Source organism: Plantibacter sp. Leaf314, assembly GCF_001423185.1.
Classification (GTDB): domain Bacteria; phylum Actinomycetota; class Actinomycetes; order Actinomycetales; family Microbacteriaceae; genus Plantibacter.
Map to the genome: position 1 here is coordinate 168632 of NZ_LMOB01000003.1, position 56224 is coordinate 224855.

Annotated in this window: 55 protein-coding genes and 3 tRNA genes (2 of these 58 cut by a window edge); 42 read left to right on the top strand and 16 right to left on the bottom strand. The window is 70.0% G+C overall.

Going from position 1 to position 56224, the window contains the following annotated elements; translation table 11 throughout:
- On the bottom strand, positions 1–68 hold the 5' portion of the coding sequence (locus ASF68_RS16860) for a TetR/AcrR family transcriptional regulator (RefSeq protein WP_056013879.1). It extends 532 nt beyond the left edge of the window; the window shows 68 of its 600 coding nt (coding positions 1–68); it begins with the start codon at positions 66–68; its stop codon lies off the left edge, out of view.
- A 61-nt stretch (positions 69–129) separates the two neighbouring features.
- On the opposite strand from ASF68_RS16860, the gene ASF68_RS16865 reads away from it, so the two are divergent.
- Complete coding sequence (locus tag ASF68_RS16865; RefSeq protein WP_056013882.1) at positions 130–588, top strand: GNAT family N-acetyltransferase; 459 nt, start codon at positions 130–132, stop codon at positions 586–588.
- A gap of 4 nt (positions 589–592) precedes the next feature.
- Here ASF68_RS16865 and ASF68_RS16870 read toward each other — a convergent pair whose 3' ends face one another.
- The gene (locus ASF68_RS16870; RefSeq protein ID WP_056013885.1) at positions 593–1264 is read right to left on the bottom strand and encodes a TrkA family potassium uptake protein; all 672 of its coding nucleotides are present in this window, start codon (positions 1262–1264) and stop codon (positions 593–595) included.
- Positions 1257–2699, bottom strand: a complete 1443-nt coding sequence (locus ASF68_RS16875; RefSeq protein WP_056013887.1) for a TrkH family potassium uptake protein — start codon at positions 2697–2699, stop codon at positions 1257–1259. The genes ASF68_RS16870 and ASF68_RS16875 overlap by 8 nt, the downstream gene beginning before the upstream one ends.
- Before the next feature lie 72 nt (positions 2700–2771).
- Between ASF68_RS16875 and ASF68_RS16880 the strand changes: the two genes are divergently transcribed.
- The 4 genes from ASF68_RS16880 to ASF68_RS16890 all read left to right on the top strand — a co-directional run bounded on the left by ASF68_RS16880 (position 2772) and on the right by ASF68_RS16890 (position 4268).
- Entirely contained in the window at positions 2772–3176 is a 405-nt protein-coding gene (locus tag ASF68_RS16880) for a helix-turn-helix transcriptional regulator (protein ID WP_056014679.1), read from the top strand.
- Between the two features lie 128 nt (positions 3177–3304).
- The gene (locus ASF68_RS16885) at positions 3305–3499 is read left to right on the top strand and encodes a helix-turn-helix domain-containing protein (protein WP_056013890.1); all 195 of its coding nucleotides are present in this window, start codon (positions 3305–3307) and stop codon (positions 3497–3499) included.
- Between the two features lie 139 nt (positions 3500–3638).
- On the top strand, positions 3639–3737 hold the full coding sequence (locus ASF68_RS18585; RefSeq protein WP_003792170.1) for a 30S ribosomal protein bS22: 99 nt from the start codon (positions 3639–3641) through the stop codon (positions 3735–3737).
- 222 nt (positions 3738–3959) lie between these two features.
- A complete protein-coding gene (locus ASF68_RS16890) occupies positions 3960–4268 on the top strand; it encodes a hypothetical protein (protein WP_056013893.1) in 309 nt (102 codons plus the stop codon).
- Between the two features lie 22 nt (positions 4269–4290).
- Here the strand turns inward: ASF68_RS16890 and ASF68_RS16895 are convergent, their stop codons facing one another.
- Complete coding sequence (locus ASF68_RS16895) at positions 4291–4590, bottom strand: helix-turn-helix domain-containing protein (RefSeq protein ID WP_056013896.1); 300 nt, start codon at positions 4588–4590, stop codon at positions 4291–4293.
- A 191-nt stretch (positions 4591–4781) separates the two neighbouring features.
- Between ASF68_RS16895 and ASF68_RS16900 the strand changes: the two genes are divergently transcribed.
- The gene (locus ASF68_RS16900) at positions 4782–5042 is read left to right on the top strand and encodes a glutaredoxin family protein (protein WP_056013899.1); all 261 of its coding nucleotides are present in this window, start codon (positions 4782–4784) and stop codon (positions 5040–5042) included.
- A 43-nt stretch (positions 5043–5085) separates the two neighbouring features.
- Positions 5086–5400: a Dabb family protein gene (locus ASF68_RS16905; protein WP_056013904.1), complete on the top strand. Its 315-nt coding sequence runs from the start codon at positions 5086–5088 to the stop codon at positions 5398–5400.
- A gap of 4 nt (positions 5401–5404) precedes the next feature.
- Here the strand turns inward: ASF68_RS16905 and ASF68_RS16910 are convergent, their stop codons facing one another.
- The 3 genes from ASF68_RS16910 to aspS form a co-directional block, all read right to left on the bottom strand.
- Positions 5405–6181 (bottom strand): putative protein N(5)-glutamine methyltransferase, encoded by a 777-nt coding sequence (locus ASF68_RS16910; RefSeq protein WP_056013907.1) that lies wholly within the window; start codon positions 6179–6181, stop codon positions 5405–5407.
- A 90-nt stretch (positions 6182–6271) separates the two neighbouring features.
- Complete coding sequence (locus tag ASF68_RS16915) at positions 6272–6724, bottom strand: flavodoxin domain-containing protein (protein WP_056013909.1); 453 nt, start codon at positions 6722–6724, stop codon at positions 6272–6274.
- Between the two features lie 11 nt (positions 6725–6735).
- Positions 6736–8076, bottom strand: coding sequence for an aspartate--tRNA(Asn) ligase (gene aspS, locus ASF68_RS16920; RefSeq protein ID WP_056013912.1), 1341 nt, complete (start codon positions 8074–8076; stop codon positions 6736–6738).
- 85 nt (positions 8077–8161) lie between these two features.
- On the opposite strand from aspS, the gene ASF68_RS16925 reads away from it, so the two are divergent.
- The 5 genes from ASF68_RS16925 to ccsB are packed head-to-tail and all read left to right on the top strand — an operon-like array spanning position 8162 to position 12845.
- Complete coding sequence (locus ASF68_RS16925; protein ID WP_056013916.1) at positions 8162–8797, top strand: histidine phosphatase family protein; 636 nt, start codon at positions 8162–8164, stop codon at positions 8795–8797.
- Complete coding sequence (locus ASF68_RS16930; protein ID WP_056013919.1) at positions 8797–9405, top strand: TlpA disulfide reductase family protein; 609 nt, start codon at positions 8797–8799, stop codon at positions 9403–9405. Before ASF68_RS16925 ends, ASF68_RS16930 begins: the two co-directional genes overlap by 1 nt.
- Complete coding sequence (locus ASF68_RS16935; protein ID WP_056013922.1) at positions 9402–10148, top strand: cytochrome c biogenesis CcdA family protein; 747 nt, start codon at positions 9402–9404, stop codon at positions 10146–10148. Before ASF68_RS16930 ends, ASF68_RS16935 begins: the two co-directional genes overlap by 4 nt.
- Positions 10132–11796 (top strand): cytochrome c biogenesis protein ResB, encoded by a 1665-nt coding sequence (locus ASF68_RS16940; RefSeq protein WP_056013925.1) that lies wholly within the window; start codon positions 10132–10134, stop codon positions 11794–11796. Before ASF68_RS16935 ends, ASF68_RS16940 begins: the two co-directional genes overlap by 17 nt.
- The gene (gene ccsB / locus ASF68_RS16945) at positions 11793–12845 is read left to right on the top strand and encodes a c-type cytochrome biogenesis protein CcsB (protein ID WP_056013928.1); all 1053 of its coding nucleotides are present in this window, start codon (positions 11793–11795) and stop codon (positions 12843–12845) included. Before ASF68_RS16940 ends, ccsB begins: the two co-directional genes overlap by 4 nt.
- Positions 12846–12926: 81 nt before the next feature.
- On the opposite strand, the gene ASF68_RS16950 is transcribed toward ccsB, so the two are convergent.
- A complete protein-coding gene (locus ASF68_RS16950; RefSeq protein ID WP_056013931.1) occupies positions 12927–13904 on the bottom strand; it encodes an o-succinylbenzoate synthase in 978 nt (325 codons plus the stop codon).
- A gap of 71 nt (positions 13905–13975) precedes the next feature.
- Here ASF68_RS16950 and ASF68_RS16955 point away from each other — a divergent pair, with 71 nt between their 5' ends.
- The 5 genes from ASF68_RS16955 to ASF68_RS16975 are packed head-to-tail and all read left to right on the top strand — an operon-like array spanning position 13976 to position 20954.
- Positions 13976–15463, top strand: a complete 1488-nt coding sequence (locus ASF68_RS16955) for a hypothetical protein (RefSeq protein WP_056013934.1) — start codon at positions 13976–13978, stop codon at positions 15461–15463.
- A 16-nt stretch (positions 15464–15479) separates the two neighbouring features.
- Positions 15480–16406: a 1,4-dihydroxy-2-naphthoyl-CoA synthase gene (locus ASF68_RS16960; protein ID WP_056013937.1), complete on the top strand. Its 927-nt coding sequence runs from the start codon at positions 15480–15482 to the stop codon at positions 16404–16406.
- Positions 16407–16445: 39 nt separating this feature from the next.
- A complete protein-coding gene (locus tag ASF68_RS16965) occupies positions 16446–17621 on the top strand; it encodes an AMP-binding protein (RefSeq protein ID WP_082498781.1) in 1176 nt (391 codons plus the stop codon).
- A gap of 48 nt (positions 17622–17669) precedes the next feature.
- A complete protein-coding gene (locus ASF68_RS16970) occupies positions 17670–19880 on the top strand; it encodes an acyltransferase family protein (protein WP_235526865.1) in 2211 nt (736 codons plus the stop codon).
- A 39-nt stretch (positions 19881–19919) separates the two neighbouring features.
- Positions 19920–20954, top strand: coding sequence for a 1,4-dihydroxy-2-naphthoate polyprenyltransferase (locus ASF68_RS16975; RefSeq protein WP_056013943.1), 1035 nt, complete (start codon positions 19920–19922; stop codon positions 20952–20954).
- 2 nt (positions 20955–20956) lie between these two features.
- On the opposite strand, the gene ASF68_RS16980 is transcribed toward ASF68_RS16975, so the two are convergent.
- Positions 20957–21304: a DUF4229 domain-containing protein gene (locus ASF68_RS16980; RefSeq protein ID WP_056013946.1), complete on the bottom strand. Its 348-nt coding sequence runs from the start codon at positions 21302–21304 to the stop codon at positions 20957–20959.
- 71 nt (positions 21305–21375) lie between these two features.
- On the opposite strand from ASF68_RS16980, the gene ASF68_RS16985 reads away from it, so the two are divergent.
- From ASF68_RS16985 to ASF68_RS16995, 3 genes are read left to right on the top strand one after another with little or no spacing between them, the layout of a single operon-like run.
- On the top strand, positions 21376–21795 hold the full coding sequence (locus ASF68_RS16985) for a PLD nuclease N-terminal domain-containing protein (RefSeq protein ID WP_082455611.1): 420 nt from the start codon (positions 21376–21378) through the stop codon (positions 21793–21795).
- Entirely contained in the window at positions 21792–23528 is a 1737-nt protein-coding gene (gene menD, locus ASF68_RS16990; protein ID WP_056013948.1) for a 2-succinyl-5-enolpyruvyl-6-hydroxy-3-cyclohexene-1-carboxylic-acid synthase, read from the top strand. Before ASF68_RS16985 ends, menD begins: the two co-directional genes overlap by 4 nt.
- A gap of 51 nt (positions 23529–23579) precedes the next feature.
- Positions 23580–24443 carry a polyphosphate kinase 2 family protein gene (locus tag ASF68_RS16995; protein WP_056013953.1) on the top strand — a complete coding sequence of 288 codons (864 nt, stop codon included), beginning with the start codon at positions 23580–23582 and terminating at the stop codon, positions 24441–24443.
- Positions 24444–24493: 50 nt separating this feature from the next.
- Here ASF68_RS16995 and ASF68_RS17000 read toward each other — a convergent pair whose 3' ends face one another.
- Positions 24494–25732, bottom strand: coding sequence for an isochorismate synthase MenF (locus ASF68_RS17000; RefSeq protein WP_056013955.1), 1239 nt, complete (start codon positions 25730–25732; stop codon positions 24494–24496).
- 89 nt (positions 25733–25821) lie between these two features.
- Positions 25822–26664, bottom strand: a complete 843-nt coding sequence (locus ASF68_RS17005; protein ID WP_056013957.1) for a helix-turn-helix domain-containing protein — start codon at positions 26662–26664, stop codon at positions 25822–25824.
- Between the two features lie 101 nt (positions 26665–26765).
- Between ASF68_RS17005 and ASF68_RS17010 the strand changes: the two genes are divergently transcribed.
- The 8 genes from ASF68_RS17010 (at position 26766) to ASF68_RS17045 (ending at position 35441) form a co-directional block, all read left to right on the top strand.
- Entirely contained in the window at positions 26766–27446 is a 681-nt protein-coding gene (locus ASF68_RS17010) for an SDR family NAD(P)-dependent oxidoreductase (protein ID WP_056013960.1), read from the top strand.
- A gap of 108 nt (positions 27447–27554) precedes the next feature.
- Positions 27555–28214: a bifunctional demethylmenaquinone methyltransferase/2-methoxy-6-polyprenyl-1,4-benzoquinol methylase UbiE gene (ubiE, locus tag ASF68_RS17015; protein ID WP_235522525.1), complete on the top strand. Its 660-nt coding sequence runs from the start codon at positions 27555–27557 to the stop codon at positions 28212–28214.
- Between the two features lie 148 nt (positions 28215–28362).
- Positions 28363–29922, top strand: coding sequence for an APC family permease (locus tag ASF68_RS17020; protein ID WP_056013965.1), 1560 nt, complete (start codon positions 28363–28365; stop codon positions 29920–29922).
- Positions 29923–29993: 71 nt separating this feature from the next.
- Positions 29994–30431 carry a hypothetical protein gene (locus ASF68_RS17025; RefSeq protein WP_056013968.1) on the top strand — a complete coding sequence of 146 codons (438 nt, stop codon included), beginning with the start codon at positions 29994–29996 and terminating at the stop codon, positions 30429–30431.
- A gap of 102 nt (positions 30432–30533) precedes the next feature.
- Positions 30534–31595, top strand: a complete 1062-nt coding sequence (locus ASF68_RS17030) for a polyprenyl synthetase family protein (RefSeq protein ID WP_056013971.1) — start codon at positions 30534–30536, stop codon at positions 31593–31595.
- Positions 31596–31714: 119 nt separating this feature from the next.
- The gene (locus ASF68_RS17035) at positions 31715–33100 is read left to right on the top strand and encodes an FAD-dependent oxidoreductase (protein ID WP_056013974.1); all 1386 of its coding nucleotides are present in this window, start codon (positions 31715–31717) and stop codon (positions 33098–33100) included.
- A 96-nt stretch (positions 33101–33196) separates the two neighbouring features.
- Positions 33197–34330, top strand: a complete 1134-nt coding sequence (locus tag ASF68_RS17040; protein WP_056013977.1) for a hypothetical protein — start codon at positions 33197–33199, stop codon at positions 34328–34330.
- A 73-nt stretch (positions 34331–34403) separates the two neighbouring features.
- Positions 34404–35441, top strand: a complete 1038-nt coding sequence (locus tag ASF68_RS17045; protein ID WP_056013980.1) for an alpha/beta hydrolase — start codon at positions 34404–34406, stop codon at positions 35439–35441.
- 343 nt (positions 35442–35784) lie between these two features.
- Here ASF68_RS17045 and ASF68_RS17050 read toward each other — a convergent pair whose 3' ends face one another.
- Entirely contained in the window at positions 35785–36273 is a 489-nt protein-coding gene (locus ASF68_RS17050) for a YajQ family cyclic di-GMP-binding protein (RefSeq protein ID WP_056014685.1), read from the bottom strand.
- A 53-nt stretch (positions 36274–36326) separates the two neighbouring features.
- Here ASF68_RS17050 and ASF68_RS17055 point away from each other — a divergent pair, with 53 nt between their 5' ends.
- The 5 genes from ASF68_RS17055 to ASF68_RS17075 all read left to right on the top strand — a co-directional run bounded on the left by ASF68_RS17055 (position 36327) and on the right by ASF68_RS17075 (position 41149).
- Positions 36327–37091: a lytic transglycosylase domain-containing protein gene (locus ASF68_RS17055; RefSeq protein ID WP_056013983.1), complete on the top strand. Its 765-nt coding sequence runs from the start codon at positions 36327–36329 to the stop codon at positions 37089–37091.
- A gap of 105 nt (positions 37092–37196) precedes the next feature.
- Positions 37197–37278 (top strand) — tRNA-Tyr (locus tag ASF68_RS17060).
- A gap of 205 nt (positions 37279–37483) precedes the next feature.
- Positions 37484–38752: an HNH endonuclease signature motif containing protein gene (locus tag ASF68_RS17065; RefSeq protein WP_056013986.1), complete on the top strand. Its 1269-nt coding sequence runs from the start codon at positions 37484–37486 to the stop codon at positions 38750–38752.
- Between the two features lie 93 nt (positions 38753–38845).
- The gene (locus ASF68_RS17070; protein ID WP_056013989.1) at positions 38846–39673 is read left to right on the top strand and encodes an inositol monophosphatase family protein; all 828 of its coding nucleotides are present in this window, start codon (positions 38846–38848) and stop codon (positions 39671–39673) included.
- Positions 39674–39991: 318 nt separating this feature from the next.
- Positions 39992–41149: a M23 family metallopeptidase gene (locus tag ASF68_RS17075; RefSeq protein WP_157580575.1), complete on the top strand. Its 1158-nt coding sequence runs from the start codon at positions 39992–39994 to the stop codon at positions 41147–41149.
- A gap of 229 nt (positions 41150–41378) precedes the next feature.
- Here ASF68_RS17075 and rfbB read toward each other — a convergent pair whose 3' ends face one another.
- Both rfbB and poxB read right to left on the bottom strand, forming a co-directional pair.
- Positions 41379–42377, bottom strand: a complete 999-nt coding sequence (gene rfbB / locus ASF68_RS17080) for a dTDP-glucose 4,6-dehydratase (protein ID WP_056013996.1) — start codon at positions 42375–42377, stop codon at positions 41379–41381.
- A gap of 82 nt (positions 42378–42459) precedes the next feature.
- Entirely contained in the window at positions 42460–44196 is a 1737-nt protein-coding gene (gene poxB / locus ASF68_RS17085; RefSeq protein ID WP_056013999.1) for a ubiquinone-dependent pyruvate dehydrogenase, read from the bottom strand.
- Positions 44197–44440: 244 nt separating this feature from the next.
- Here poxB and ASF68_RS17090 point away from each other — a divergent pair, with 244 nt between their 5' ends.
- The 4 genes from ASF68_RS17090 to treZ all read left to right on the top strand — a co-directional run bounded on the left by ASF68_RS17090 (position 44441) and on the right by treZ (position 51780).
- Positions 44441–45502 (top strand): serine/threonine-protein kinase, encoded by a 1062-nt coding sequence (locus ASF68_RS17090; protein ID WP_056014002.1) that lies wholly within the window; start codon positions 44441–44443, stop codon positions 45500–45502.
- 103 nt (positions 45503–45605) lie between these two features.
- A complete protein-coding gene (gene glgX / locus ASF68_RS17095; RefSeq protein WP_056014006.1) occupies positions 45606–47654 on the top strand; it encodes a glycogen debranching protein GlgX in 2049 nt (682 codons plus the stop codon).
- Positions 47651–50005 (top strand): malto-oligosyltrehalose synthase, encoded by a 2355-nt coding sequence (treY, locus tag ASF68_RS17100; protein ID WP_056014009.1) that lies wholly within the window; start codon positions 47651–47653, stop codon positions 50003–50005. Before glgX ends, treY begins: the two co-directional genes overlap by 4 nt.
- Positions 50002–51780, top strand: coding sequence for a malto-oligosyltrehalose trehalohydrolase (gene treZ, locus ASF68_RS17105; RefSeq protein WP_056014012.1), 1779 nt, complete (start codon positions 50002–50004; stop codon positions 51778–51780). The genes treY and treZ overlap by 4 nt, the downstream gene beginning before the upstream one ends.
- A gap of 61 nt (positions 51781–51841) precedes the next feature.
- On the opposite strand, the gene ASF68_RS17110 is transcribed toward treZ, so the two are convergent.
- Positions 51842–53605 (bottom strand): glycoside hydrolase family 13 protein, encoded by a 1764-nt coding sequence (locus ASF68_RS17110; RefSeq protein ID WP_056014016.1) that lies wholly within the window; start codon positions 53603–53605, stop codon positions 51842–51844.
- Between the two features lie 107 nt (positions 53606–53712).
- Here ASF68_RS17110 and ASF68_RS17115 point away from each other — a divergent pair, with 107 nt between their 5' ends.
- The 4 genes from ASF68_RS17115 (at position 53713) to ASF68_RS17135 (ending at position 55331) form a co-directional block, all read left to right on the top strand.
- The gene (locus tag ASF68_RS17115) at positions 53713–54090 is read left to right on the top strand and encodes a PGPGW domain-containing protein (RefSeq protein WP_056014019.1); all 378 of its coding nucleotides are present in this window, start codon (positions 53713–53715) and stop codon (positions 54088–54090) included.
- A gap of 224 nt (positions 54091–54314) precedes the next feature.
- The gene (locus tag ASF68_RS17125) at positions 54315–55064 is read left to right on the top strand and encodes a lytic transglycosylase domain-containing protein (RefSeq protein WP_056014024.1); all 750 of its coding nucleotides are present in this window, start codon (positions 54315–54317) and stop codon (positions 55062–55064) included.
- Positions 55065–55143: 79 nt separating this feature from the next.
- Positions 55144–55215, top strand: a tRNA-Thr gene (locus ASF68_RS17130).
- A 42-nt stretch (positions 55216–55257) separates the two neighbouring features.
- Positions 55258–55331, top strand: a tRNA-Met gene (locus tag ASF68_RS17135).
- Between the two features lie 67 nt (positions 55332–55398).
- Here the strand turns inward: ASF68_RS17135 and ASF68_RS17140 are convergent.
- Positions 55399–55950, bottom strand: coding sequence for a hypothetical protein (locus ASF68_RS17140; protein ID WP_056014028.1), 552 nt, complete (start codon positions 55948–55950; stop codon positions 55399–55401).
- A 116-nt stretch (positions 55951–56066) separates the two neighbouring features.
- Here ASF68_RS17140 and ASF68_RS17145 point away from each other — a divergent pair, with 116 nt between their 5' ends.
- A protein-coding gene (locus ASF68_RS17145; protein ID WP_056014031.1) for a PH domain-containing protein crosses the window boundary here: on the top strand, positions 56067–56224 show its start. 214 nt of this gene lie beyond the right edge of the window; 158 of the gene's 372 nt are visible here — the first part of the coding sequence; it begins with the start codon at positions 56067–56069; its stop codon lies off the right edge, out of view.

The following is a 56224-nucleotide window of genomic DNA, read 5'->3' on the forward strand; positions in this document are numbered from 1 at the left end:
TCGCCCAGCACCTCCCAGACCGCGCGGGAGATGCGCGCCTGCGCCTCGGGATCCTTCGTTCTGGCCATGTCCGTCTCACCTCGTGACAGATGTTACCGTAATGAGCGTTACGGAACGAAGGGACGTGGGATGACGATCACGATCGACCGGGCCGACTGGGCTGATGAGGCCGGAACCGAACTGCGCCGGGCACAGCGCGCCGAGCTCGACGCCCGCTACGGCAGCGACGACCATGAGCCGGGAACACCGCCGTCGGGGGACGACATCGCGGTCTTCCTCGTGGCGAGGGACGAGGTGGGCACGCCGGTCGGCTGCGGAGGCCTGCGGCTCCTCGGGGAGCAGCGTGCGGAGATCAAGCGCATGTTCGTGGCTCCTCAGGCGCGCGGCACCGGCGTCGCGGTCGCGGTGCTCCGAGCGCTCGAAGCCGAGGCAGGATCGCTCGGTGTCGTGGAGCTGCTGCTCGAGACGGGGACCGCGCAACCCGACGCGATGCGGTTCTACGAGCGCGAGGGATACTCGCCCATCCCCGCGTTCGGGCCCTACGTCGACGAACCCCTGTCGCGCTGCTACGCCCGCCGCATCGACTGAGTCGTCAGCCCTCGAGGGACGCGAAGCGTTCGATGTCGGCGGAGGTGCCCGAGACGATGATCAGATCGTGGTTCGAGACGACGGTGTCCGCGGTCGCGTAGGTGAACGGCTTCCCGGGTGACTTCACCCCGACGACCGTGATGCGGTACTTCGTGCGGACGCCCGACTCCGTCAGGTTGAGGCCGCGGATGGGCTTCGGCGGGTACATCTTCACGAGGGCGAAGTCGTCGTCGAACTGGATGAAGTCGAGCATCCGTCCCGACACGAGGTGCGCCACGCGCTCGCCGGCCTCCCGCTCGGGGTAGATGACATGGCTCGCGCCCACGCGGGCGAGGATCTTGCCGTGCGACTGGGAGACGGCCTTGGCCCAGATCTGCGGGATCTTGAGGTCGACGAGGTTCGCGGTGATGAGCACGCTCGCCTCGATCGAGGAGCCGACGGCCACGACGGCGACCGAGAAGTCCTGGGCGCCGATCTGGCGGAGGGCCTCGATGTTCTTCGCGTCGGCCTGCACGGTGTGGGTGACCCGGTCGGACCACTTCTGCACGAGGTCCGAGTTGTCGTCGATCGCGAGCACCTCGCGGTCGAGTCGGTCGAGCTCGCCGGCGCAGGCGGCGCCGAACCGTCCGAGTCCGATGACGAGGACCGGGGCGTCGTGCTTGATGCGGTCAACCAACGATGGGCCTCTCTTCGGGTCGCTTGAACAGCTGGCCGCTCTGGCTCGCGGCCACGGCTGCAGCGAGTGTCACTGTACCAACGCGGCCGAGGAACATGGTGACCGCGAGCACGTACACCCCGGCGTCGGGGAGGTCCGACACGAGGCCGGTGCTGAGGCCCACGGTCGCGAACGCCGAGATGACGTCGAAGAGCACGTGGTCGAGCGGTGCCTTGGTCATCTGCAGGATGACGATGGTGGACAGGGCGACGATGGTGGCACCCCAGAGGACGACGCTGACCGCGACGCGGAGCACGTCCTGCGGGATCCGACGTCGGAAGACCTCGACCCCTTCGCGGCCCCTCGCCTCGGCGAACGCCGCCAGGAACAGGACGGCGAGGGTGGTCACCTTGATCCCGCCCGCGGTGGACGCGGAGCCGCCGCCGATGAACATGAGCATGTCGGCGACGAGCAGGGTGGAGCCGTTGAGATCACCGATGTCGACGGTCGAGAACCCGCCCGACCGCGTCATCGCGGACAGGAAGAACCCTTGGAAGATCGTGTCCCACAGGTTCCACTTGTTCCACGTCTCGGGGTTGTTGAACTCGAGCAGGATGAAGGCGAGCGCGCCCGCGAAGAACAGGATGATCGTGGTCACGAGGGTGAGCTTGACGTGCAGCGACCACCGGCTCGGGCGCCGGAAGTTGCGGCTCAACGCGTAGATGACCGGGAAGCCGATGCTGCCGAGGAAGACCCCGAGCATGAGGATGCTCAGGAACCAGTAGTCGTTCTCGAAGGCCGCGAGGCCCTCGGCGTTCGGCGTGAAGCCGGTGTTCGTGAACGCCATGGCGGCGTAGTAGACGCTGTTCCAGGCGGCGTCCCACGGGTTGATGCCGTCGAGCAGCATCCGCGGGAACAGGAGGACCGCGAGCGCCGCCTCGATCACGAGGGCGCTCACGGCGACGGTGACGAGGAGGTTGCCGATCTCGCCGAGGCGGACGGCCTGGCCCTCGGCGACCGGCCCGTGGTGCGACCGCAGCGGGTTGGTGTCGCTCGCGGCCATGAGCTTCTGGCGCAGGCCGAGTCGTCGGGCGATGACGAAGCCGAGGATCGAGGCGAGCGTCAGGACGCCGAGGGCTCCGATCTGGACGCCGATGAACACCAGGACGTGCCCGAACAGGGACCAGTGCGTGGCCATGTCGACGGTGGAGAGCCCGGTGACGCAGATGACCGAGACCGCGGTGAACAGGGCGTCGGCGATCGGGGTCACCTCACGGTCCGCGCTCGCGATGGGGAGCGAGAACAGCATCGTGAACACGAAGATCAGGAAGCTGAACACGAGGATGGCGAACCGGGAGGTGGACTTCGCCGCGAAGTCGCTGACGGCCTCCCTGACCCGTGCGAGTCCGTGCCGCACGATGATCTCGGGACGACGACCCATGGTATTGCCGCTCATCTGACCCCTCAACACCTCAGGACTGCGCCGGAGGCAATGGTACTCCGCGCGCTCGATCACTATCGTTGGAGCATGGCCGACATTTTCGACGTGATCGCTGACACCACCAGGCGGGACATCCTCGCACTGCTGCTCGAACGGCACGGCGGAGCGGGGACGAGTGTCTCCGAGATCGTCGCGCAGCTCGGCCTCAGCCAGCCCACCGTGTCGAAGCACCTGAAGGTCCTCCGCGAAGCGGAACTCGTCGAGGTCCGCGAGGAAGGCCAGCACCGCTACTACAGCTTGGACTACGCCCCCCTCGAGGACGTGGAGGACTGGCTCATCCCGTTCCTCAGCGTCGATTACGCGGACGACGACGTCGACTTCGCCGCCCTCTCGCTGCCGGAGCAGGCGAAGGCGGTCGCGGGCTCGGTCGGGAAGGTCGCGGCGGACGTCACGCACGCGGTCCAGTCGGTCACGAAGAAGCTGCGCCCGTAGGCCTGCCGGTTCCATACCGTTCACCCAGGGGATGTACAGGCGGTCGTCGTCCCTCTAGAGTTGCCATGCGGCGATCCGGACCTCGGACCGCCGTTCCAGAGTGTCGCCAGGCGTACCGGAGGGGTTCGATGACGCAGGATGCTGCAGACGTCCGCTTCCTCACCGTGGCCGAAGTCGCCGAGATGATGCGCGTGTCCAAGATGACCGTGTACCGACTCGTGCATTCGGGGGAGCTCCCCGCCATCCGGTTCGGGAAGTCGTTCCGGGTTCCGGAGACGGCTGTCGATGCGGTCAGGCAGCGTCCTGTCGCCGACGCCGGCTGAGCGGTCTCCCGCTCCTACCAGCCTGCAGGCGAACGACGTGTGAACGACGCGCGCCGCAATCGGCTAGACTGGTGACAAGACTTGTTCTCTTCGGTCGCGATCCCTGCGGCCAAGCCCCCCAATTCTGTGAGGTAAATCCGTGGGTTCTGTTATCAAGAAGCGCCGCAAGCGTATGGCGAAGAAGAAGCACCGCAAGCTGCTTCGCAAGACCCGTCACCAGCGCCGCAACAAGAAGTAGCGGGCCGCTCCGTCAGGAGCGCTCGTCGACATCGCGTCCACCGGAAGCGCCGGCCCCTGAGGGCATGGCGCTTTCTGGCGTTGGCGCGGCGATCGGGCAACGCTCGCGCTGAGGGCCACGACGCTCCTCCACAAGCGAGCCAGGCAGCGACCGGTCCACAGCACCCCGCGGCACGCGGCCCCTCGGCCCGAGATCGTCGGCGGTCGTTCGTACCGTCGTCCCATGACCCGTGAACTCCCGCCCATCGCCCGCCGCAACCGTCGCGAACCCGCCTATCGAGTGCCGTTCATCGTCGAGCGGGACGACGCCCCGCGCTACCGGCTGCGGAACGTCAGCGACGAAGCCGTCCACTGGGTCGTCCTCCGGATGATCGGGCCGGGGTTGCTCTCGCCGCTGCAGCCGTGTCGGTTGACGCCGGGCAGCGCGCTCGAGTTCGAGGTGCTCGGCAGCACGCTCGCGCGTGCGAGCAGCGTGCAGGTGTCCTGGTTCCGCCCCGGCGGTCCCCAGTACCTGTGGCCCATCACCTTCTGACGGGCTGCGCGAGGGTGAGGCCTCAGCGCTCCTGGTCCCGTCGTGCCGCGAGCAGGTCGCGCGCGGTCAGTTTGTGCGTCCGCCCCGGGTACATGTCCGCGTCGAGACCCGTCACGAACTGCGCCGGATCCAGGTCGAGGGCGGTGCTCAGGCGGACCAGGGTCTCGACGCTCGGGTGCACCTGCCCGCGCTCGATCTTGCCGATGTTCGTCCAGTGCATGCCGGCGAGCACGCCGAGGTCCTCGAGGGTCAGCTGGCGCTCGTTGCGAGCGGCGCGGAGTCGCTCGCCGAGGATGGTCGCGGCTTCAGAGTGTGCAGGCATCACTCAATGACAACGGACCTCGACCGGCCGAGGCCAGAGCGTCTGGACCCGATGCTTCCGGCACCAGTGCTGCTGTCACTCTTCGTTTCGTCCGGTCGCACCCGAGCATCGTCGCAGACACCCGTCGGAAAAGCGACAGGTGTCGTCGGAAGACCGCGCCCGGGCCGTGGGCCACCCCGTACAGTGGAAGGGTGTCCGCTCTCCATCTCACGCTCATCGGCAAACCCGGTTGTCACCTCTGCGACGATGCGCGTGCCGTGATCGACGAGGTCGTCGCCGGTCTTCCCGCCGACGCTCCGGCGATCGAGCGGGAGGAACTGTCGATCCTCGACGACCCGATCCTGCACGACCGCCACTGGGAGGAGATCCCCGTCGTCCTCATCGACGGCAAGGTCCACAACTATTGGCGCATCGATCCCGACCGCTTGCGGGCGGCCCTGCTCGCCGGCTGAGTCGTCGGCCCAGCCGCCACCGTCCCGACCCATTGGAGTCCCCGTGACCATCCGCCACATCGTCAGCTGGAAGCTGGCCGCCACCGACGAGACCGAGCGCGACGCCGCCTTCGCCACGATGCAGGCGGAGCTGGAAGGCCTCGCCGCGGTCATGCCGGACGACATCGAGAGCCTGCAGGTCGGGCGCAACATCGCGTACCCGGAGAGCAACTGGGACGTCGTCCTGGTCGGCGACTACCCGTCCCTCGAGGCGCTTGAGCGGTACCAGGTGCACCCGGAGCACGTCCGCGTGGTGCAGATCGTGCGTCAGCTCGTCGTCGAGCGCTCCGCCGTGGACTTCGAGCTCGCGCGCTCCTGAGTCGTCAGTGACGGACCCCCTCGACGGCCGTGCCGTCGAGGTCGTCGTCGCGCCGGATCACGGCCGAGTAGCCCGCCGACTCCATGAGTCCCGCCGTCCGCTCCGCTTGACGCGTGCTGGTCTCGACGACGAGGTGGGCGCCAGCGGGGAGCCACTCCGACGACGCCGCGATGAGTCGCCGCTGGACGTCGAGGCCGTCCGCGCCGCCGTCGAGCGCGATCACCGCCTCGTGGTCGCGAGCCTCCCTCGGCATCAGGGAGATCGAGGCGCTCGGGACGTACGGGGCGTTCGCGACCAGGACGTCGATGGACCCGCGGAGACGGTCCGGCAGGCCACCGAAGAGGTCGCCCGCCACCACGGTCCCGCCGAGTGGCGCCAGGTTGCGACGGGCGCTCCGCACCGCGACCGGGTCGATGTCCGACGCCCAGAGCTCGAGACGGCCCGGCCACTCCGCGAGCAGCGCAGCACCGACCGGGGCGACACCGCAGCAGAGTTCGACCACCGTCGCGCCCTCGTGCAGGTGCGCGGATGCGAGCTCCACCAGGAGACCCGTCCGCTGGCGCGGCACGAAGACCCCCTCGTCGACGACGAGCCGATGGCCTCGGAACGCCACCCAGCCGAGGAGCTGTTCGAGCGGCCGCCCGTCGACCCGGGCCCGGACCATCGCTGCGAGCTCTTGCGGATCCGTCGCCTCCGCGAGGAGGAGGGCCGCCTCTTCCTCGGCGAACACGCACCCCGCGTCGCGCAGGCGCCGGACGACGGCGTCGGTCGCTGCACCCATCACATCGCACCCCTCGATCAGATGATCGAGGTTACCCGGCCGGCGGTGTCCGAGCCACGGACGGGACCGCCGGACTCGTCGCGGCTGTGCTCAGAGCTGTTCGGCTGCCGCGAGCACGCCGGGCAGCCAGGCGAGCGCGACGTCCTTCTTGCGTTCGAAGCCACCGTCGTCGTGGAGCCCGAACTCGCCGAAGCGGGTGGCCCCGTTCTCCGTCAACAGGGCGTCGAGCAGGGAGCTGCCCTGGTTGTAGGTGTCCTCGTAGCTGCTGTCGCCGAGACCGAAGATGGCGTAGCGGATCCCGTCGAGGTCGGTACCCGACTCTTCGAGCGCCTCGTAGAAGATCTGGCCGGTCTCACCGAGGAGGCCGTCGCCGTACGTCGAGGTGATGAAGATGTGGATCTCGTCGGCCGAGAGCTCGTCGGGGGATACGTCGCCGAGGTCGACGACGCGCCACTCGTGCTGCGAGCCGATGGCCTTGCCGAGGTCGTTGGCGAGCCGTTCGGCGTTGCCGGACTCGGTTCCGTAGAGGATGACGATCTTCATGGGTGTCCTCTCTACGGGGCGAGGCGGGTCGGGCCGCGGAACAGGTAGGTCACCTCGCGGATCGAGGTCTCGTGCAGCATGAGCATCAGCACGCGGGCCAGGCCCATGCCGAAGCCGCCGTGCGCCGGGACGCCGTAGCGGAAGAAGTCGAGGTAGAACTCGAGCTCCTCGGGCTCGAGGCCCTTCTCCTTCGCCTGCTCGATGAGCACCTCGACGCGGTGCTCGCGCTGTGCACCCGTGGAGATCTCGACACCGTTGTAGATGAGGTCGTAGCTGTTGGTGAGCGAGCCGTCCTCGCTGTTGCGCATGTGGTAGAACGGCCGGATGCTCGAGGCGTAGTCGGTGAGGAAGACGAACTCGTGGCCGTAGGTCTCCTTGACGTAGGCCGCGATCTGGCGCTCGCCCTCGGGGTCCATGTCGTCGTCGGCACGGGGCACCTCGTAGCCGCGCTCGGCGACGATGCGCTTGGCCTCGGCCAGCGGGATGCGCGGGAACGGACGGGAGGGGACCTCGAGCTCGATGCCGAAGAGTTCCGCGATCTGCTCGCCGTGCTTGGCCTTGACGGCCGTGAAGCCGGCGACGAGGAGCTCCTCGTGCAGCGTCATGACGTCCTCGTGCGAGTCGATCCAGCTGATCTCGGCGTCGACGCTCGTGAACTCGGTCGCGTGACGGCTCGTGAACGAGGGGTCGGCGCGGAACGCGGGACCGACCTCGAACACCTTGCCGAAGCCGGCGGACTGCGCCATCTGCTTGAAGAACTGCGGTGACTGCGCGAGGTACGCCTTGCCCTCGAAGTAGTCGACCTCGAAGAGCTCGGCACGCGACTCGCTCGCGCTCGCCATGAGCTTCGGGGTGTGGATCTCGATGAAGTCGTTGTCGATCCAGTACTGACGCAACGCGTGCTCGAACGTGGTCTGGATGCGGAAGATGAGGGCCTGCTTCGGCTGGCGCAGGTCGAGGAAGCGCCAGTCGAGGCGCTTGTCGAGTGAGGAGTCCGCCGCGATCGGCGTCTCGGGGTTCGCCGCGGTGACGACGTCCAGGGTGGCCACCTTGACCTCGATGCCACCGAGCTTGACCCGCTCGTCGTGCTTGAGCTCGCCGGTGACGGTGATGAAGGAGCCGTGCGCGAGGGCTGAGATGGCCTCTGTGGTGGCGAGGCGCTCGGCGGAACCCTCGACCTCGGGGTCGAGCTCCCGGACGGCCGGGTTCACCAGCTGCACGGCGCCGCTCTCGTCCCGGAGGACGACGAACTGCACCTTCTTCTGGTCGCGGACGGTCTCGACCCATCCGGAGACGGTGACGGGACCGTCGGACAGGGCGGCCAGGTTCTTCACAACGACGCGTTCACTCACCCCGACAGCTTAGCCGTCGCTCGTCGTTCGGATCCGGACGGAGGTCACGGTGAATCCGCAGCTTGGGGAAACGTACACTTGGAGGGTGGTAGCCGACCAGATCCATCTCGTGCGTCACGGCGAGGTGTACAACCCTTCTCGTGTGCTCTACGGTCGACTCCCCGCGTTCCGGCTGTCAGAGCTCGGCGAGCGCATGGCTCAGGCCGCCGCCGACGACCTCGTGAGCCGCGACCGCCCGATCGGCGCCCTGTATGCGTCGCCGCTGCAGCGCACGCAGGAGTCCGCCGCCCCGGTCGCCGCCGCATTCGACCTCGCGATCGTCGCCGAGCCCCGGGTCATCGAGCCGTTCAACGAGTTCGAGGGCAAGCGGATGAGCCGTGCGCTCAAGAACCCGCTCAACTGGGCCAAGCTCCGCAACCCGTCCCGGCCGAGCTGGGGCGAGCCCTACGCGTCGATCGTGAACCGCATGACGGCCGCGATCGAGGACGCCTGGCGGGCGACACCGTCGGGCGATGTCGTCCTCGTCAGCCACCAGTTGCCGATCTGGATGATGCACAGCTCCGTGGTGGGTGCGCCGTACCGTCACGACCCCCGCCGACGCCGGTGCGCACTGTCGAGCATCACCTCCTTCGAACGCACCGAGCACGGCTTCCTGGAGGTCGGCTACGTCGACCCGGCAGCACGTCTCGCGTCCGGCGCCACCGATGTCGGTGCCGTCTGATGGCCCGCAGATCGAGGACGTTCGCCGTCGCCGCCGTGTTGGCCGTCGGGGCACTCCTGCTGACGGCCTGCGGCAGCGACCCGCTCGCGGACCAGTACCGCGAGGGCAGCAGCAAGGGGTACGTCGCGGGTGACGGAAGCGTGACCGAGGTCGCCGTCGAGGACCGCGGCGAGCCGATCACCTTCTCGGGCGTCGGCGAGGACGGCGAGCAGATCTCCTCCACGGACCACGCCGGCCAGGTCATCGTCGTGAACTTCTGGTACGCCGCTTGCGCGCCGTGCCGTGCCGAGGCGAAGGACCTCGAATCGTTGAACGCCGACTACACCGGCAAGGGCGCGACGTTCATCGGGGTCAACGTGCGCGACACGGCCGACACGGCGAAGGCCTTCAACGGCACCTTCGGCATCACCTACCCCTCCATCCTCGACGTCGACAGCGGCGAGGCGAAGCTCGCGTTCACCGGCAACGTGCCGCCGAACGCCGTGCCGACCACGATCGTCCTCGACGCCGAGGGTCGGGTCGCCGCGCGCATCCTCGGGCAGCTGCAGGACCGCACCATCCTCGACACCCTCATCCGCGACACGATCGCCGAGAGCTCCGCAGAGTGAGTCCGGGCGAGCTCGTCTACGGCGGCCAGCTCCTCGTGGCGATCCCGATCGCCATCGCGGCCGGTCTGCTGTCGTTCCTCTCGCCGTGCGTGCTCCCGCTCGTCCCCGGCTACCTCGGGTACGTCGGCGGCATGACGACGGTCGAGGAGGGGCGGTCCGCGGCCGGGCGCCGACGCGTCCTGCTCGGCGTCAGCCTCTTCATCCTCGGGTTCACCGTCGTGTTCGTGGCGATCGCCGCGTTCGTCGGCACCGTCGGCGCCTGGGTCGTCGAATGGGAGGGCGTGATCACCCGCGTCCTCGGCGCGGTGGTCATCCTCATGGGGCTCATCTTCATCGGACAGTTCTCCCGGCTCCAGCGGACGGTCCGCACGAGTTGGGCGCCGGCGACGGGCATCGCGGGTGCGCCCCTCCTCGGCTTCGTCTTCGCCATCGGGTGGACCCCCTGCCTCGGTCCCACGCTCACCGCGATCAGCGCCCTCTCGCTCTCCGGCGGCTCCGCCTGGCGAGGCGCCCTCCTCGGCCTGTTCTACTGCCTCGGCCTCGGCATCCCCTTCCTCCTCGTCGCGCTCGGACTCGGTTGGGTCACGGGGTCGCTGGCGTTCCTCAAACGGCACATCCGCACGATCAACATCGTCGGCGGCGTGCTCCTCATCGTGATCGGCGTGTTGATGGTCTCTGGTCTCTGGTCCGCATGGATGTACTCGTTGCAGGGGGTGATGAGCGGCCTTGTCACGCCCCTCTGATCACATCGATTCCGTCGCCCCGGCTCCGGCCGACGGCGTGAACCAGCCGAAGCTCGGCTTCGTCGGGTGGCTCCGGTTCTTCTGGCGCCAGCTCACGAGCATGCGCACGGCGCTCTTCCTGCTCCTCCTCCTCGCGATCGCCGCGGTCCCCGGCTCGCTCGTGCCGCAGCGGTCGAGCGACCCGAACGGTGTCACGCAGTACTTCACCGACAACCCGGACCTCGCGCCGATCCTCGACAAGGTCCAGGCCTTCGACGTCTACAGTTCGGCGTGGTTCTCCGCGATCTACCTCCTGCTGTTCATCTCGCTCATCGGTTGTGTGATCCCGCGGACGAAGCACCACTGGCAGGCACTCCGGTCCCGCCCGCCCCGCACGCCGGCGCGCCTGTCCCGGCTCTCCGCGTTCGAGCGCCGCAGTGACGACAGCGGGGCGACCCCCACCGAGCTCATCGACGACGCGACGAAGCAGCTGAAGCGGCAGGGCTACCGGGTCGAACGCTACGACGCCGAGGGCTCCGCTTCCGTATCGGCCGAGCGCGGCTTCCTCCGTGAGACCGGCAACCTCGTCTTCCACTCGGCGCTCGTCGGCATCCTCGTGACGGTCGGCTTCGGCGGCGGCTTCGGGTTCTCCGGGCAGCGGGTCCTCGTCGAGGGACAGACCTTCGTCAACACCCTGCTCGACTACGACTCCTTCAACCCGGGCCGCTTCTTCAACGAGTCGGAACTCGCGCCGTACAAGCTGACGCTCGACGAGTTCGGCGTGACGTACGAGACCGAGAACCTCGACGCCTACGGTCAGGCGATCGACTACCGCGCCAAGGTCACCGCGACCTCACCCGGTGGGAAGCCGCAGGACGCGACGATCAAGGTCAACGACCCGCTGCGGTTCGAGGGCACCGACGTGTACCTCCTCGGCAACGGCTACGCGCCGACGATCACGGTCCGCGACCCGGAGGGCAAGGTCGTCTTCAGCGACTCGATCCCGTTCCTCCCGCAGGACGCGCAGCTCACCTCGCTCGGCATCGTCAAGATCCCGGACGGTCTGGCCGAGCAGCTCGGCATGATCGGCTTCTTCTACCCGACGCAGGCCGCGTCCAAGCCGCCGTTCTTCTCCTCGTACCCCGACCTCGCGTACCCGGTGTTGACGCTCAACGTCTACTCCGGCGACCTCGGCATCAACGCCGGCGCTCCGAAGTCGGTCTACGCGCTGGACGTCGACGACATGAAGCAGCTCACGGGTGGCGACACCGGCGTCGAATCCATCGAACTCTCGCCCGGTCAGATCACCGACCTGCCGAACGGGCTCGGGACGGTGTCGTTCGACAACGTGGCCGCCAACCCGTCGACGGAGAACTACGCCGGCTCGGTCAAGCGGTTCGCCTCGTTCGACGTCCACCACGATCCGACCCAGCTGTGGGTGCTCGCGTTCGCCATCCTCGCGTTGTCCGGCCTCATCACCTCGCTGTTCGTCGCCAGGCGCCGCGTGTGGGTGAAGGCCGTGGCCGGTGCCGACGGCACGGTCTCGCTCGAATACGCCGGCCTCGCCCGTGGCGAGGACCCCGGCCTCGAGGCCGCGGTTGAAGCGATCGCGGAAGCCCACAGCCCAACGCCTGTCCCGTCCGAACCCGAAGGTAGAATCGCCCCGTGACCCTCGTCGAAATCTCGAACCTCTGCCTCTGGTCGGCTGTCGCCGTCTACGCGCTGGCGTTCATCGCCTTCACGTTCGACCTCGCGCGCCGGAGCGCCGAGGTCACCGCGGCGATCGACGCCGCCGAACGCGAGCGCGTCGCGCAGCCCGCTGCCCAGGAACGCGTCGGTGCCCTCGCCAACGCGAACGGCGGTTCGGTCGCGCCGATCAGCACGAGCGACGGCGTGGTCCGCAAGTCCCGCCGCCCGGCGGACGAGCCCGAGCAGCAGGCGTCGCGCAAGTCGCCGAGCCTCCGGGTCGGTGTCTCGCTCACCGTCATCGCCTTCCTGCTCCACCTCGTGGCCGACGTCACGCGAGGGATCGCCGCCGGTCGTGTCCCGTGGGCGAACATGTACGAGTTCGCGATGACGGGCACGCTGCTCATCGTCGCCGTGTTCCTCGTCGTCATCACGCGCGTCGACCTCCGCTTCCTCGGCAGCTTCGTCATCGGTCTCGTCACGGTCCTGCTCGGCCTCGCGACGGCCAATTTCTACGTCGAGGTCGTCCCGCTGCCACCGGCGCTGCAGTCCGCCTGGTTGGTCATCCACGTGTTCGTCGCGAGCCTCGGCACGGCGTTCTTCGCGATCGGCTTCGCGCTGAGTGTCGTGCAGCTCCTGCAGGGACGCCGTGAGCGCCGACTCGGGCTGGTGCAGCCCGCGCAGAGCTCGGGGCGACTCCGCTTCCTGCTCACCCTGCCGAACGCGGAACGCCTCGAGAACCTCGCCTACCGCGTGAACATCATCGGGTTCATCTTCTGGACGTTCACCCTCATGGCCGGCGCCATCTGGGCCGAGCGGGCCTGGGGCCGGTACTGGGGCTGGGACACCAAAGAGGTGTGGACCTTCATCATCTGGGTGATCTTCGCCGGGTACATCCACGCGAGGGCGACCCGCGGTTGGCGCGGATCCCGGGCGGCGACGCTCGCGATCATCGGCTTCAGTGCCGTGATGTTCAACTTCGTCGTGGTCAACGTCTTCTTCAAGGGCCTGCACGCCTACAGCGGCCTGTAAGCGGGACCGGTCCCCGAAGCGGCCCCTGACCCCGGTCCCTGAACCCCTCCGCCGGTCCCTGAGCTTGTCGACGGGCGGGCGTCAGCCGATCAGGGCGTGCGTCCGTCGCAGCCGGTCGAGCCACCAGGCGGTGCGTTCCGGCGACGCGGTGAAGTGGTCGAGGAGGTCGACGTCGACCTCCACGCGTCGCACCGCGATGCCACCGTCCACCGGGTCCAGCGCGCTGGTGGTCACATCGCCGCCGAGCAGCGCGGTCGTCCCGAGCCCGCAGTCGTAGTCGAGTTCGGGCAGTGCTGCTGCAAGGTGGGCTCCCATCGAGATCCCGACCGAGGTGTCGAGCGCGCTGGACACCACGATCGGCAGTCCTGCCTCCCCGGCGATGCGCAGTGCCGCGTGGACGCCGCCGAGTGGCTGCGCCTTGACGACCAGCAGGTCGGCGGCTCCGGCACGAGCGACGGCCAAGGGGTCCTCCGCCTTCCGGACGCTCTCGTCGGCCGCGATGGGGACGTCCAGGGAGGAGACGCGCTCACGGATCTCGGCGAGCTCGGCGACGGTCGCGCACGGCTGTTCGACGTACTCGAGGTCGAACGGTTCGAGGGCACGGATCGCGTGCTCGGCCTCGTCGACGTTCCAGTTCGTGTTGGCGTCCACTCGCAGCCGGCCCTCCGGTCCGATGGCCTTCCGGACGGCGGCGACGCGGGCGACGTCGTCGGCGAGGACCTGGCCGCGTTCGGCCACCTTCACCTTCGCGGTCCGGCAACCGGGGAAGCGGGACAGGATCGCCGCGACGTCGTCCGCGCCGACGGCGGGGACGGTGGCGTTGACGCGGATGCGGTCCCGGTTGAGCGGCGGGGACGCCGACCAGCCGAAGTCGATGGCGGCTCGAAGCCAGGCGGTGGCCTCGTCGTCGTCGTACTCGACGAAGGGGGAGAACTCCGTCCATCCCTCCGGCCCGCGGAACAGGACGGCTTCGCGGGTGTCGATGCCGCGGAAGCGGACGCGCAGCGGGATCGAGACCACGCGGGCTGTGGCGAGGACATCGTCGATGGTGGCGAGCATGCCCCTATCCTGCACCCTCCGATGCGCGGCCCCTCGGGGAGCCGGTGGACGGTCGTGACACAATCGGACGCGTGCCGCTGTTCTCCCGACGCAAGCCGACGCCCGGTGGTGGCCGTGGTGTGCCCGCGGACGAGCCGGGGACGTTCAGCGTGCCGGAGCCGATCTTCGAATCCGTCGCCGAGTCCGAGCCCGTCGAGCTGCCCGACGGCCCGGTCGAGGCCGCCGCCGAGGCGTCCGGGCCACGCGACCCGAACGCCCCGCCGGTCCCCGGGGGATCGCCGACCGCGCCGCTGACGAGCCCGCCCGCCGTCGAGCCGGGATCCGCGTCCGAACCGACGGCGGAGGATCTCGAGGCGGCGACCGCCCGCTTCCGCCGCCCGGGTTCGCGCGGACGGCAGAAACGAGCGAGCCCATCGGCTCGCCGCGCTCGAAGGGCCGCGCGATCGGACGCTGCCCGGTCGAAGGCCGCGCGCCCGAAGACGCCCGTCGTGGTCTCGGACGCCGTCGATCCCGAATCGGAGGCTCCGGCCCGCCGTGACGCGGCCGCGCCGGGCGCGAGCACATCCCAGCCGGCGCGGCCGGGCGGCTCGGCCTTCTCCCCAGCGATGTTGCTCCTGGCGGTCGTCGCCGTGACCCTCCTCGCCGCCCTGCTCGCCGTCGTGTACCGACCGGGCGAGGGCGCCTGGGCGGTCGTCACGGCGCTCGTCGTCGTCGGGCTCGTCCAGCTCGTGCTGGTGGTCGCGAGCATCGTCGTGATCCGACGGAGGGCACGCCGCGCGGGCGTCGTGGCGCTCGTGCTGCTCCTCGTCGTCAACCCGGTCACGGCGATGACCGTCGGCGGCCTCGTGTTCGACCGGTCGGGCGGCCAGTCCGCTGCCGGCGGCGCGCGCGAGGAGGACCACGACCCCATCTGGGACACCTATCCCGGCTCCGCCTACGTGGACGCCAAGGAGACCCTTGACGGACCGAGCTACGAGGCGTTCGTCGACCGCTCCGAGACGGTCCTCTCCGACATCCGGACCGCCCTCACCGCCGAGTTCGGCTTCGAGTGGGTGGAGCGACAGCCGGCCGAGAGTGAGCTCGACCACAACGGCTACGGCGGCGACTCGATGCTCTACGAGTACACGGCACCGGTGTGGCAGACGACCACGACCGTCCGCACCTTCGACGAGAAGTCGCGGGTCGTCGAGATCATCCGCGGGGTCCTGTTGCGCTCGGGCATCGCGAACCTGGACCTGCAGAACGCGCCGTCGTCGTGGCGCGAACCCGGCGAACTCACGGAGCAGTACGGCGGCGAGACGCTCGACACCCAGGCGCTCTGGGACCTCCACACCTACGGCGCCATCACGAGCGCGGGGAGCTTCGGCGCGAGCATCGTCGACCTCACCCTCGACCGCGCGGGGACCGTCGCGAAGGACCGCCAGTTCGACGTCACCGCGGGCATGGCGCTGGAGGGCATCGAGTTGCACCTCGACTCCTACGCGCTCCTCAAGGAGGCCGACCGTGCGGACTACCTCGCGGCCCTCGAACCCTACGCGGACCTCGACAAGCCGAAGTAGTGCCTAGGCTGGACGCATGAGCGATCGTGTGTCCGAACTGTTCGACCCGGAGATCTGGGACGTCGTGCCGGGGTTCGAGGACCTCACCGATCTGACGTACCACGTCGCGCGCGAGGGCGGCTTCGTCCGCATCGCCTTCGACCGTCCCGAGGTGCGCAACGCCTTCCGCCCGCACACCGTCGACGAGTTGTACCGCGCGCTCGACCACGCGCGGCAGAGCCCGACGGTCGGGGTCGTGCTGCTCACCGGCAACGGGCCGAGCGCGAAGGACGGCGGCTGGGCGTTCTGCTCGGGCGGCGACCAGCGCATCCGCGGTCGCGACGGCTACCGCTACGCGAGCGACGACGCCGCCGACGACGAGACGGCGAGCGGGATCGACGCCGCACGCAACGGCCGACTCCACATCCTCGAGGTGCAGCGACTCATCCGGTTCATGCCGAAGGTCGTCATCAACCTCGTGCCCGGCTGGTCGGCGGGAGGCGGACACTCGCTCGGCGTCGTGTGCGACCTGTCGATCGCGAGTCGTGAGCACGCACGCTTCAAGCAGACCGACGCCGACGTCGGCTCCTTCGACGCCGGATACGGCAGTGCCTACTTCGCCCGCCAGGTCGGACAGAAGTTCGCCCGCGAGGTGTTCTTCCTCGCGCAGGAGTACGACGCGGAGCGCGCGCTGCAGGCCGGCGCGATCAACGCCGTGGTCCCGCACGCCGAGCTCGAGCAGACGGGTGTCGCCTGGGCGCGGACCATCCTCGGCAAGTCGCCGACAGCGATCCGCATGCTGAAGTTCGCGTTCAACGCCGTCGACGACGGCCTCGTGGGCCAGCAGGTCTTCGCCGGGGAGGCCACCCGGCTCGCCTACGGCACCGATGAGGCGGTGGAGGGTCGGGACGCGTTCCTGGAGAAGCGCAGCCCCGACTGGGCGCCCTTCCCCTGGCAGTTCTGAGGCGGTCGTGCGGCGCGGCACCCGGCGTACGCTGAGGGGATGACCCGTCCGCTGCATCCCGTCGAGGCGACCGCGTCGGCGATCTCCTCGGCGCTCGAGGCGGCGCTCGACGGATCCGGACCGGCAGTCCTGCCGGTGCAGACCGGGGTCGTCGCGCCGCCGCCCACCGCCGCGCCGGTCTCGGTCGACGACCGGGTCGCGCTCGTCATCGAGACCTCGGGCTCGACCGGTGTCCCGAAGCGGGTGGCGCTCACGGCGGACGCCCTGCTGGCGAGCGCGAACGGCTCCGCGACGGTGCTCGGCGGGACCGACGCCGATGGACGGTCCTCCCAGTGGATCCTCGCGCTGCCGGTGCACTACATCGCGGGCGTGAACGTGCTGCTCCGGTCCATCGTCGCCGGAACCACGCCGATCGAGCTGCCGGCCGGATCGTTCGACCCCCACGTGTTCTCGCGACACGTCGAGGCGATCTCAGCCGACGCCGGCTTCGCCGCGCTCGTCCCGGCACAGCTGCGGCTCCTCGTCGAGGCGGCGGAGCAGAGCGCCTCGATGCGCGACACCCTCCGTGGCCTCGCCGGGCTCCTCGTCGGCGGCCAGGCCACTCCGCGACCGCTGCTCGAGCGGTCGGCGTCGCTCGGCCTGCGCGTCGTGCGGAGCTACGGCTCCAGCGAGACCGCCGGCGGCTGCCTCTACGACGGGGTGCCGTTCCCCGGCGTCGAGGCGCGCCTGTCGAACGGCGAACTCCTCCTCGCCGGGCCGGTGCTCGCAGAGGGATACCTCGACGAGCCCGGCCGCACGGCCGCCGCGTTCCCACACGAGGGCGGGCGCCGGTGGTACCGCACCGGGGACACGGCCGAACTGGCGGACGGCGTCGTGCGGGTGACCGGTCGCGCGGACAACGTCATCATCAGCGGCGGCGTCAACATCTCCCTCGACCGCGTGCAGGCGGCCGTGCGGTCGTTGCCCGGCCTCGCTGAGGCGGTCGTCGTCGGCATCCCCGACGAGCGGTTCGGTCAGGCCTCGGTGATCGTCGCCGAGCGCGACCCCGCTGTCGAGGGGCGGGCGGACGACGCGCTCCTCGAGACGGCCAGGAGCACGGTGGCCGAGGCGCTCGGACGCCCGGCGCGCCCCGCGCGGCTCGTGCGCGTGGACGAGCTGCCGCTCCTGGCGAGCGGCAAACCTGACCTGGTCTCGCTCCGCACACAGCTCGACTGAGAGCGCTCCCCTGATCGCTCCCCGCCGCGCCGTGGCGACGGTTTGCGAGTGGTTCTCGCATACGGCAAGCTCTCCCATGCGCGTCGACGAGCGGCCGCAGCCGGGGGACGACGACAGGTGACATCGACGAGCGACACGGGCGCCACGCCCACCAGACCGACGGCGGCGTTTCGCGTCGACATCCAGGGCATGCGGGCCCTCGCGGTGACCGCCGTAGTGCTCGCACACGCGACCGGATGGCCGGCCGGTGGGTTCATCGGTGTCGACGTCTTCTTCGTGATCTCCGGGTTCCTGATCACCGGCCTGCTGCTCCGTGAGCACGAGCGGTCCGGGCGCATCTCGCTGCCGGCCTTCTTCGGTCGGCGCATCAAACGGATCCTGCCGGCAGCGCTCGTGGTCCTCGCCGCGACCGCCGCCCTGGCGTCGTGGCTGTTCAACACGCCCCGGGCGATGTCGACCTGGTGGGACGCGGTGTCGGCCGCCCTGCTCGTGTCCAACTGGCGGTTCGAGGCGTCGGGGACCGACTACTTCCACGCCACGGACGCGGCGTCACCGCTGCAGCACTTCTGGTCGCTCTCCATCGAGGAGCAGTTCTACCTCGTCTGGCCGCTGCTCCTCCTCATCCTCCTGGCCTTCGCGGCCAAGGGCGCCCGGCCGGAGCTCCGCTCGCGCCTCGTCGTCGGGATCGTCCTCGTCCTGATCGTCTCGGCGTCGTTCGCCTTCGCCGTCTGGCAGTCCGCGGCGGCACCGCAGGCCGCCTACTTCGCGACCGGTGCCCGCGTCTGGGAGCTCGCGGCGGGCGCGCTCCTGGCGGTCTGCGCCCCGCTGCTCGCGCGCATCCCGATGGCGGTCCGCGTCATCGCCGGGTGGGCCGGGCTCGCGGGCGTCGTCGCGTCCGCCTTGCTGATCACCGGGTCGATCGGCTTCCCCGGGCCCTGGGCGCTCGCCCCCGTCGCGTCGGCGCTGCTGCTGATCGCCGCCGGGACCGGAGCCGGGCCGGCCTACTCCCGATGGATGTTCCCCCTCGCCAACCCGCTGAGCCGCGGTCTCGGGGCCATCTCGTACTCCGTCTACCTCTGGCACCTGCCGATCCTCGTGTTCGTCCCGATGCTCGTGCCCGGCACCGCCCTGAGCACGGTCCCCGGGATGCTCGCGCTCATCGGCTGCATCTCTGTCCTGTCCTTCCTGCTCGTGGAGCAGCCCTTGCATCGGATGCCGCTCGTCGGCACGTTCCGTGGCGACGCCGAGCGGCGAGCGGCCGCCTGGACCGCGTGGCGGGACCGGTTCGGTCAGCAGTTCCTGTACTCGGCCGTCGGTCTGGTGATCGTCGCCGGACTGGCCGTCATCGTGCTCGGGCCCGCACTGCGCATGCCGGTCGCCGCCGGAGGGCCGGCGGCCGTGGCTGCACCGGTGGGGGATCCGTTGCAGAGCATCGCGGGGGAGCTGCAGCTCGCGACCGAGGCGACGAGCTGGCCGGACGACCTGTCACCGAGCCTCGACGACGCGATCAGCGCGACCTCGAGCACGAATCCGGCGCGGGCGTGCTTCGACATCGGCGCGACGCCCGACGCGGGGTCCTGCACCTGGGGCGACGCCGGTGCCCCGAAGCACGTGTACCTCGTCGGTGACTCGACGGCGCTCGCCTACGCGCCGGCGTTCCGAGCCATCGCGGACCAGAGCGGTGGAGCGTTGCGGATCACCACGATGGGGTTGTACGGGTGCCGGTTCACGCAGGACCTCGTCCAGAACAGCGGCGCAGGCGTCATGGACGACTGCCCGACCCGGAAGCACGACATCGCCGAGCGCATCGCCGCGGACCAGCCCGACCTCGTGATCGTCTCGAACGCGTTCACCGACGGCCGCTCGACCGACGGACGCGCCTTGGACGCGGCGGCGATGGTCGCGTCGACGCTCGCCGAGACGGCCGCGTACCAGGTCCCCGGTCGGGTCGTGCTCCTCGCCCCACCGCCGCTCGGTGCCGAGCTCGGATCCTGCTACTCACGGGTCTCGAGTCCGCAGGACTGCGCGGTGGGTGTCGACGCCGCGTGGACCGACTTCGCGACCGCCTCGGAATCGGCCGCGGCGGCAGCGGGGGAGCGGTTCATCTCGTCGTTGCCCTTCAGCTGCGTCGACGGTGTGTGCCCGGCCTTCGCGGGGACGACGCCGACGAAGTACGACCGGGTGCACCTGACTCCGGCCTTCGCCGAGCACATCGCTCCGGCCGTCCTCCAGACGCTCCAGGCGGCCGGCGCGCTGTGACGAGATCCGCCGGAGGGCTCCGCGGGTAGACTCGCCGTCGTGGCACATGGAGCACGGCCGGCAGCGCCGAAACAGCAGAAGACGTCCGCACAGCGCCCGACCGCGGGACGCGGGGCGAACGGTGGACGATCCGGCAATCCGGCACGTGGTGGCGGGCGCAAGGTCCCGCTCGCGAAGCCGGCGACGTTCCGCGACTGGGTCGGAGCCGCGCGGATCCGCACGCTTCCGATGGCGGTCGCACCCGTCCTCATCGGTACCGGCGCCGCGTCGATCATCGCCGGCCCCGGTGTCTACCACCCGGTCCGCGCACTGCTCTGCCTCGTCGTCGCCCTCGCGCTGCAGATCGGCGTCAACTACGCCAACGACTACTCCGACGGGGTCCGCGGGACGGACGACCAGCGGGTCGGCCCGAGCCGCCTGACCGGTTCCGGCGCGGCGAAGCCCAAGGCCGTCCTCGCCGTCGCGCTCGTGTTCTTCGGCATCGCCGCGGTGGCCGGCATCGTCCTCACGATCCTCACCCAGTTCTGGTGGCTGCTGCTCGTCGGAGCCGTCGCGATCGTCGCCGCCTGGTTCTACACCGGAGGCAAGCGCCCCTACGGGTACTTCGCGCTGGGCGAGGTGTTCGTGTTCGTCTTCTTCGGCCTCGTCGCCACGCTCGGCACGACGTTCGTGCAGGTCGGTCGGCTCAACCAGGAGGCGTGGTTCGGCGCGATCGGAGCCGGCCTCATCGCCTGCGCGGCGCTCGTCGTCAACAACCTCCGCGACCTCGAGCAGGACAGGGCGGTCGGCAAGCGCACGCTGTCCACCTTCATCGGGCGCATCGCCTCGAAGGTGCTCTACTGCGTCCTGTTGCTCGTGCCGTTCGTCATCGCCGGCTTCCTCGCGCTGTTCTACCCGGTCGCGTGGCTCGCGATGTTCGGCCTGCTCGCCGCGCTCCCGGCCTGCGTCATCGTGCTGTTCTCGACGACCGCGAAGGAGCAGATCCTCGCGCTCAAGCTGACGGGACTCGTGCAGCTCGTGTTCGGCGTCGTGCTCGGCCTGGCGTTCTTCTACACGCCCGGCATCGCCGCCTGACGCTAGCGTCCCTGCCGCTCCTCAGGCGTCGACGCCGCGGGTCCGTCCGCGCTCGTTGCCTCGTCGGTGCGAGGGGTGCGTACGGTGTCCGCGTCGAGCGCCGCGTCCTCGGCGTCCTCGTCGTCGTGCGGCACCGGCTTGTCGCCGTGTCGGCGGGCGAAGAGCTCCTGCGCCACGGTCTCGCGCGGGGTGCGCAGGAAGATGTAGGAGACGCAGAGTCCGATGATCGCGGCGATGATCGCGGCGATCCAGGGCTGCAGGCCCGTGAGGAAGACGAGGAGCAGGAGCGGCACCGCGAACGCCAGCAGGCGGAGGACGGTGTACCGGACGGCGGCGGGAACGCGATTCACCAGTCAAGTCTAGGCGTCGTCCCTGAAGGCAACCCCAGGCAATCACGTCACCTGGCGTTTACGATGGAGACATGGTTCGTCTCTGGATCGGCCTCGCCGTCGCGGCAGTCGTCTTCATCGTGTATTCGGTGGTGGACTGCGCAACGATGCCCCGAGACCGCGTCCGGGGCATCTCCAAGCCGTCGTGGATCATCGCCATCCTCCTGCTGCCGGTCATCGGCGGTCTGCTCTGGTGGATCATCGGCCGGGTCCGCGCACCGAAGGCGGCGCCACGCGGCTCCGCGCCCGATGACGACCCCGACTTCCTCAAGCAGCTCGACGCCGAACGGAACCAGGCGAAGCGCATCCGCGATCTCGAGGACGAGCTGAAGCGCTTCGACGACGAGCCCGGTGGCAGCGGGAGTGGCTCCCACGACGACCCGGCACCCGAATCAGACACCCCTGACGACGGCCCCGGTCGGAAACCGCCCGGCGCACCGAGCGCCTCGTGACCCCGCCCGCAGCACCCGAGCCCGCAGGCTCGGCCCCTTCGGCGAGCCCCGCGAGCGCATCCGCATCGGCGCTCCTCGGGGCGTTCGTGGCGGCCGGCGTCTCCGACATCGTCGTGTGTCCGGGATCGCGCTCCCAGGCGCTCGCGCTCGCGGCGGCGGAACTCGCGGCCGCGGGACGGGTCGCCCTGCACGTGCGGATCGACGAACGGGTCGCCGGGTTCCTCGCACTGGGACTGGGCGTCGAGACCGGCCGGCCGGCCGTCGTGATCACCACCTCCGGGACCGCGACCGCGAACCTGCACCCCGCCGTCCTCGAGGCGCACCAGTCGCGTGTGCCGCTGATCGTCCTCACCGCCGACCGGCCGACCGAGGCCCACGGGGTCCGCGCGAACCAGACGACCCGGCAGGACGACCTCTACGGTTCCGCGACACGCCTCGCGGTGGTCGCCGAGGCCCCGACGGGTGCCGAGGGTGAGCAGCGGGCGGCGCGCGGGCTTGCGCGCGAGGCCTACGACGCGGCGACCGGCATCCTCGACCCCGGTCCGGTCCACCTCGATCTCGCCTACCGCGAGCCGTTGTCCGGTGCCTTCGACCCGGAGCTGGACGACGAGGCCGATGCGACGGTCGCGCAGCGCGTCACGGCGGACGAGCATCCGCTCTACCCGGGACGTCCCCGGCTCGTGCTGGAGCGTGGACCGAGGACCCTGGTGGTCGCCGGCCACGACGCCGGCCCGGCGGCCGAGCAGCTGGCCGCCGACGGTGGTTGGCCGCTCATCGCCGAGGTCTCGAGCGGGGCCAGGTTCGGACGCCAGGTCATCGCCGCCTACCGCGAGCTGCTCCGGGTGGACGAGTACCGTGAGGCGGTCGAACGGGTCGTCGTGTTCGGCCACCCGACCCTCAGCCGTGAGGTCCCGCTCCTGCTCCAGCAGGACCGGGTGGAGACGATCATCGTCGCCCCCGCCGGAGCCGAGGTCTACAACCCCGGTCGACGCGCCGACCACATCGTCTCCTCCGTCTCCGTGGAGCCGGGGCCGACCGACCGCGCCTGGCTCGGAGCCTGGGTCGTCGGATCCCGAGAGCGGGTCGTCGACCCGTCGCCGGCGGCACCCGATCTCGCTGGCCTGCACTCGACCACGCCGTCCGAGCGCCTCGCCTCGGTGCGGGCCGAGCTCGAGGCCGTCCGTCTCCCGGTCACCCGCGAGGTCCTCGTCGACGCCGTCTGGCGCGCGACCTGGCCGCACGACCGCCTCGTCGTCGGTGCGTCGCGACTCATCAGGGTCGCGGACGGGCTGGTCCCTGGACGCAAGATCAGTGTCCACGCCAATCGTGGCCTCGCCGGGATCGACGGCACCATCGCCACCGCCACCGGGATCGCGCTCGCGAGCCAGGCCGACGGCGGACCCGGTGTCACGCGCGTGCTCCTCGGTGACCTCGCGTTCCTCCACGACGTCGGAGCGTTGTTGCTCGAGGACGGCATCGCGCCGCGCCTGCAGGTGATCGTCGGGAACGACGGCGGCGGCACCATCTTCGACGGGCTCGAAGTCGCGCGCAGTGCGCCGAGTGAGCTGTTCGACCGGGTGCAGTACACCCCACAGCAGGTCCGCCTGGAGTCGATCGCGACCGCCTACGGCTGGGAGTATCGCCAGGCGACGACCCGGGCGGAGCTCGACCAGGCGTTCACCGCGCCGGTGACCGGACCCGTCCTCATCGAGGTGCCGCTGCCACGAGCCTGACCGCTCGGTCGAGGGTCGACTTCCGGGCCGGGATCCGGCCACAATGGGCGGATGAGCGCATCGAAGCACGCATCGACCTGGACGGCACCCCCTCGAGACACGCTCCGCGTGGGGGAGGGCTTCCGGCTCGCCGACGTCGACCCCGCGTCGACACCCGGGTTCGACGGCGACAAACAGCAGGGGGTGCACGAGCTGGCCGCAGGGGTGCCCGAGCTGTCCGAGCTGCAGGAGCGACTCTTCGCGGCGAGCACGCAGGGCGCACCGGATTCGGTGCTGCTCGTCCTGCAGGCGATGGACACGGCGGGCAAGGGCGGCATCGTCAAGCACGTCGTCGGGTCCGTCGATCCGCAGGGGGTGCACCATCACGCCTTCAAGAAGCCGACGGAGGAGGAGCGCGCCCACGATTTCCTCTGGCGGATCGAGTCCCAGGTCCCGATGCCCGGACAGATCGGTGTCTTCGACCGCTCGCACTACGAGGACGTCCTCATCGGCCGGGTGCGGCAGCTGGCGGAGCCGGCGGAGATCGAGCGCCGCTACGGAGCGATCAACGACTTCGAGGCGAGGCTCGTCGCTGGCGGGACGCGCATCGTGAAGGTCATGCTGCAGATCAGCTCCGACGAGCAGCGGGCCCGTCTCGCCGAACGTCTCGAGCGCCCGGACAAGCACTGGAAGTACAACCCGGGCGACGTGGACGAGCGTGAGCTCTGGCCGGCCTACCAGGAGGCGTACCAGACGGTCTTCGAGCGGACGAGCACCGACGTCGCCCCATGGTTCGTCGTGCCGGCGGACCGCAAGTGGTACGCCCGCATCGCCGTGCAGCGGCTGCTCCTCGACGCCCTCGAGGACATCGACCCGCAGTGGCCGGAGGCCGACTACGACATCGCCGTCGAACAGGCGCGACTCGCGGCGAGCTGACGCACGCTGCTCCGGGTTCGGCGCGGCGTCGGCTCAGGCGCGGTCTCGACTCAGGCGAAGGCCTCGACGATCGGGCGGAACTTCATCTTCGTCTCCAGGAGCTCCGACGTCGGGTCGGAGTCGGCGACGATGCCGCAGCCCGCGTAGGCCGTGATGTCGCCGTCCGGCGCGATCTGCGCGCAGCGCAGGGCGACCGCCCACTCGCCGTCACCCGAGGCGTCGACCCAGCCGACCGGTCCGGCGTACCGGCCTCGGTCGAACGGTTCCAGCTCGCGGATGAGCGCGACCGCGTCGCGGGTCGGCGTGCCGGCGACGGCGGCCGTCGGGTGGAGGCCGTCCATGAGGTCGAGCGAGGAGGAGCCGTCGGACAGCCGGCCCTCGATGTCCGTCGCGAGATGCCAGAGGTTCGGCAGCTTCAGGGTGAACGGCGCCTCGCCGCTCCGCAGCTCCGGGCTGTGCTCCCGGAGGGCGGACAGCACCGAGCGCACGGCGAAGCGGTGTTCGTCCTGGTCCTTCCGGCTCGTCGCGAGCGCCAGTGCCTGATCGCGGTCGGCGTCGGCGTCGAGTCCACGCGAGATCGTTCCGGCGAGGACCCGGGCCGAGACGGCCCCACGGTCCACCCGGACGAGCGTCTCCGGGCTGGAACCGATGAACCCGTCGACCGCGTAGGTCCAGCAGTCGGGGTACCCGAGCGCGAGGTCGTGGAGGACCCGGCGGCGGTCGGCCTCCGCGGGGAGGTGCCCGGTGAGGTCGCGTGCCAGCACCACCTTGCTCAGCTCGCCGGCCTGGATGCGGGTGATCGCCTGCTCCGCCGCGCTGACGTAGCCGTCGCGTGACTGCTCACCGGGGACCAGCTGGATGCGGTACTCGGGCCCGTACCCGGTGGACTGGGGTTCGATGTCGTCGATGTCCCCGCTCAGCCGGACGCGGGTGATGAAGCTGGCGTCCGCGTACCGGCCGATGATGGTGCGTGGCACGATCAGGACGCTCGTCGCGGAGGACTCGTCGTCGAACGCGAAGGTCCCGAACGCGACGAGGCCGGTGCCGGGTCGTCGCACCTCGTCGGTGACGTCCGCCGAGGCGCACACCTCCCGCCATGCGGCTGCGGCGCTCGCGAAGCGGTCGGGGCCCGAGAACTCGAGTCGCAGCGCCTCGCCGAGTCCGACCAGGCCGTGTCCCTTCCGTACCCAGAGCAGCGGGGACGTCTGGTCGGCGAAGGGGAGGAGCTGGCGCGGGTCGTCGATGGCGACGGTCTGGGCGACCAGTGACGAGGTCAGGGGAATGGTCACCGTTCAACCCTACGCCTGTGGGCGGGCCGTCCCTCCCCGTCGCCGACGCCCGCGCGACCCCACCCGGTCGGTCCGATCGGAGCCCGTGGTCAGCCGACCGCCGGCGCGAGCGCTTGCAGCCCGGTCACCCCGAGGAGGGCGAGTTTCTCGGCGTCCTGACTGCCCGGGGCCGCCGTGTAGACGACGATGCGCAGGTCCGCGCCCGGGGTGGACAGGACGTCGCAGTCGACCGTGATGGGGCCGACCGCGGTGCGGGTGACCGTCTTGCGGCTCGCCCGATGCTCCGCGACCCTGGCTTCCGACCAGCGTCGTTCGAACTCGGGCGAGACCGACCGCAGTCGCGCGACGAGGCGGCCGAGTTCATCGTCGTGGGGGTACCGACCCACCGCGGCGCGGAGGTCCGCTGCCAGGTCGCTCGCGAACTCCTCCTCGTGCTGCTCGTCGAAGTCCGTTCCCTCGTGCCCGGACGTGAAGTACCGCCACACGAGGTTGCGGTCCGGGACGCTGAGCGCGGAGGGGTCGCCGTTCACCGCGGCCCAGAGCGGGTTCCAGAGGAGGATGTCGTGGGCTGCGGAGAACACCGCCAGCGGGACGTCGGACAGGCGGTCGACGATGCGCTGGACACCGGGGCCGATGTGCCGTGGGACGACGCCCGCCACCGGTGGTGCGGCCCCGGCGACCCGGTAGAGGTGGTCGCGTTCCTGATCCGTCAACCGGAGCGCGACGGCCAGCGCTCGCAGCAGCTGCGGCGACGGGTTCCTGGCGCGTCCCTGTTCGAGCCGCACGATGTAGTCCACGCTGATCCCCGCCAGTGCGGCGAGCTCCTCACGCCGGAGGCCCGCGGTGCGTCGCCCCGGACCGGCCGGGAGCCCCACCTCGGCGGGGGAGACGCGCTCGCGCCAGGCCCGGAGTACGCCCGCGAATTCATCCATCCCGCCATTGTGCCCCTGGTGGCGTCCCACATCGTGGTACTGCCGGTCCTCCTGTCGACGGGGACCTGGTGGGTGGGCGACCGCGGGCCCAGCATGGATGCATGACCACCACACTGATCACCGGGGCCAACAAGAGCCTCGGTCTCGAGACCGCCCGCCGACTCCTCGAAGCCGGCCACACTGTCTACGCCGGCATGCGCGACGTGAGCCGGGGTGACGCGGTCGCCGCCCTCGGAGCCCGTCCCGTCCAGCTCGACGTCACCGATCAGGCGAGCGTCGACACGGCGTTCGCCTCCCTTCCGGAGCTCGACGTCCTCGTGAACAACGCCGGTGTCCTCGGCACCTCCTTCGGCGTCGACGACCTCACACCGGCGTCGATGGAGGAGGTGCTCGACACCAACGTCGTCGGCATCGTCCGGGTCACCCAGGCCGCACTGCCCCTCCTGCGCCGATCGTCACGACCCGTCATCGTCAACGTCGCGTCCGGCGTCGGGTGGCCGCGCTTCCTCGCGACCGAGGGCGCCGACGAGTACGGGGTCCCCACCATCCCGTACGCCGCATCGAAGGCGGCCGTCATCGCACTCACCGTGCAGTACGCGAAGAACCTGCCGACGTTCCGGGTGAACGTCAGCGACCCCGGATACACGGCGACCGACTTCAACGGCCACGGCGGTCACCAGACGGTCACCGAGGGGACGGACGCCACGGTGTCGCTCGCGCTCCTCGGTCCGGACGGACCCACCGGCGAATTCCACAGCCGGCACGGACGCATCGCGTACTGAGCGCGTCCCTGGGAGCCGCACCGGAACGGCCGGCTCCCAGGGCGGCGGACGTAGGATGGACGGGTGAACCGCGCCGACCTCTCCAAGCAGCCCGAGCAGGTCTCGGCCATGTTCGACGACGTCTCGACGAAGTACGACCGCATGAACGCGGTCCTCTCCGTCGGGAACGACGCCCTGTGGCGGATCGCCACCACCCGCGCCGTCGGGCCGGCGGCCGGGGAGCGCATCCTCGACCTCGCCGCGGGCACCGGCACCTCCTCGGCGGCCCTCGCACGCAACGGTGCCCAGGTCGTCGCCGCCGACTTCTCGCCCGGCATGATCGCCGTCGGGCGCGAGAAGTACGCGGACCGCTCCGACATCCAGTTCGTGGAAGCCGACGCCACCGCCCTGCCGTTCGCGGACGAGGAGTTCGACGCCACGACGATCTCCTTCGGCCTGCGCAACGTCGTCCGACCGAAGGACGCGCTCGCCGAGATGCTCCGCGTCACGAAGCCCGGCGGCCGGATCGTCATCTGCGAGTTCTCGACGCCGACGTTCGCCCCGATGCGGGCCGCGTACAACCTCTACCTCGAGAAGGTCATGCCGATCGTCGCCGGTGTCGCCTCGTCCAACGCCGAGGCCTACACCTACCTCAACGACTCGATCCGCGCCTGGCCGACCCAGCCGGAGCTCGCAGCCTGGCTGCGCGAGGCGGGCTACGAGCACGTCGCCTACCGCAACCTCACCGGCGGGATCGTCGCCCTGCACCGTGGGCTGAAGCCCGCCTGATCGTCCGATCGGCCCGCGGGTTCCCGCGCCCGGGCCGACGAAGCGGTACCGATCCCGGCGTCAGGTAGGCGTCTGGGCGACGGATTCCGTCGTCCCCGCCCGAACGGGAGCATTGACACACGGGTGCGCCCGGCCCTACCGTTCCGTCATGACAGCACAGGACACGGACCGCGCTTCGCAGTCGGGACCGCCCACCGGCGGTAAGGGACTCGCCACCGGCACGCTCGGGCTGTTCGGCTCGGTGATCATCGGTCTGGCCTCGACCGCTCCGGTCTACTCGCTCGTCGCGACGCTCGGGTTCGTCGTCCTCGCCGTCGGCGCCCAAGCGCCGATCGCCTTCATCGTGGCCTTCATCCCGATGCTGTTCATCGCCTTCGCCTACCGCGAGCTGAACCGCGACGTGCCGGACTGCGGCACCACCTTCACCTGGGCGACGAAGGCCTTCAACCCCGTCACCGGATGGATCGGCGGGTGGGGCGTGGCACTCGCCGGCATCGTCGTGCTCGCCAACCTCGCGCAGATCGCCGGACAGTACCTGTGGCTGCTCATCGGTGACGGCTCGCTCGCCTCGAACGTGCCGCTCGTGACGGCGACCGGTGTCGTCTTCATCGCGCTCATGACCTGGGTGTCGTACCGCGGGATCGAGCTCGGCGAGCGGATCCAGAACATCCTGCTGGCCGTGCAGTACCTCGCGCTCGTCCTGTTCGCCGTGTTCGCCTTCGTCGGGGTCGCGAACGGGACGGCGCCCGACGCGACGCCGATCTCCCTCGACTGGTTCAACCCGTTCGCCTTCACCGACTACCACGGCTTCATCGAGGCGGTCCTGCTCGCCCTGTTCATCTACTGGGGCTGGGACACCTGCCTCGCCCTCAATGAGGAGACGAAGGACCCGCAGAAGATCCCCGGTCGCGCCGCCCTCATCTCCACCGTGGTCCTCCTGGTCACCTACGTCACCGTCACGGTGGCCGCCATGGCGTACGCCGGCCTGGGCGACACCGGCACGGGCCTCGGCAACGAGGACAACGCAAACGACATCTTCCTCGCCCTCAAGGACCTGGTCCTCGGGCCGTGGGCGTGGGTGCTCGTCGTCGCCGTGCTGATCTCCGCGGTGTCCTCGACGCAGACGACGATCCTCCCCACCGCGCGCGGGACCCTCTCGATGGCGGCGTACAGCGCGCTGCCGAAGCGGTTCTCGACCGTGCACCCCACGTTCAAGACGCCGTCGTTCTCGACGCTCGTGATGGGGATCGTGGCGATCGTCTACTACGTCGGCATGACGTTCGTCAGCGAGAACATCCTCGCGGACTCGATCCTCTCGCTCGGGCTCGCGATCGCGTTCTACTACGGCATCACCGGCTATGCCTGCGTCTGGTACTTCCGGAAGGTGCTGTTCCGCTCGGCGCAGGACTTCTTCTTCAAGGGCCTCTTCCCGCTCCTCGGCGCGCTGATGCTCACCTACGCCTTCGTGCAGAGCTGCATCGACATGTTCGACGTCGACTACGGCTACACCGTGCTGTTCGGTGTGGGCGGCACGTTCGTGATCGGCGTCGGGTCGCTCGCCTTCGGCTTCGTGCTCATGCTGCTCTGGTACACGCGGAAGGCCTCCCGTCCGTTCTTCCGTGGCGAGAGCCTCAACCGCGACACCGAGGTGCTCGTGCCGGATGAGCCGATCGAGTACGGCCGTTCCGTCGACGGCGGCCTCACCTGACCCCTGGTCCCTGAGCCTGTCGACGGGCGCATCACCCGGTCTCGTTCAGCCACGCCGGGCATACTGGTGGCATGTTGGACTCCCTGCCAGGCGGCCCGTGGATCTGGGGCATCGCGATCGTCGGTCTCGTGCTGGTCGTCATCCTGCTGAACGCGAAGCGGGCGAAGTCGGCGTTCGCCAAGCCGTACGAGCGGTACGACACGACCGAGATCCCGCCGGACACCCCGGGCACACGCGAGTACATCGTGCGCGACGACGCGACCGGGGCCCGGCTCCAGTTCGTGGCGTCCGGCCCCTCCGCGAGGATCGCCCTGGTCGTCGTGCCGCCCAAGCACCTCGGCACGGGCGTCGAGGCAGGGCTCTTCCGTGCCGCGCTGCCGGCGGCGCCAGGGGTCGACGCCTGGACGTGGCCGCCCCTCAACACCGACGGGTACACGATGCTCCTGGACCTCGCGCACGAGTTCCCGCACCTGGCGTTCTACGACGCCGAGGGCGTCCGGCTCCGGTGATCTCGGGGCTGTGGTCCGACCACAGCTGTCAATCGGCTGTCCGCGGCCGTGCATTCGAGCGCTCCGGCACCGGTGGCGGGCTGCCCCGGCTAGGCTAGAGCTGTGAATCCCAGCGCGACCCGACGTGTCAGCAGCCTGGCCAGCCAGGCCGGGCTTGCCGAACGCATGTTCGCGACCGGAGCGGACCGCAAGCTCGCCCGGACGATCGACGACGGCGTCGCCCGCCTCGAGATCGGGCTGGAGGAGCAGCTGGGCTTCACCGACGACCTCGTCGACGTGACGGCCCGCTATCTGCTCGAGGCCGGCGGCAAGCGGGTGCGCCCCCTGTTGACCATGCTCATCGCGCAACTCGGCGACGGCATCACCGAGGACGTCCTGCAGGCGGCCGAGGCGATCGAGATCACGCACCTCGGCTCGCTGTACCACGACGACGTCATGGACGACGCCGACAAGCGCCGCGGCGTGCCCAGCGCGCACCAGGTGTTCGGGAACAACACGGCCATCCTCACCGGCGACCTCCTGTTCGCCCGGGCCAGCCAGATCATGGCCGACCTCGGCGAACGCGCGATCCGGATCCAGGCAGCCACCTTCGAGCGCCTGGTCCTCGGGCAGCTGCACGAGACCACCGGACCCCGCGAGGGGCAGGACGAGGTCGAGCACTACATCCAGGTGCTCGCCGACAAGACCGGCTCGCTCATCGCCGCCGCCGCCCGCAGCGGTGTCGTGTTCTCCAACGCACCGGCCGAATTCGAGAACGCGGTCGTGGAGTTCGGCGAGAAGGTGGGTATCGCGTTCCAGCTCATCGACGACGTCATCGACCTCTCGCCGCAGCCGGAGGAGACGGGCAAGGTGCCCGGTACCGACCTCCGGGCCGGTGTCGTGACCCTCCCGATGCTCTACCTCCGTCGAGAAGCCGCCACCGACCCCGAGGCGGCCGCGCTCGTCGCACGACTCGACGCCGAGGTCGCCGAGACGGACCACGACCCGGTCCGCTTCGCCGCCCTCGTCGCCACGCTGCGCGACCACGCCGTCACCGCCCGCACGTTCGCCGAGGCGCAGCAGTGGGCCAACGAGGCGATCGCAGCACTCGCACCGCTGCCCGACGGCTCGGTGAAGAAGGCACTCGTGCACTTCGCGAAGGCGATCGTCGACCGCAGGAGCTGACACCGCCGCCGCTCCGGCACGACCGGGGTGGCACGGTGTCCGCGACGCGAACGCATCACGGCCGGAGTGCTCCTCCGGCCGGACCCGGAACCCCGCACGGGGACACGAAAGGAACCACCGTGACCAAGCTCAGGCTGGCCATCGTCGGCGCAGGACCCGCAGGCATCTACGCGGCGGACATCCTCCTCAAGGCGGAACGGAAGTTCGACGTCTCCATCGACCTCTTCGAGCAGCTCCCGGCTCCGTACGGACTCGTCCGCTACGGCGTCGCGCCGGACCACCCGCGGATCAAGGGCATCGTCAACGCCCTCCGCGACGTCCTCGACCGCGGCGACATCCGCATCTTCGGCAACGTGCGGTTCGGGGTCGACATCACACTCGACGACCTCAAGCACCACTACAACGCGGTCATCTTCTCCACCGGAGCCGTCGAGGACGCCCCGCTCGACATTCCGGGGATCGACCTCGACGGGTCCTACGGTGCAGCTGAGTTCGTGAGCTGGTTCGACGGTCACCCGGACGTTCCGCGCACCTGGCCGCTCGAGGCACAGTCGATCGCCGTCATCGGCAACGGCAACGTCGCACTCGACGTCGCCCGCATGCTCGCGAAGCACCCGGAGGACCTCCTGCCGACGGAGATCCCGGCGAACGTCCACGAGGGTCTGCAGCAGTCGCCCGTGACCGACGTGCACGTCTTCGGCCGTCGCGGACCCGCGCAGGTGAAGTTCACGCCGCTCGAGTTGCGAGAACTCGGCGAGCTCAACGACGTCGACATGATCCTCCACGACGAGGACTTCGACTACGACGACGCGTCGAAGGCGGCCGTGGCGAGCAACAAGCAGGTCATGGTCATCGACCGCGTCCTGCAGCAGTGGCGCACCCGCGAGGTCGGGCAGGCGTCCCGTCGCCTGCACCTGCACTTCTACGCGAAGCCGCTCGAACTCGTCGACGACGGCGCCGGCAAGGTCGCGGCGTTCCGGTACGAGCGCACGCGTCCGGACGGACAGGGCGGGGTCGAGGGCACGGGCGAGGTCCGCGAGCTCCCGATCCAGGCGCTCTACCGCGCGGTGGGGTACTTCGGCAGCCCGCTGCCCGGTGTGCCCTTCGACGCGCGACACGGCGTCATCCCCAACCACGAGGGCAAGGTGCTCCACCCCGAGAGCAACGAGCGCGTCCCCGGGGTCTACGCCACCGGGTGGATCAAGCGCGGGCCGGTCGGTCTCATCGGCCACACGAAGTCGGACGCCATGGAGACCGTCGCCCACGTCATCAACGACCAGGCCGACTGGTGGTCGCCGGCCGAGCCCGAGGAGGAGGCCGTCGTCGCCCTGCTCGAGTCGCGCGGGGTGGCCTACACGGACCTCGAGGGCTGGCACCTGCTCGATCAGCACGAGATCGCCCTCGGCGAGCCGCAGGGTCGGGCGCGCGTCAAGGTGGTCCCGCGCGAGGAGATGGTCGCCATCTCCCGTGCGCAGGATCCCGAGGGCGGCGTGCCGACCGTCTGATCGCTCGTCGAGCGTGACGCAGCCCGATCGATCGGGCTGCGTCAACCCGGTCGCCCGGACCATCGTCCGAAGTGTGTCGGTCACTATGCTGGACGAATGACCGACCCCAACGCGCCCCAGAACGTCCCGTCGGACCAGCCGACGTCCGTCCCGCCGTCCGATCCGCCGGCATTCGTCGCCGACGGCCAGCAGCAGTCGCAGCAGCAGCCGCGGTACGGCGAGATGCACCCGGACCCCGTGCAGCAGCAGTGGAACCAGACCGGCCAGCAGACGCCGGCGCCGCAGCAGGCGGGGCAGTGGAGCCAGCCGCAGTCCGGCGACCAGGGTGGCCAGTGGGGTCAGCCGCAGCAGGGCCAGTACGGCCAGCCGAACGACCCGTCCGCCGCGACGCAGCACACCGGCCAGTACGGACAGGAGACCGGCCAGTACGGTCAGGACGCCGGCCAGTACGGTCAGTCCCAGACCGGTCAGTACGGCCAGCCGCAGCACACCGGCCAGTACGGCGCGCCCCAGGCGCCCTACGGTCAGTCGCAGAACGGCCAGTACGGTCAGCCGCAGCAGCAGTACGCGCAGGCTCAGCCGAAGGCGCCGAACCCCCGGGCGCGCGAGACCCGTCTCGCGCTCATCTCGGTGGGCATCGCGGGCGGTATCGCTGCAGCCGTCGCCCTCGTGGGCCTCATCGGCTCCTTCTTCAGCATCTCGGAGTACTTCCCCGTCGGTGACGTCCTCCTGAGCTTCGGCGCCAACCTGGTGAACATCGCCCTGTGGGGTGCCGGCGCAGCGCTCATCCTGATCCTCGTCCGCCCCCTGACGCGGGTCCGCACGGCGCGAGACCTCGTGCAGTCGGTCGGTATCGCCGCCGCGGTCGGCACCGGTGTCATGATGCTCATCGTGCTGATCGTCACGATCGTGCGCGGCGTGGTCGAGCAGTACGGGACCGCGACGTTCATCGTCAACCAGGGCTTCCTGTCGCCGCTCCTGTACGGTGTGACGCTCGCCGGCTTCCTGACGATCGGTGCGCTGCTCGCAACGCGTTTCGTCGCACCCGAGGGGCTCGCCGATGCTCCGCGAGGTCAGCACGACCAGCACCAGCAGGGCCAGCACCACCAGCAGCAGCACGGCCAGCCGGAGCACGGTCAGCACCAGCAGGGTCAGCACCAGCAGGCGCCGCAGCAGCCGTACGGGCAGCAGCCGCAGGGCCCGCAGCAGCACAACCCCTACCAGCAGTAGTCGACGACCGGATGGTCCGCGCGGAAGCCGGACCATCCGGGGGTCGATCGCTCGCGCACGGTAGCGTGGCGACATGGCGGGATCTCGAGGCTGGACGGACGACATCCTCGGCGAGGGGTTCCAGCAGCGCACGCTGACGCTCGAACCGGATGACGAGGGCGACGTCGTTGCGACGCTCGTCCGCTACCGGATGCCGCCGCTCGAACAGCTGGGCGAGTTCCTGCTCCCCGACGTCGCCGACGGGATCGACGTCCTGTACGTCCACGGCTGGTCGGACTACTTCTTCCAACGGCACCTCGCCCGCTTCTGGGCGAGACTCGGCGCACGGTTCTACGCGCTCGACCTGCGGAAGTACGGACGAAGCCTCCGGCCGCGCCAGACGCCCGGGTACGTGGACGATCTCCGTACCTACGACGAGGACATCGAGGCCGCCCTCACCGTCATGGGGCACGGTGCCGCGGACCACGCCGCGGGTCGGCGGACCCGTCGCCGACTCGTCCTCCTCGGGCATTCGACGGGTGGCCTCACCCTGAGCCTGTGGACGGCGCGGAACCAGGACCGGGTCGCCGGGCTCGTCCGCAACAGTCCCTGGCTGGAGTTCCAGGCGAGACAGCTCGGTCGGCTCGCCATCGCTCCGCTCATCCAGGCCGGTTCCCGGATCGATCCGCGGGCCCAGCTCCCCGTCGTCGACCTCGGGTTCTACACCCGGTCCGTGTCGAGCACGATGGACGGCGCGTGGGACTACGACCTCGCGTGGCGGCCGCTCCACGGGTTCCCGCTGCACCCCGGTTGGCTGAACGCCATCCTCACCGGGCATCGTCTCGTCGACGCGGGTCTGCACCTGCGCGTCCCGGCGCTCACCCTGCTGTCGGCGCGGAGCGTCCTGCTCCCACGGTGGAACGACGCGATGCTGAGGAGCGACACGGCGTTGGACGTCGATGCGGTCGCCGAACGCGCGCTCGACCTCGGTGAGACCGTCACGATCGTCCGCCTCGACGGAGCGCTCCACGACGTCTTCCTCTCGGAGGAGCCGGTCAGGGAGCGCGCGTTCGACCAGATCGTCGCGTGGGGCCGTGGGTATCTCGCGGCGCCCGTCACGCGTCAGCGCTGAGTCGGAGGGTGGCGGCGTCGCGGGCCGGCCGGGCGCCGCGGATCGGGGCGACCGAAGGCGAGCCACTCGGCATAACTGTGGTCCTGGCCGATCGAACACCAGCAAGGGACGCCGACCTGCTGATCGTCGCTCGATGTCCGGAAGACTTCGAGATGCGATCCGTCCGAGGGTCTCGAATGATCCACGTGTGCTCCAACGACCGGGCCCCGCGGTGTACGGGGCGGCTATCGTCCGACCGGAGGCCGGACGGAGCGCGCCGTGCGCTCCACTGGAGAGAGTGGATCAGTCGTCGGTCGTGACGCGGTCACGCCGAAGTGCCGCGCCCGATCGACTCAGCGGTAACTCAGCGGTAGTTGACGAACTGGAGGTCGATGTCGAGGTCGGCGCCCTTGAGCAGCGCCATCGTGGCCTGGAGGTCGTCGCGGCTCTTCGACGAGACGCGCAGTTCGTCGCCCTGGATCTGCGACTTGACCGACTTCGGGCCCTCGTCGCGGATGAGCTTGTTGGCCTTCTTGGCGATCTCCTGGCTGATGCCCTCCTTGAGGGTCGCCTCGATCCGGTACTCCTTGCCGCTGGCGAAGGGGTCGCCGACCTCGAGGCTCTTCAGGGAGATGCCGCGCTTGATGAGCTTCGACTCGAACACGTCGAGGATCGCCTTCACGCGCTCCTCGGTGTTCGCCTTCATGAGGATCTTCTCGCCGCTCCAGGCGATCGACGCACCGACGTTCTTGAAGTCGTAGCGCTGCTCGACCTCCTTGTGTGCCTGATTGAGGGCGTTGTCCGCCTCCATCTTGTCGACCTTGCTCACGACGTCAAACGAGGAATCTGCCATGTGGACCATGGTACCGCCGGTGTCGGTCAGGCGGGTGTGGTTGGCTGGGGGAGATGCACAGCCCAGAGACGCAGGACCGGCCGACGGCCGCCAGACGACGGCGGTCCCTCGCAGGTGCCTCGATCCTCCTGGGGGCCATCCTGCTGAGCGGGTGCGCACCGGAACCGGAACCCGTGCCGTACGCCAAACCTGTCGAGGTGCCGCCGAAGAGCGACGCCCCCGACGGTGGCGTGGCGAACGTGGATCTCGCCGACGAGGGGTGGGTGGCAGAGGTGTCGTCGTCGAGCGGCATCCCGGAACGCGCCCTCCGGTCCTACGCGGGCGCCGCCATCCGCAAAGCGGAGCTGACGCCGGAGTGCGGCATCGGGTGGACGACGATCGCCGCGGTGGGGTTCGCCGAGAGCGACCACGGCCGCCACGACGGTTCGAAGCTCGGCGAGGACGGCGTCGTGACGCCACCGATCTTCGGCGTCCCCCTGCAGGGTGGCGAGACGGAGGAGATCACGGACACTGACCAGGGCGTCATCGACGGCGACCCGGTCCACGATCGGGCGGTCGGGCCGTTCCAGTTCATCCCGGAGTCATGGGAGAACTGGGGGACCGACGCGAGCGGTGACGGGGTCCTCGACCCGCAGAACCTCGACGACGCGGCGATGGCGGCTGCGAACTACCTCTGCCGGGCGAGCGACTACGACATGCGGACGGAGGCGGGATGGCTGAGCGGGATCCGGGCCTACAACTCGTCCCCCGAGTACCTTCGACGGGTCGCCGCCGCCGCGAACGAGTACGCCGAAGCGGTGTCGTCAGCGGAGAAGTGAGCGGCCTGACGACGGGTCCTCATCCTGATTTCGCGTCCGGCCATCTGGCGGCTATATTGGTCAAGCGCTTTCGGTTGGCTGTTCGAAAGTCGGTCGGGCGCGCTTGGCGAGTTACCCTAGCGGCCAAAGGGATCTGACTGTAAATCAGACGGCTCAGCCTTCGGGGGTTCGAATCCCTCACTCGCCACTGAACGATTGCCTCACCCCTACGGGTGGGGCAATGTTCGTTTCTGGGACTGGTGCCTGTGGGTGCCGCCAGGAGGGTCGTGGGTTGCCGCCGCCGTCGCCGAGCGCAACCCGGATGCCGCGAGTGTCGAAGCGCTCACAGGACGCGTCCACACGCACTCGAACTCGGCATCTGGAATGTCAGTGGTCCATGGTGGACTGGAGTCATGACCGAGACCACCACCGCGACCCGCGCGAGCGACGAGTACGCCGCGCAGCTCGCCGAGTTCTCGGACGAGTATGCGGAGATCGGTCGACTGCGGGCGGCACTCGACGCGCGAGAAGCGCGCCTGCTCGCGCGCTCCGCTGCGTATGCGGACGCGCTCGCTGACTCCGTCGTCCCCGCGATCTACCCGCCCGCAGAGCGGCGTGCACTCTCGCGGCGTTCGACGTGCGCGATGCTCGCGATGGCGACCCGCTCCGCCGAGCGGACAGTCCTGCACGCCACGGACGACGCCGAGCGGCTCGTGAACGAGGCCCCCGCAGTGTTGGCGGCGCTGGAGGCTGGCCTCATCTCCGGCCGACATGCGCGCACGATCACGGACCAGCTTCGCGAGGTCCCGACCGTCGGCCGTGCCTCCTTCCTCGCCGACGTGCTTCCCATCGCGGAACGGTCCACCGTTGCGCGGCTCAAGAAGCGCGCGAAGGACCTCCGCGAACGACTCCACCCAGAATCCATCACCGCGCGTGCACTGCGTTCCGAGGCAGACCGCCGCGTCGAGTTCGAGCTGGCCTCGGACGGTATGGCGTGGGTGAACCTGTTCACCACGGCGCCGATCGCGCAGGGCATGATCGAGCGACTCGAGAGCGCAGCGTCCGAAGCGCGTCGCGCTGGCGACCAGCGCACCTGCGGGCAGCTCCAGGCCGACGCCCTCGCGGCCCTGGCCCTCACCGGCGTCACGCCGGACGATGTCGTTTCGAACCCCGTCCTCCCGCACCCGATCGAAGTGCAGGAGCACATCAAGCCCACCGTGCAGATCACCGTCCCGGCGCTGAGCATGGCCGGCGTCTCCGACGCCCCCGCCACGCTCGATGGGTACGGGCCGATCGACCCCGAGACCGCCGCGCGCATCGCGGTCAACGCACCCTCCTTCACCCGCATCCTGGTCCAGCCGGAAACCGGAGCCGTCCTCTCCGTCGGCCGCGGCCAGTATCGCGTTCCCGCCGATCTCCAGCGGGCGGTGCGGCTCCGAGACGGCACCTGTCGGGCACCCGGCTGCGGGAGGCGCGCTAGAGCCTGCGACCTCGACCATTCGGTCGCCTGGCAGGACGGCGGAACGACAGACGTGGGGAATCTCGCCTGTCTCTGCCGACATCACCACCGGATGAAGCACCTCCCCGGCTGGGGCCTTGAACATCGACCGGGTGGAGTGCTCGACTGGACGACACCCGACGGCAAACACCATCGAACCGAGCCGGACCGCGCACCGTTCTGACCACGTCCGGTCCCTGAGCTTGTCGAAGGGAGCGCACTCCTCGGCGACCGGGCCGGCCAGGGCGCATGAGGCGGGCGGCCGTAGGGTGGTGGGGTGACCGGCCACGAAGAGCTCCTCAAGATCGCCACCGACATCGCCACCGACGCGGGGGAGCTGATCCTGCGCCGACGACGCGAGGGCGTCGAGATCGCCGCGAGCAAGTCCTCGATCGAGGACGTCGTCACGCGAGCCGACCGCGAGTCCGAGCAGTTCATCCGCGATCGACTCCTCGCAGCCCGCCCCGACGACGGCTTCCTCGGTGAAGAGACCGGCGCGGAAGGCGGCTCGACCGGCACCTCGGGCCTCACCTGGGTGGTCGACCCCATCGACGGCACCGTCAACTACCTCTACGACATCCCCGCGTACGCCGTGAGCATCGGGGTCGTCGAGGGTGAACCCGATCCCGCCACCTGGACCACACTCGCCGGTGCCGTCGTGAACCCGGTGCTGGGCGAGTCGTACACGGCGGCCCGTGGATCCGGATCGCACCTCAACGGCCGCACGCTCGAGGTGAACCGGGGCGTCGCCCCGAACGTCGCCCTGCTCGGCACCGGCTTCTCGTACACGGCCTCGCGGAGGATGGAACAGGCCGCGGTCCTCGGCGCACTCCTCGGCACCTTCCGTGACGTCCGCCGGATCGGTTCCGCGGCCCTCGACCTCTGCAGTGTCGCGTCCGGCCGCCTGGACGCCTACTACGAGAGCGGGCTGAAGCCCTGGGATCAGGTCGCCGGGGCGCTCGTCGCGGCTGAAGCGGGCGCGACGGTCGCCGGGTTCGACGGCGCCCCCGCCACCACGAAGCTCATCATGGCCGCAGACGCACCCCTGCTCGACGTCCTCGAGCGCCTGCTCGTCGAGCAGGGCTTCGCCTCGTCCATCGGCTGAACCGTCGGCCCGGCGGTGAGGGACGCCCCGAAACGCTCCGGTCGCGACTCGTTCATAAGAGAACTCTCATATGGCCTCTGACCAGGGTTTTCCACAACAAAACCGAGCACTGCCATGGCTTTTTCAGGCTCCCGTTGCTAGCATTTATCTATTCGTTACGTCCGCGTTCCCCCGCGTGGACGGACTTCACGCCCTATCTGCTAGCCCCGTTGAAAGGCCCCCGCCCCCTTGTCACGCCATGCAAGCCCTGAGGACACCCCTGTGCTTCCCGACCCTCAGGACCCGCAGAACACGTCCGCCGAGCGAGACACTGCACCCGTGCAGACGCCTCCCCTCAGCCGCCGTGAACTCCGCGAACGCGAGCGTCAGGCGGCGGCAGCCCTCGAGCAGCAGGAGTCCGTGCTGCAGGACCCGACCCACGAGGCGAACGTCGCCGAGCCCGAGGCTGCTCCTGCCGTCGACCCCGTCGACGAGATGATCGCCGAGGCGATCGAGGCGGTCCACACGTCCGACGTCGCCGACCTCGCGCCGGCCGAGTCCGAGTCGCTCATCGCCGAGCCGACCCTCGCCCCCGATGCCACCACGCCGACGTCGTCCGTGCCCGTCGACACCGACATCCCCCTCGCCGACGCCTCGCGTCCGCGCCGCTCGACCCGGGCCACCTCCGCTCCCGTGTCGACGACGAAGCCCCGCAACACGAGTCGTCCGGCGTCCACGCCTGCCGCTCCTCGCCCCTCGGGCATCGCCCGTAAGCGCCACATCACCACCAAGATCTTCGCCGGTGCCGCGATGGGCTTCGTCGCCCTCATGGCCGTCGCGACCTCCGTCCCGGCCAACGCGCTCCTCACCGCAGAAGACGTCGCGACCTCGGTCGCCGAGGCATCCCAGGCCGAGCTCGGCGACGGCAACGGGCTCAGCAACCAGGCCTCCCAGTCGCTCGACAGCGAGGGCTCGGCAGAACTGACCTTCACCCGCGACGACTACACGACGAGCACCGTCGAAGAAGCCGCCGCCGCGATGGGCATCCGCCCCGCCAACACCTTCACCAACAACCCGAACGGCACCATCCAGTGGCCGTTCGCCGTCGGTGTCACCATCGGCGACCGCTTCGGTGCTCGCGACTGCGCAGGCTGCTCCAGCGACCACCACGGCCAGGACTTCAACCCCGGCAACGGCGCCCCCATCCAGGTCATCGCCGACGGCGTCGTCCGCCACGTCGAAGACGGCGAAGGCTCGCTCGGCGTCAACGTCATCGTCGACCACACGATCAACGGTCGCCTCGTCTCGAGCGTCTACGCGCACATGCAGCACGGTTCCGTCCGGGTCACCGAGGGGCAGGCCATCAAGGTCGGCACCATCCTCGGCCTCACCGGCTCCACCGGTATGTCCACCGGACCGCACCTGCACTTCGAGATCCGACTCGACGGCGTCACCTGGGTCGACCCGCTCGAGTGGTTGTACGCCAACGTCAACTGACGTCGCGGACCCCGCCACCTGACGAACGCCTCGCCCGAGTCCGGGCGGGGCGTTCGTGTTTCTGCCGACAGTGGGAGTGGGTGGGTGTCCTTCGACAGGCTCAGGCACCAGAGGAGACCGGCTCAGGGACCAGACGAGATCGGCTCAGGGGTCGGGGTTTCGCTCAGGGACCTGCACGACGAAGGCCCGCCGGCTGATGCCGACGGGCCTTCGTTCGTGACGGGGAGGGTTACTGACCCTGCTCCTGGTACTTCGCCTCAGTGGCGGCCTTCTGCGGCTTCCACCAGGACTCGTTGTCGCGGTACCAGGCGATCGTGTCGGCGAGGCCGGCCTCGAAGTCGCTGAAGGCCGGCGTCCAGCCGAGTTCCGTGCGCAGCTTCGACGAGTCGATCGCGTAGCGGAGGTCGTGGCCCGGGCGGTCGTTCACGTGGTCGTAGGCGTCGGCCGACTGACCCAGCTGCGTGAGGATGAGCTCCACGACGTCCTTGTTGTTCTTCTCACCGTCGGCTCCGATGAGGTACGTCTCGCCGATGACCCCCTTGTCGAGGATGGTGAGCACCGCGGAGGAGTGGTCGTTGGCGTGGATCCAGTCGCGGACGTTCTCGCCGGTGCCGTACAGCTTCGGACGCTCGCCGCCGAGGACGTTCGTGATCTGACGCGGGATGAACTTCTCCACGTGCTGGTACGGACCGTAGTTGTTCGAGCAGTTCGAGATCGTCGCCTTGACGCCGAAGGACCGCACCCACGCGCGGACGAGGAGGTCGCTGCCGGCCTTCGTCGACGAGTACGGGCTCGACGGGTTGTACGGGGTCTGCTCCGTGAACCGCTCCGGGTCGTCGAGCTCGAGGTCGCCGTAGACCTCGTCCGTCGAGATGTGGTGGAACCGGGTCCCGTGCTTGCGAGCAGCCTCGAGCAGCGTGTACGTGCCGATGATGTTGGTGTCGAGGAACGGGCGGGGGTCGTGCAACGAGTTGTCGTTGTGCGACTCGGCCGCGTAGTGCACGACGGCGTCATGGCGAGCGAAGAGCTCGTCGACGAGCGTCGCGTCCTGGATGTCGCCGACGACCAGCTCGAAACGATCGGCCGGGAGGCCGTCGAGCGAGGCGCGGTTGCCCGCGTAGGTCATCTTGTCGAGGACGGTCACCGAGTGATCGGTGTTGTTCAGGACGTAGTGGACGAAGTTCGAGCCGATGAATCCGGCGCCGCCGGTAACGAGAAGTCTGGACACGAGAACCGAGTCTACCCGGCGGTCTCTGGAAGCCGGGGGAGAATCCTGCTCCTGAGCCGACGGGTGTCCGCCCCGCCGCGGCTCAGTGTCCGGGCAGGATCCGGCGCAGCAGGTTCGTGTTCGCGAGGTCGAGGAGTTCGTCACCCCGACCCGACATGACCGTGCGGAGCGCGTAGAGCGTGAACCCCTTCATCTGCTCCGCCGTGATCGTCGGCGGGATCGACAGTTCCTGCCGTGCCGTCACGACGTCGACGAGCGCCGGACCGTCGTGCTCGAACGCACGCCGGATGGCACCCTCCAGATCGCTCGCCCGCTCGACGCGTTCACCGTGGATGCCCATCGCCTCGGCGACGCGGGCGAAGTCCGGGTTCTGGAGGTCCGTGCCGTAGTTCACGAAACCGGCCGCCTTCATCTCCAGCTCGACGAAGTTCAGCGAGGAGTTGTTGACGACGACGACCTTCACGGGGAGCCGGTTCTGCGTGAGCGAGATGAGCTCACCGAGCAGCATCGTGAGGCCGCCGTCGCCGGCGAGCGCGACGACCTGCCTGCCGGGCTGCGACGCCTGGGCGCCGAGGCCCTGCGAGACCGCGTTCGCCATGCTGCCGTGGCTGAAGGACCCGATCAGCCGGCGTCGTCCGTTCATGGTGAGGTACCGCGACGCCCAGACGACGGGCGAACCGACGTCGGGGATGAACACGGCGTCGTCGGTGGCGAGCTCGTCGATGACCTTCGCGAGGTACTGCGGGTGGATGGCCTGGCGGTCGTGGTCGGCGGTCGCGAGTTCGTCGAGGCCCTTCCGGGAGCTGCGGTAGTGCTTGAGCGCCTCGTCGAGGTGCTTCCGGTGCGTCTTGCGTTCGAGTTTCGGCAGGAGGGCGTCGAGGGTGTCGCGGACGGTGCCGACGAGTGGGAGGTCGACCGGGTGCCGTCGGCCGATCTGCTCGCCCCGGATGTCCACCTGGATGACGGTCGCGTCCTCGGGGAAGAACTGGGGGTAGGGGAAGTCGGTGCCGAGCATCAGCAGCACGTCGCACGACAGCATGGCGTGATAGCCGCTGGCGAAGCCGAGGAGTCCGGTCATGCCGACGTCGAAGGGATTGTCGTATTCGACGTGCTCCTTGCCACGGAGCGCGTGCACGATGGGGGCGCCGAGGGCGTCGGCGGTCGCGATGAGTTGCTCGTGGGCGCCCTTGACACCCGCGCCGGCGAGGATCGTGACGCGCTTGCCGGCGTTCAGGAGGCGGGCCGCTTCATCGAGTTCGTGGGCGGCGGGCAGGATGCGCGGCTGCGTCGCCCGGATCGCCGAGACGTGCTCGGAGACCGCGTGCTGCAGCATGACGTCGCCCGGCACGACGACGACCGCGACCCCGCGACGTTCCACCGCGGTGCGCATCGCGATCTCGAGGACCCGGGGCAGCTGCTCGGGCATGGAGACGAGCTCGACGTAGACGCTGCACTCACGGAACAACTCCTGCGGGTGCGTCTCCTGGAAGTAGGTCGTGCCGATCTCGGAACTCGGGATGTGCGCGGCGATCGCGAGGACCGGTACGCGCGAGCGGTTCGCGTCGAACAAGCCGTTGATGAGGTGGAGGTTGCCGGGCCCGCAGCTGGCGGCGACGACGGCGAGTTCCCCGGTCAGCTCGGCTTCGGCCGCCGCGGCGAACGCGGCCGCCTCCTCGTGGCGGACGTGCACCCACTCGATCCGTCCGTTGGTCCGGAGGGCGTCCGTGAACCCGTTCAGTGAATCGCCGGGCAGTCCGTACACCCGCTGCACCCCACTGGCTTCGAGCGTGGCGACGACGGTTTCGGCGACAGTGGACATGGGTGCTCCTCGCAGCTGGCGACTCTCGGTCCGGGGTTCCCGGTCCTTCCATGCTCCTCGGGTGGTCCGAGCGTCACAAGGGAGCGACTCGGCCTTGCAGAGCCCTACCAGGTGCGGTAACGCTTCTCAACACTCCGGCGCCAATCCACCTGAACGACGAACGCCTTGTAGCGTGGATGTTGGAACAGCCTGCCGACGACGCGGTGGTGCGGCCAACATCGACTGCACCGTGAAAGGGGCGGCCGTGAGTGACTCCCTGCACCGACCGCCGGCACACGCGGGACCGGTGACCGATCCCGCCGCCATGTTCACCGAGCACAGCGAGACGGTCGTCACCGGCGTGAGCCTGTCCAACGGCCGTTACAGCATCGGCGAGCAGCTCGGTTCGGGCGGTTCCGCGAACGTCTACCGGGCTCGCGACGAGCTCCTGTCGCGACCCGTGGCCGTGAAGCTCTTCCGCGACGAGGCGGCGACCGCGAACGACCGCCTCCGTCAGGAGCGTGAGATCCGCCTGCTCGGCGAACTGCGCCACCCGGGTCTCGTGGAGCTGTACGACTCCGGTTCCGTCGTCCACCGTGGCGTCGAGCACCGCTTCCTGGTGATGGAGTACATCCCCGGTGCCACGCTCACCGACAAGCTGCAGGCGGGCCCGATGCTGCCGCGCGATGCCGCTGCGCTCGGCGCCCAGGTGGCCGACGCCCTGTCGTTCATCCACACGCGGTCGATCGTCCACCGCGACATCAAGCCCGACAACATGCTCTTCAGCGACATCGCCGCCTTCGGGCACGCGAACCTCGTGAAGCTGTCCGACTTCGGGATCGCCCACTTCATCGGCGGCTCCCGCTTGACGAACACCGAGGCGATCTCTGGGACCGCGAACTACCTCTCACCCGAGCAGGCGCTCGGCGACACGGTCAGCACGGAGACGGACATCTACTCGCTGGGCCTCGTGCTGCTCGAGGCCATCACGGGCCGTCGTGAGTTCGACGGCGGGCTCGTCGAGTCCGCGATCGCCCGGTTGCACCGCGATCCCGTGATCCCGCCCGAGCTGCCGGCCGCCTGGCACCCGCTCCTGCGTTCGATGACGGCCCGTCGCCCGGAGGACCGGCCGGCGGCCCACGAAGTCGCCTCGACCCTGCGCGAGATCTGGTCGGAATCCCGTGTCCGACGCGTCCGCCGGGTGCGCGCGCGTCTCGGGCTCGTGACCGAACGAGGCGTCGATCCGCGGATCGCACTGCTGCTCGCCGGCGCCACGGCCGCTGCCGGCCTCGCCATCGGTGTGGCCATCGGCATCTTCGCCTTCTGAGCCCGTCAGCTCCCGCCCTACCACGTTTCGCGCGCTTCCGGGGAAGTCAGCCGGCCAGTGTACGGTCTCATCAACGATCGATCCCTTCGAGTGAAAGGGCGCCATGACGCTCTCGACCCCCTATCCGCTCGGCGTCACCCTCCGGGGCGATGGTGCGAACGTCGCCATCTACTCCGAAACCGCCGACTCCGTCACCGTGTGCCTGTTCCCCGAGGGCGGCGAGGAGCAGCAGACCCGCCTCGAACGACGGACCGGTCACGTGTTCCACGGCCTCGTCGAGGGCCTCGTGCCCGGCATGCGCTACGGCGTCCGGGTTGACGGTCCGTGGGACCCGGCCAACGGCCTCCGGCACAACCCGGCGAAGGTGCTGCTCGACCCTCACGCGACGGCGGTCACCGGGCGCTACGACCTCGGCCAGGCGCAGTTCAGCCACCGTCTGGACGCCCCCGAGTCGATGGACGACACCGACTCGGCCGGTCACGTCGCCCTCGGCGTCGTCACCGACCCGTCGTCCTTCGACTGGGACGCGGACGGCGCGGACGTCGCGCCTCGGATCTCGCTCGCCGAGACGATCGTGTACGAGGTGCACGTGAAGGGCTTCACGAAGCAGCTCGTCGAGGTGCCCGAGGAGATCCGCGGCACCTACGCCGGTCTCGCGCACCCGGCCGCCCTCCGGTACCTCACCGACCTCGGCGTGACCGCGGTCGAGCTCCTGCCCGTGCACCAGTTCGTGCAGGACAGCCACCTCGAGGAGAAGGGTCTCCGCAACTACTGGGGCTACAACTCCATCGGCTTCTTCGCCCCGCACGGCGAGTACGCGGCCGCAGGCGACACCGGCGGCCAGGTCGACGAGTTCAAGGCGATGGTGAAGGCGATGCACGCCGCCGGCCTCGAGGTCATCCTCGACGTCGTGTACAACCACACCGCCGAGGGCAACCACATGGGCCCGACGCTGTCGTTCAAGGGCATCGACAACGCCGCGTACTACCGCCTCGTCGACGAGGACCGCGAGCACTACTTCGACACCACCGGCACCGGCAACAGCGTCAACGTCGGCCACCCGGCGGCGCTCGGCCTCATCATGGACTCGCTCCGCTACTGGGTGACCGAGATGCACGTCGACGGCTTCCGCTTCGACCTCGCGACGACGCTCACCCGGCAGGACGGCTCCGCCGAGATCCACAGCGCCTTCCTCTCGCTCATCGAGCAGGACCCGGTGCTCGCGCCGATCAAGATGATCGCGGAGCCGTGGGACACCGCGGGCTACCAGGTCGGCGGGTTCCCGGCGAGCTGGTCGGAGTGGAACGGGAAGTTCCGCGACGACGTCCGCGACTTCTGGAACGGCGCCGACAGCGTGCTCGGCACGATGTCGCAGCGAGTCCTCGGCAGCCCGGACGTCTACGAGGCGTCGCGCCGCTCGCCGCTGTCGAGCGTCAACTTCGTCACCGCGCACGACGGCTTCACGCTCGCGGACCTCACGGCCTACGCAGCCAAGCACAACGCTGCCAACGGCGAGGACAACAACGACGGCGAGAGCGATAACCGCTCGAGCAACAACGGCGCGGAGGGTCCCACCGACGATCCGGCGGTCAACGCCCGCCGCAACCGTCAGCGACGCAACTTCCTCGCGACGGTGCTCCTGTCGGCCGGCGTGCCGATGATCCTCGGTGGCGACGAGATCGCCCGCACCCAGGGCGGCAACAACAACGCGTACTGCCAGGACAACGAGGTGTCGTGGTTCGACTGGGAGCACGCCGACCACGACCTCCTCGGCTTCACGAAGCGGCTGATCGCCCTGCGCCTCGCCGAGCCGGCCCTGCGACCCGACTGGTTCCGCCAGGGTCCGGGCTCCAAAGCCGACGACCGGGTCTTCATCACGCGGTCCGACGACGAACCCTTCTCGGAGGACGACTGGGAGAACCCGGACGCCCGCTCGATCACCTTCGTGTTCCGGCACGCCGGGTCGGCGTCGTTCGCGCTCCTGCTGAACGCGGCCGAGAACGGCGTCGAGTTCACCCTCCCGAAGGCTCCCGGCCAGCCGTGGACCCTCGTCGAGTCGAGCGACCCCGAGCAGATGCTCGCCGAGGGCTCGACGACGGTGATCGTGCAGGGCACGTCCTTCACCCTCCTGCGGTCGGGGGTCACCTCATGACCACCGTGCCCGTCTCCACCTACCGGCTCCAGCTGACCGCCGACTTCCGGCTGCAGGACGCCGCCGCCATCGTCGACTACATCCAGGCCCTCGGAGCGGACTGGGTGTACCTCTCGCCCATCCTCCGCGCGGAGCCCGGATCGACGCACGGGTACGACGTCGTCGACCACACCACGGTCGATCCCGAGCGGGGCGGCGCCGAGGGGCTCACGGCGCTCGCCGAAGCCGCGCACGCCGCAGGGCTCGGGGTCCTCATCGACACCGTCCCGAACCACATGGGGGTCGCGACCCCGGTCGAGAACGCCTGGTGGTGGGACCTGCTCCAGCACGGCCACGAGGCCGAGCACGCCGCCGCATTCGACGTCGACTGGGAGTCGGGTGCCGGCAGGATCCGCATCCCGATCCTCGGCGACGACGATGGCGACCACAGCGCCCTCGACGACCTCACGATCGAGGACGGCGAGCTGCGGTACTTCGAGAACCGCCTGCCCATCGCACCCGGGACAGCGGACGACGGTGCGACGCCACGCGAGGTCCACGACCGTCAGCATTACGAGCTCGTCAACTGGCGTCGTGCGGACGCGGAACTGAACTACCGTCGCTTCTTCGCCGTGAACACGCTCGCCGCGATCCGCGTCGAGGACCCCGCGGTGTTCGACGGCTCGCACGTCGAGATCGGCCGCTGGTTCGACGAGAAGATCGCCGACGGCATCCGCGTCGACCACCCGGACGGCCTCTTGGATCCGGGTGCCTACCTCGACCGCCTGTCCGAACGCATCGGCGGGGCGCCGATCTGGGTCGAGAAGATCCTCGAAGGCGAAGAGGACCTCCCGGCCGAATGGGCGACGCTCGGCACGACCGGGTACGACGCGCTCGGCGACGTCGACCGGGTCCTCGTCGACCCCACCGGCCTCCCGGTCCTGGCGGAGCTGGCCGGGGTGGAACTCACGCGCGACGCGTGGGACGAGCTCGTGCACACCACCAAGCGCGGCATCGCGGACGGCATCCTCGGATCCGAGGTGCGGCGGCTCGCCCGTCTCGTCCCCGAGGTCGACGAGGCCGTCGACGCGCTGGCCGAGATCCTGACGGCGTTCCCGGTGTACCGCTCGTACCTGCCGCTCGGCGACGAGTACCTTGACGTCGCCCTGGAGACCGCGGAGACCCGCAGGCCGGAGCTCGCCGAGGCGTTCGCCGCCCTCGCGCCGCGGCTCCGCAACCCGGCCGACCCACTTGCCGCGCGCTTCCAGCAGACCTCCGGCATGGTCATGGCCAAGGGGGTCGAGGACACCGCGTTCTACCGGTACACCGCGCTCACCTCGCTGACCGAGGTCGGTGGCGACCCCGCGGAGACCGACATCAGCGTGGCCGAGTTCCACCACCGTCAGGCGCGACGGCAGGCGGAGTGGCCGTCGTCGATGACGACGCTCAGCACCCACGACACGAAGCGCAGCGAGGACGTCCGCGCCCGCATCGACGCGCTGAGCGAAGTGGCTGACCGGTGGGCCGAGCACGCGGTCGCCCTGCACACGAGCAACGGCTTCCCCGACCGGCAGCTCGAACAGCTCGTCTGGCAGGCCGCCGTCGGTGCCTGGCCGATCGAACGCGAACGCCTGCACGCCTACGTGGAGAAGGCGGCCCGCGAGGCCGGCGACTCGACCACGTGGACCGCACCGGACGAGGCCTTCGAAGTCGCCCTGCACGCCGCGGTCGACGGGCTCTACGACAGCCGTCGCGCGAACGCCGCGCTGCTCGACGCCGTCGCCGACGTCGAAGCTGCGGGCTGGACGAACAGCCTGGTGGCGAAGGCCGTGCAGCTCACGATGCCGGGCGTGCCCGACGTCTACCAGGGCAGCGAACTCTGGGACCGGTCCCTCGTCGACCCCGACAACCGCAGGGCCGTCGACTACGCCGAGCGCCGCGAGCTGCTGGCGAAGCTCGACGACGGGTGGCTCCCGCCCGTCGCCGCCGACGGAGCCGCGAAGCTCCTCGTCACCTCACGGCTGCTCCGACTCCGCCGGAGCCACCCCGAGCGGTACACGGAGTACACGGCGCTCGCCGCGGAGGGTGCGGCTGCTGATCACGTCCTCGCCTTCTCCCGCGGTGGTGTGGTGACGATCGCCACCCGCCTGTCCCTCCGGCTCGCCGAGCGCGGCGGGTGGAAGAACACCAACGTCGAGCTTCCGGAGGGACGCTACGTGGAGGTGCTGACGGGCCGCGAGATCTCAGGCGGACCGGTCTCCGTCGCCGCGCTCCTCGAGCAGTACCCGGTCGCCGTCCTCACCATCGCCGACGGTGATGAGCACACCGAACCGACCACCACCACGTCTGGAGATGAGGATTCACCGCGATGACGAGCACGACCACCAGCCCAGCCGACGGCTTCCGGGTCTGGGCACCGATCGCCGAGCGCGTCGACTTGGTGCTCGGCGACGACCGCTTCCCGATGAGCCGCGACGCGGTGGCGGAGGGATGGTGGGTCGCGCTCGACGGTGACGCCCCGCGCGCCGCGATCGTCGACACCGACTACGGCTACGTCCTCGATGGCGACGGGCCGATCGCCGACCCGCGGTCGCGTCGCCAACCGGACGGCGTCCACGGCCTGTCCCGCGTCGTCGCATCCGACCCCGCGCCCTCCGACGGCACCGGCTGGCGGGGACGGCCGCTCATCGGCGCGGTGCTGTACGAACTCCACATCGGCACGTTCACCGAAGCGGCCACCTTCGACGGCGCGATCGAGCGACTCGACGACCTCGTCGAGCTCGGCGTCGACGCGGTCGAGGTGCTCCCGGTCAACGCCTTCAACGGCGTCTGGAACTGGGGGTACGACGGCGTGTTCTGGTCGGCCGTCCACGAGGCCTACGGCGGACCCGAGGGCTACCGGCGCTTCGTCCGGGCCTGCCACGAGCGCGGGCTCGCCGTGATCCAGGACGTCGTGTACAACCACCTCGGCCCGTCCGGCAACGTCCTGCCCAGATTCGGCCCGTATCTCGCAGACGGCGCCGGCAACACCTGGGGCGACAGCGTCAACCTCGACGGCCCCGACTCGGACGAGGTGCGCCGGTACATCATCGACAGCGCCCTCATGTGGTTCGAGGAGTACGGCGTCGACGGTCTGCGGCTCGACGCCGTCCACGCGCTGCACGACACCCGGGCGGTCCACCTCCTGGAGGAACTCGACGCGGCCGTCGACGCGCTCGCTGCGGATCTGAACCGGCCGCTCACGCTGATCGCCGAGTCGGACCTCAACGACCCGAAGCTCATCACCCCGCGTGGGCCAGGCGGCTCCGGCGGCTACGGGCTGGACGCCCAGTGGAGCGACGACTTCCACCACGCCCTCCACGTCGCCCTCACCGGTGAGGTGTCCGGGTACTACGCCGACTTCGCGCCGCTCGGTGCGCTCGGCAAGGTCATGGAGGAGGGGTTCTTCCACAACGGGACCTGGTCCAGCTTCCGGAAGCGGCACCACGGCCGGCGGATCGACCTCGAGCGCACGCCGAGCTGGCGCCTCGTCGTCTCCGACCAGAACCACGACCAGATCGGCAACCGTGCCGTGGGCGACCGATTGGCGGCCAGCCTCGACGACGGTCAGCTGGCCATCGCCGCCGCCCTCACCCTGCTCGGACCGTTCACGCCGATGCTCTTCATGGGTGAGGAGTGGGCGGCGTCGACCCCGTGGCAGTTCTTCACCTCCCACCCCGAGCCGGAGCTCGGTGAGGCGACGGCGAAGGGGCGCATCGCCGAGTTCGCCCGGATGGGCTGGAACGAGGCCGACGTACCCGACCCGCAGGACCCGGAGACGTACCGACGCTCGATCCTCGACTGGTCCGAACGGTCGCAGGGTCGCCATGCGCGGCTCCTGACCTGGTACCGGCGCCTGATCGAGCTGCGGCGCACGGTGCCCGCGTTCACCGATCCGGCGTTCGCCGACACCACGGCGGTCGCCGACGAGTCGACCGATTCGTTCGTGCTGCGTCGTGGCTCGGCCACGCTGGCGGTGAACTTCGGGACGGAAGCCGTGGAGTTGCCGCTGCGGGTCGATGATCTGCTCGACAGCTTCGGCGAGGTCGTCACCTCGGACGGTTCCATCCGTCTCGGCGCGCACTCGGTCGCGATCCTCCACCACTGAGCCGGGTGCGCTCCTCGTGTGCCGTCGCCGCGGCGCACGAGGAGCGTGCAGGGCTGGACCCTTACGGCGTCGTGAACCAGACCGTCGTGTCGCCGTGGATCGTGGTGCCGTCGAACGGGCCGCTCGCGACGAGGACGGACGACTCGGCGAGTGACGACGGGACCGGCACGTCGTCCGCGCCGGTGTTCGCGACGACCGTGACCGTGCCGTTCGTGAGCGCGAGGATGCTCTCCGGAGCGCCCTCGATCCACGCGACCGATCCGAGGCCCAGGCCGTGCTCTCGACGCAGCCGCAGGAGCGTGCGGTAGAGCTCGAGCGTCGACCCGGGGATGCCCGCCTGGGCGTCGCGCGAGTAGTCGTTCCAGTCGTCGGGCTGTGGCAGCCAGGAGGCGCCCGTCGTGTTGAAGCCGTACGCGGGGTGGCCGGCCTCCCACGGGATCGGCACGCGGCAGCCGTCGCGCCCGTAGCGCTCGTGGTTCGTGCGGAACCAGGTGGGGTCCTGACGGGCGTCGTCCGGGAGGTCGATGACCTCCGGAAGCCCGAGCTCTTCGCCCTGATAGAGGTAGGCGCCGCCGGGGAGACTCAGCATGAGCGCGGTCGCGGCGCGAGCACGCTGCAGGCCGAGTGCGCGGTCCGGCTTGCCGGGGGTGTTCGGCCCGACGCCGTAGCCCTGCGGGTTCTCCTCCGTGAGCGCGAGGCGGGAGGCGTGGCGGACGACGTCGTGGTTCGACAGCACCCAGGTGCTCGGTGCGCCGACCTGGGCGAAGGCCCGCAGCGACTCCGAGACGACCGTCTTGAGTGCCGCCGCGTTCCAAGGCGTCTCGAGGTACGGGAAGTTGAACGCCTGCTGCATCTCGTCGGGCCGCACCCAGAGTGCCATCTTGTCGAGCGGGTCGACCCAGGCTTCGGCGCAGAGGACGCGGTCGCCCTCGTACGTCGCGAGCAGTTCGTGCCAGTCGCGGTAGATCTCGTGGACACCGTCCTGGCCCCAGTACGGAGCGGTCTCCGGCCATGACTCCGGCCCGGTGCCGGCGGCCTCGAGTGACGCGTCCACGGACGCGCCGCCCATGCTGCCACCCTCGGCGGGCGGGGTGTAGTCGGGCAGCCCGTCGGCCTTGATCATGCCGTGCGCCACGTCGACGCGGAATCCGTCGACGCCGCGGTCGAGCCAGAAGCGCAGGACGCCGCGGAACTGCTCGCGCACCCACGGGTTCGTCCAGTCGAAGTCCGGCTGCGAGGAGTCGAAGATGTGCAGGTACCACTGGCCGGGGGTACCGTCCGCCTCGACGACGCGCGTCCAGGCCGGACCGCCGAAGACGGACTCCCAGTTGTTCGGGGCCTGCTCCCCGTGTTCGCCCTTGCCGTCGCGGAACATGTAGCGGGCGCGTTCCTCGGACCCCGGTCCGGCCGCGAGCGCCTCCTGGAACCAGCGGTGCGCGGTCGACGAGTGGTTGGGGACGAGGTCGACGATGACCCGGATACCGGCACCGTGGGCGGCGGCGGTCATCGCGTCGAAATCGGCGAGCGTGCCGAAGATGGGGTCGACGTCGCAGTAGTCGGCGACGTCGTAGCCGGCGTCCTTCTGCGGGCTCGTCATGAAAGGGGACAGCCAGATGGCGTCGACGCCCAGTTCCTGGAGGGCGCCGAGGCGGGAGGTGATGCCGGGCAGGTCGCCGAGACCGTCACCGTTCGCGTCGGCGAAGGAGCGGGGGTAGATCTGGTAGATGACGGCGGAACGCCACCACTCCGATCCGGGGGTGGAGCCTCCTGCGGGGGAGGCATGCTGAGCTGCGGTCGCCGACGAGGTCGGGAGGGCGGAGTCCATGTCGCTACCCTAGGCCATCGCCGAGGCCTCCCGCCGCGCGTCGACCGGGGCCCGATTCGCACCGGATTCCCGGTGACGACCCGTCAGGTGCTGCCTAGAGTGGGGACATGACGACGGAATCGGACAGCACCGCCCGCAGCACGGCCAAGCGCGTCGGAGCGCAGGCGGGGCGGGTCGCCGGTTCGGCGGCCCGGACCACCCGCGGGATCATCCGCCGGAACCCGACGGCGAACCGCGTCTACCGCGCGGGTGTCGGCGTCGTCGGCGGTGGCACGGTCGCCCTCGGCGTCGCGCTCATCCCGCTGCCCGGCCCTGGGGCACTCATCGCCGTCGGCGGGCTCGCCGTCCTCGCCTCCGAGTTCGACGGGGCCAAGCGGGCGAGCACGAAGGCGAACGCCGCCGCCAAGAAGGGTGTCGCCGTCGCGAAGGACCTCCGGGCGAAGCGCCAGGCCAAGAACGCCGCGAAGGCCGCACCACAGCCCTGACGAGTCGCCCCGTCGCCGCCCTCGGTTACGGTGGACGGGTGGTGACGTCGGCGAAGGGGAACAGCGGTCGCCGGCCCGCCGGATCGAAGCCGCCAGCCTCCGCGCGGACCCGGACCGGAGCCACCCGGTCGGCTCCGAAGCCACGGTCGCGGACCGTCGGCGCGCGCGGTGCCGCCAAGCGGCCGAACCGGAGGCCCGGTCGGAGGCGCCTGCAGTCGGCCCCGATGGGTTGGGTCGTCGCCTTCGCTGCCGTGGCCGTGGGGCTCGCCGTCATCGTCGCCGTCGTCACCTGGGGGCCGGAGCTCGTCAGGCAGACGCAGGTGCGGGACTCGACCCTCGGGACCGCACCCCACGCCGCGGTCGAAGGGCCCGGTATCCCGGCGGTGGGCTCGGCCGGGACGGCTCCTGCCGCCATCACCGATCGCGTCGACCTCACGTGGGCGTCGGCCACGGCGCAGCGCCTCGGTATCCCGGAACGCGCCATGTCCGCCTACGCGGGGGCGGCACTGGCCACCGCGCAGGCGCGACCCGAGTGCGGGATCGCGTGGAACACCCTCGCCGCGCTCGGGAGCGTCGAGTCCGGGCACGGGACCATCTTCGGTGGCGCCCTCGACGCAGCCGGTCGAGCGACCCCGCCGATCATCGGGCCCGCACTCACCGGAACCGAGTTCGACGCCGTCTCGGACACCGACGGTGGCACGTTCGACGGCGACGCCCGGTGGGACCGCGCGGTCGGTCCGATGCAGTTCATCCCCTCGACCTGGGAGCGGTGGGGAGCGGACGGGAACGGCGACGGCGTCGCGGACCCGCAGCAGATCGACGACGCGGCGCTCGCCGCGGCGGGCTACCTCTGCCATGGCGGGCGCGACCTCCGGATCGAGGCGGACTGGGTCGCCGCGATCGGCTCGTACAACGGCGCCGCCTCGTACCTCGCGAAGGTCGTGCACGCCGCCGACACCTTCGCGGCCAAATGATCCGAGAGCGTGTACGAAGCACGCCTCCGGGGATGCTAGTCTCTACTGGTGCCATTTCCGCGTGAGCGGTCTGGTTCGCGCTCCGATAGCTCAGTGGTAGAGCACTTCCTTGGTAAGGAAGAGGTCGCGGGTTCAAGTCCCGCTCGGGGCTCGTTCTCTCCGTCACTGCTCTCGCCGGCATACGGAGAGACGTGGCAGGGTAGCTCAGTTGGTGAGAGCGCACGACTCATAATCGTGAGGTCGAGAGTTCGAATCTCTCTCCTGCTACGCAAGGCCCGGGCTTCCGGGCCTTTTGCGTATCCGCGGGAGCTGATCCTCGCCGAGCGTCCCCGTCTCAGTGGGTCCCGGTCAGGGAGCCGCCGAGCATGATCGCAGCGGGCACCAGCAGGCCGAGCAGCACAGCGCCGACCGCAGCCCAGATGCCGATGCGGGCATGCGGCGCCATCCGGGGGCGGAGGCCGAGTTCCTCGCCGATCTCCCGGATCCGTGCGCGTTCGTTCTCGGGGCTGAACGCGACCTCGAACCCGCCGGGCGCGATGCCGAGCATGATGACCCGGCCGTAGCGGACCCGACCCGACTGCCAGGAGAACGACCACGACAGCCGTGGGACGAATCCGGCGGCGCCCGCCGACCAGCCCATGGTGCGAAGGGTGTCGGTGATGCTGAAGCGCCGTCGTCGTTCGTCCACGCGGACGGTGTACGTGATGCTGTCGGACACCTCGTTCAGCTGGAGGACGTCCAACCAGTGGGCGTTCGCGAGGTCGAACCCGACCCGGAACCCACCCGGGACGTCCGTGACGATGAACGGGGTGTTCTGGAGTTCGGCCTCGACGGCCCACCGGTACTCCTCGAGCACGCCGGTCGAGGTGTTGTCGGTTCCGTTCACGGGTTCAGTATGGCAAGGCACCGTGCCCCGGAGGCGTTCGCCGCATGGGCAGCACTCCCCATCGCCGCGGTCGTCGGAACCACGCCGGGAGCGATGGTCTCTGACACAATCGGGCCATGGAAAGCGCACCGATCATGGCCTGGACCCTGCAGAACGAGATCCCGATCCCCGCGGACGTGACCCAGCTGCTCGTGCAGGGGGAACAGGCGGTCGCGGCGTTCAAGACGTTCCGCGACTCCGCGGTGTTCACCACCAAGCGGCTCATCGTGCGCGA

Coding starts and splice junctions, on each gene's coding strand:
- ASF68_RS16865 (WP_056013882.1), top strand. CDS start 130: ATGACGATCACGATCGACCGGGCCGACTGGGCTGATGAGGCCGGAACC.
- ASF68_RS16875 (WP_056013887.1), bottom strand. CDS start 2,699: ATGAGCGGCAATACCATGGGTCGTCGTCCCGAGATCATCGTGCGGCAC.
- ASF68_RS16880 (WP_056014679.1), top strand. CDS start 2,772: ATGGCCGACATTTTCGACGTGATCGCTGACACCACCAGGCGGGACATC.
- ASF68_RS16885 (WP_056013890.1), top strand. CDS start 3,305: ATGACGCAGGATGCTGCAGACGTCCGCTTCCTCACCGTGGCCGAAGTC.
- ASF68_RS16890 (WP_056013893.1), top strand. CDS start 3,960: ATGACCCGTGAACTCCCGCCCATCGCCCGCCGCAACCGTCGCGAACCC.
- ASF68_RS16895 (WP_056013896.1), bottom strand. CDS start 4,590: ATGCCTGCACACTCTGAAGCCGCGACCATCCTCGGCGAGCGACTCCGC.
- ASF68_RS16910 (WP_056013907.1), bottom strand. CDS start 6,181: ATGGGTGCAGCGACCGACGCCGTCGTCCGGCGCCTGCGCGACGCGGGG.
- ASF68_RS16915 (WP_056013909.1), bottom strand. CDS start 6,724: ATGAAGATCGTCATCCTCTACGGAACCGAGTCCGGCAACGCCGAACGG.
- ASF68_RS16930 (WP_056013919.1), top strand. CDS start 8,797: ATGGCCCGCAGATCGAGGACGTTCGCCGTCGCCGCCGTGTTGGCCGTC.
- ASF68_RS16950 (WP_056013931.1), bottom strand. CDS start 13,904: ATGCTCGCCACCATCGACGATGTCCTCGCCACAGCCCGCGTGGTCTCG.
- ASF68_RS16960 (WP_056013937.1), top strand. CDS start 15,480: ATGAGCGATCGTGTGTCCGAACTGTTCGACCCGGAGATCTGGGACGTC.
- ASF68_RS16965 (WP_082498781.1), top strand. CDS start 16,446: ATGACCCGTCCGCTGCATCCCGTCGAGGCGACCGCGTCGGCGATCTCC.
- ASF68_RS16985 (WP_082455611.1), top strand. CDS start 21,376: ATGGTTCGTCTCTGGATCGGCCTCGCCGTCGCGGCAGTCGTCTTCATC.
- ASF68_RS16995 (WP_056013953.1), top strand. CDS start 23,580: ATGAGCGCATCGAAGCACGCATCGACCTGGACGGCACCCCCTCGAGAC.
- ASF68_RS17005 (WP_056013957.1), bottom strand. CDS start 26,664: ATGGATGAATTCGCGGGCGTACTCCGGGCCTGGCGCGAGCGCGTCTCC.
- ASF68_RS17010 (WP_056013960.1), top strand. CDS start 26,766: ATGACCACCACACTGATCACCGGGGCCAACAAGAGCCTCGGTCTCGAG.
- ubiE (WP_235522525.1), top strand. CDS start 27,555: ATGTTCGACGACGTCTCGACGAAGTACGACCGCATGAACGCGGTCCTC.
- ASF68_RS17020 (WP_056013965.1), top strand. CDS start 28,363: ATGACAGCACAGGACACGGACCGCGCTTCGCAGTCGGGACCGCCCACC.
- ASF68_RS17025 (WP_056013968.1), top strand. CDS start 29,994: ATGTTGGACTCCCTGCCAGGCGGCCCGTGGATCTGGGGCATCGCGATC.
- ASF68_RS17040 (WP_056013977.1), top strand. CDS start 33,197: ATGACCGACCCCAACGCGCCCCAGAACGTCCCGTCGGACCAGCCGACG.
- ASF68_RS17045 (WP_056013980.1), top strand. CDS start 34,404: ATGGCGGGATCTCGAGGCTGGACGGACGACATCCTCGGCGAGGGGTTC.
- ASF68_RS17050 (WP_056014685.1), bottom strand. CDS start 36,273: ATGGCAGATTCCTCGTTTGACGTCGTGAGCAAGGTCGACAAGATGGAG.
- ASF68_RS17055 (WP_056013983.1), top strand. CDS start 36,327: ATGCACAGCCCAGAGACGCAGGACCGGCCGACGGCCGCCAGACGACGG.
- ASF68_RS17065 (WP_056013986.1), top strand. CDS start 37,484: ATGACCGAGACCACCACCGCGACCCGCGCGAGCGACGAGTACGCCGCG.
- poxB (WP_056013999.1), bottom strand. CDS start 44,196: ATGTCCACTGTCGCCGAAACCGTCGTCGCCACGCTCGAAGCCAGTGGG.
- glgX (WP_056014006.1), top strand. CDS start 45,606: ATGACGCTCTCGACCCCCTATCCGCTCGGCGTCACCCTCCGGGGCGAT.
- treY (WP_056014009.1), top strand. CDS start 47,651: ATGACCACCGTGCCCGTCTCCACCTACCGGCTCCAGCTGACCGCCGAC.
- treZ (WP_056014012.1), top strand. CDS start 50,002: ATGACGAGCACGACCACCAGCCCAGCCGACGGCTTCCGGGTCTGGGCA.
- ASF68_RS17110 (WP_056014016.1), bottom strand. CDS start 53,605: ATGGACTCCGCCCTCCCGACCTCGTCGGCGACCGCAGCTCAGCATGCC.
- ASF68_RS17115 (WP_056014019.1), top strand. CDS start 53,713: ATGACGACGGAATCGGACAGCACCGCCCGCAGCACGGCCAAGCGCGTC.
- ASF68_RS17125 (WP_056014024.1), top strand. CDS start 54,315: ATGGGTTGGGTCGTCGCCTTCGCTGCCGTGGCCGTGGGGCTCGCCGTC.